The sequence below is a fragment of the Flammeovirga aprica JL-4 genome, from assembly GCF_012844305.1.
Classification (GTDB): domain Bacteria; phylum Bacteroidota; class Bacteroidia; order Cytophagales; family Flammeovirgaceae; genus Flammeovirga; species Flammeovirga aprica.
In genome coordinates, this window is sequence record NZ_JABANE010000036.1 from 1 (window position 1) to 57,671 (window position 57,671).

General features: G+C 36.1%; 36 protein-coding genes (1 of these 36 running past the window's edge). 24 read left to right on the forward strand and 12 right to left on the reverse strand.

Translation table 11 applies throughout. The features are described 5' to 3' along the window. The first annotated feature begins 536 nt into the window (after window positions 1–536). The 17 genes from HHU12_RS14260 to HHU12_RS14340 all read left to right on the forward strand — a co-directional run bounded on the left by HHU12_RS14260 (window position 537) and on the right by HHU12_RS14340 (window position 36,712). Window positions 537–2,204: a sodium:solute symporter family transporter gene (locus HHU12_RS14260; RefSeq protein WP_169657423.1), complete on the forward strand. Its 1,668-nt coding sequence runs from the start codon at window positions 537–539 to the stop codon at window positions 2,202–2,204. 139 nt (window positions 2,205–2,343) lie between these two features. Next, the gene (locus tag HHU12_RS14265; protein WP_169657424.1) at window positions 2,344–4,623 is read left to right on the forward strand and encodes an FAD-dependent oxidoreductase; all 2,280 of its coding nucleotides are present in this window, start codon (window positions 2,344–2,346) and stop codon (window positions 4,621–4,623) included. 170 nt (window positions 4,624–4,793) lie between these two features. Next, window positions 4,794–5,513: a helix-turn-helix domain-containing protein gene (locus HHU12_RS14270; RefSeq protein WP_169657425.1), complete on the forward strand. Its 720-nt coding sequence runs from the start codon at window positions 4,794–4,796 to the stop codon at window positions 5,511–5,513. A gap of 248 nt (window positions 5,514–5,761) precedes the next feature. Further along, window positions 5,762–7,246, forward strand: coding sequence for a glycoside hydrolase (locus HHU12_RS14275; protein ID WP_169657426.1), 1,485 nt, complete (start codon window positions 5,762–5,764; stop codon window positions 7,244–7,246). Between the two features lie 37 nt (window positions 7,247–7,283). Then, window positions 7,284–8,771, forward strand: coding sequence for an arylsulfatase (locus tag HHU12_RS14280; RefSeq protein WP_169657427.1), 1,488 nt, complete (start codon window positions 7,284–7,286; stop codon window positions 8,769–8,771). A 6-nt stretch (window positions 8,772–8,777) separates the two neighbouring features. Next, window positions 8,778–10,199, forward strand: a complete 1,422-nt coding sequence (locus tag HHU12_RS14285; protein ID WP_169657428.1) for a sulfatase — start codon at window positions 8,778–8,780, stop codon at window positions 10,197–10,199. Between the two features lie 680 nt (window positions 10,200–10,879). Further along, entirely contained in the window at window positions 10,880–13,912 is a 3,033-nt protein-coding gene (locus tag HHU12_RS14290) for a SusC/RagA family TonB-linked outer membrane protein (RefSeq protein ID WP_169657429.1), read from the forward strand. Between the two features lie 10 nt (window positions 13,913–13,922). Continuing rightward, window positions 13,923–15,605: a RagB/SusD family nutrient uptake outer membrane protein gene (locus tag HHU12_RS14295; RefSeq protein ID WP_169657430.1), complete on the forward strand. Its 1,683-nt coding sequence runs from the start codon at window positions 13,923–13,925 to the stop codon at window positions 15,603–15,605. 86 nt (window positions 15,606–15,691) lie between these two features. Then, a complete protein-coding gene (locus HHU12_RS14300; RefSeq protein ID WP_169657431.1) occupies window positions 15,692–17,620 on the forward strand; it encodes a sulfatase family protein in 1,929 nt (642 codons plus the stop codon). A 25-nt stretch (window positions 17,621–17,645) separates the two neighbouring features. Continuing rightward, window positions 17,646–19,070, forward strand: coding sequence for a sulfatase-like hydrolase/transferase (locus HHU12_RS14305; RefSeq protein ID WP_169657432.1), 1,425 nt, complete (start codon window positions 17,646–17,648; stop codon window positions 19,068–19,070). A 1-nt stretch (window position 19,071) separates the two neighbouring features. Beyond that, the gene (locus HHU12_RS14310; RefSeq protein WP_169657433.1) at window positions 19,072–20,652 is read left to right on the forward strand and encodes an arylsulfatase; all 1,581 of its coding nucleotides are present in this window, start codon (window positions 19,072–19,074) and stop codon (window positions 20,650–20,652) included. Continuing rightward, entirely contained in the window at window positions 20,589–23,219 is a 2,631-nt protein-coding gene (locus HHU12_RS14315; RefSeq protein ID WP_169657434.1) for a glycoside hydrolase family 2 TIM barrel-domain containing protein, read from the forward strand. The genes HHU12_RS14310 and HHU12_RS14315 overlap by 64 nt, the downstream gene beginning before the upstream one ends. 189 nt (window positions 23,220–23,408) lie before the next feature. Next, window positions 23,409–26,648, forward strand: coding sequence for a glycoside hydrolase family 2 TIM barrel-domain containing protein (locus HHU12_RS14320; protein ID WP_169657435.1), 3,240 nt, complete (start codon window positions 23,409–23,411; stop codon window positions 26,646–26,648). Window positions 26,649–26,729: 81 nt separating this feature from the next. After that, window positions 26,730–28,127, forward strand: coding sequence for a sulfatase-like hydrolase/transferase (locus tag HHU12_RS14325; protein ID WP_169657436.1), 1,398 nt, complete (start codon window positions 26,730–26,732; stop codon window positions 28,125–28,127). Between the two features lie 9 nt (window positions 28,128–28,136). Continuing rightward, on the forward strand, window positions 28,137–30,053 hold the full coding sequence (locus HHU12_RS14330; RefSeq protein WP_169657437.1) for a hypothetical protein: 1,917 nt from the start codon (window positions 28,137–28,139) through the stop codon (window positions 30,051–30,053). Window positions 30,054–30,210: 157 nt separating this feature from the next. Next, on the forward strand, window positions 30,211–31,050 hold the full coding sequence (locus HHU12_RS14335; RefSeq protein ID WP_169657438.1) for a glycoside hydrolase family 16 protein: 840 nt from the start codon (window positions 30,211–30,213) through the stop codon (window positions 31,048–31,050). A 595-nt stretch (window positions 31,051–31,645) separates the two neighbouring features. Further along, window positions 31,646–36,712 (forward strand): discoidin domain-containing protein, encoded by a 5,067-nt coding sequence (locus tag HHU12_RS14340; protein WP_169657439.1) that lies wholly within the window; start codon window positions 31,646–31,648, stop codon window positions 36,710–36,712. Between the two features lie 367 nt (window positions 36,713–37,079). Here the strand turns inward: HHU12_RS14340 and HHU12_RS14345 are convergent, their stop codons facing one another. Further along, window positions 37,080–37,685: a Crp/Fnr family transcriptional regulator gene (locus HHU12_RS14345; RefSeq protein WP_169657440.1), complete on the reverse strand. Its 606-nt coding sequence runs from the start codon at window positions 37,683–37,685 to the stop codon at window positions 37,080–37,082. A gap of 67 nt (window positions 37,686–37,752) precedes the next feature. Between HHU12_RS14345 and HHU12_RS14350 the strand changes: the two genes are divergently transcribed. Together HHU12_RS14350 and HHU12_RS14355 are read left to right on the forward strand one after the other, a co-directional pair. Beyond that, window positions 37,753–39,060, forward strand: coding sequence for a C45 family autoproteolytic acyltransferase/hydolase (locus tag HHU12_RS14350; protein WP_169657441.1), 1,308 nt, complete (start codon window positions 37,753–37,755; stop codon window positions 39,058–39,060). Window positions 39,061–39,069: 9 nt separating this feature from the next. Continuing rightward, window positions 39,070–39,831, forward strand: a complete 762-nt coding sequence (locus HHU12_RS14355; protein ID WP_169657442.1) for a hypothetical protein — start codon at window positions 39,070–39,072, stop codon at window positions 39,829–39,831. A 73-nt stretch (window positions 39,832–39,904) separates the two neighbouring features. Here HHU12_RS14355 and HHU12_RS14360 read toward each other — a convergent pair whose 3' ends face one another. From HHU12_RS14360 to HHU12_RS14380, 5 genes are all read right to left on the reverse strand, one after another. Next, on the reverse strand, window positions 39,905–40,174 hold the full coding sequence (locus HHU12_RS14360) for a hypothetical protein (RefSeq protein ID WP_169657443.1): 270 nt from the start codon (window positions 40,172–40,174) through the stop codon (window positions 39,905–39,907). A 585-nt stretch (window positions 40,175–40,759) separates the two neighbouring features. Beyond that, on the reverse strand, window positions 40,760–42,061 hold the full coding sequence (locus HHU12_RS14365) for a c-type cytochrome domain-containing protein (RefSeq protein ID WP_169657444.1): 1,302 nt from the start codon (window positions 42,059–42,061) through the stop codon (window positions 40,760–40,762). Window positions 42,062–42,258: 197 nt separating this feature from the next. Beyond that, window positions 42,259–43,371 (reverse strand): NHL repeat-containing protein, encoded by a 1,113-nt coding sequence (locus HHU12_RS14370; protein ID WP_169657445.1) that lies wholly within the window; start codon window positions 43,369–43,371, stop codon window positions 42,259–42,261. Between the two features lie 6 nt (window positions 43,372–43,377). After that, window positions 43,378–44,859: a DUF1501 domain-containing protein gene (locus HHU12_RS14375; protein WP_169657446.1), complete on the reverse strand. Its 1,482-nt coding sequence runs from the start codon at window positions 44,857–44,859 to the stop codon at window positions 43,378–43,380. A 5-nt stretch (window positions 44,860–44,864) separates the two neighbouring features. Continuing rightward, window positions 44,865–48,032 carry a DUF1553 domain-containing protein gene (locus HHU12_RS14380; protein WP_240970970.1) on the reverse strand — a complete coding sequence of 1,056 codons (3,168 nt, stop codon included), beginning with the start codon at window positions 48,030–48,032 and terminating at the stop codon, window positions 44,865–44,867. 251 nt (window positions 48,033–48,283) lie between these two features. Here HHU12_RS14380 and HHU12_RS14385 point away from each other — a divergent pair, with 251 nt between their 5' ends. After that, on the forward strand, window positions 48,284–49,903 hold the full coding sequence (locus HHU12_RS14385; protein WP_169657448.1) for a tetratricopeptide repeat protein: 1,620 nt from the start codon (window positions 48,284–48,286) through the stop codon (window positions 49,901–49,903). Window positions 49,904–49,991: 88 nt separating this feature from the next. Here the strand turns inward: HHU12_RS14385 and ahpC are convergent, their stop codons facing one another. Continuing rightward, the gene (ahpC, locus tag HHU12_RS14390; RefSeq protein ID WP_062621769.1) at window positions 49,992–50,555 is read right to left on the reverse strand and encodes an alkyl hydroperoxide reductase subunit C; all 564 of its coding nucleotides are present in this window, start codon (window positions 50,553–50,555) and stop codon (window positions 49,992–49,994) included. 273 nt (window positions 50,556–50,828) lie between these two features. On the opposite strand from ahpC, the gene HHU12_RS14395 reads away from it, so the two are divergent. Then, window positions 50,829–51,356, forward strand: coding sequence for a hypothetical protein (locus tag HHU12_RS14395; RefSeq protein ID WP_169657449.1), 528 nt, complete (start codon window positions 50,829–50,831; stop codon window positions 51,354–51,356). Window positions 51,357–51,710: 354 nt separating this feature from the next. Here HHU12_RS14395 and HHU12_RS14400 read toward each other — a convergent pair whose 3' ends face one another. The 4 genes from HHU12_RS14400 to HHU12_RS14415 all read right to left on the reverse strand — a co-directional run bounded on the left by HHU12_RS14400 (window position 51,711) and on the right by HHU12_RS14415 (window position 55,388). Beyond that, window positions 51,711–52,871: a hypothetical protein gene (locus HHU12_RS14400; protein WP_169657450.1), complete on the reverse strand. Its 1,161-nt coding sequence runs from the start codon at window positions 52,869–52,871 to the stop codon at window positions 51,711–51,713. A gap of 112 nt (window positions 52,872–52,983) precedes the next feature. Beyond that, window positions 52,984–53,760: an N-acetyltransferase gene (locus HHU12_RS14405; protein ID WP_169657451.1), complete on the reverse strand. Its 777-nt coding sequence runs from the start codon at window positions 53,758–53,760 to the stop codon at window positions 52,984–52,986. Between the two features lie 6 nt (window positions 53,761–53,766). Then, entirely contained in the window at window positions 53,767–54,657 is an 891-nt protein-coding gene (locus HHU12_RS14410) for an AraC family transcriptional regulator (protein WP_169657452.1), read from the reverse strand. A 176-nt stretch (window positions 54,658–54,833) separates the two neighbouring features. Further along, window positions 54,834–55,388 carry a hypothetical protein gene (locus HHU12_RS14415; protein WP_169657453.1) on the reverse strand — a complete coding sequence of 185 codons (555 nt, stop codon included), beginning with the start codon at window positions 55,386–55,388 and terminating at the stop codon, window positions 54,834–54,836. Window positions 55,389–55,554: 166 nt separating this feature from the next. On the opposite strand from HHU12_RS14415, the gene HHU12_RS14420 reads away from it, so the two are divergent. The 3 genes from HHU12_RS14420 (at window position 55,555) to HHU12_RS14430 (ending at window position 57,448) form a co-directional block, all read left to right on the forward strand. Further along, a complete protein-coding gene (locus HHU12_RS14420; RefSeq protein WP_169657454.1) occupies window positions 55,555–55,986 on the forward strand; it encodes a hypothetical protein in 432 nt (143 codons plus the stop codon). A 97-nt stretch (window positions 55,987–56,083) separates the two neighbouring features. Continuing rightward, entirely contained in the window at window positions 56,084–56,467 is a 384-nt protein-coding gene (locus tag HHU12_RS14425) for a hypothetical protein (RefSeq protein WP_169657455.1), read from the forward strand. Between the two features lie 108 nt (window positions 56,468–56,575). Beyond that, the gene (locus HHU12_RS14430; protein WP_169657456.1) at window positions 56,576–57,448 is read left to right on the forward strand and encodes an Rpn family recombination-promoting nuclease/putative transposase; all 873 of its coding nucleotides are present in this window, start codon (window positions 56,576–56,578) and stop codon (window positions 57,446–57,448) included. A gap of 100 nt (window positions 57,449–57,548) precedes the next feature. Here the strand turns inward: HHU12_RS14430 and HHU12_RS14435 are convergent, their stop codons facing one another. Then, window positions 57,549–57,671, reverse strand: the 3' portion of a protein-coding gene (locus HHU12_RS14435; RefSeq protein ID WP_169657457.1) for a hypothetical protein. It continues 1,590 nt past the right edge of the window; only the last 123 of its 1,713 coding nucleotides appear in the window; its start codon lies beyond the right edge, outside the window; it ends in the stop codon at window positions 57,549–57,551.

Sequence of the window (57,671 nt, forward strand, 5' to 3'; positions counted from 1 at the left end):
TTTACCCTAGTTTTAAAAAGCAATTTACCATCTTAGATAAATACAACACTATAAATCTAAGGTTTTGTCTTAACACAAAAACGAAGCAAAAAAGTCAAGGCTTTGAAGTCAAAAGCTAAATTCCATTCCACTCGCCTAAATGATTTTAAACTCGCTTTGCTCAAACAAGAAAATCATTTTTAACGGCTCATTACATGAAATTCTAGACGCTTTTCCCTTCAAGGCCGGGGGAGCACTACCCAATGAATAAGGTAGAAAGCCCACTGTTGCGGATCTTAAACGTAAGCTTCATTCGTGTCCTGCAGATCATCAGAAATGTAGATACAAGTTGACTTTGTACTTATTAGTTAGTGTTACAGAAAACAAACAACTGTGAAATATAATATTCTAAAGCAAACACCAAACTTATTTACCCCACAATTGTAGAAACTACGATAATTCATAAATAATTAAAAAAAATAGTGGAGTGAGTTTTTAATCTTAAACTTATTATTGCTATATTAGCAATATAAATAAAGGAACTAGTTTTTTAAAAGATGGGAGCGTTTGATTTTTTAGTAATAATAATTTTTTCCCTAATTGTATTAGGCGTAGGAATTACATTTTCGAGAGAGAAAGATTTAAAAGGATTTTTTGCAGGCGGAGGAGCAGTGCCTTGGGGCATGAGTGGTCTGTCACTTTTTATGGGATTTTTCTCAGCAGGAACATTTGTCGTTTGGGGAGCTATTGCTTATGAATTCGGTGCAGTAGCTATCGCAATTCAATGGACGATGTGCATAGCGGGTTTTTTAGTAGGAAAGTTCATCGTAGAGAAATGGCATAAAACGGGGGCTGTAACTGTAGCCGAATATTTGAGATTTCGATTTGATGGAGATACTCAAAAGGTTTTTACTTACTTGTTTTTATTAATGTCATTTGCCTATACAGGAGCATTTTTATATCCTGTAGCGAAGATCATTAGTGTATCATTAGATGCTTCAATTTATACTTGTATTCTGGTCTTGGGTGTGTTTATGATTTTGTATACCACACTTGGAGGACTGAAAGCTGTAATGGTTACGGATGTATTACAATTTGTCATCTTACTATCAGCTATTATTATCGTAATCCCATTAGCATTAGATTATGTGGGAGGAGTAGAAAGTTTTATAAGTAGTTCACCTGATGAGTTTTTCGGATTAGTCAATAAGCAGTACTCACCGCTTTTCCTTTTAGCATTTGGAGTGTATAATTCCATTTTTATTGGTGGCAACTGGGCTTACGTACAGCGCTATACTTCAGTAGCAACGCCAAAAGCAGCGAAAAAAGTAGCCTATTTATTCGGTAGTTTATATATTTTCAGTCCGATTTTATGGATGTTGCCTCCAATGATATATAAAGTAGTAGATCCTAATTTGGCAGGGTTGGAAATAGAAGGAGCTTATTTATTGATGTGTCAAAAAGTATTGCCTGGCGGAATGTTAGGCCTTATGGTCGGTGGTATGTTATATGCGACAGCAAGTTCAGTAAATGGATCATTAAATATTTCGGCCGCTGTTATTACAAATGATATTGTCTTAAAACTAAAACCAAACCTGACGGACAAACAAAAAATACAGGTAGCAAGAATGGCAACTATCTTTTGTGGTGTATTTGCAATTGGTGTAGCACTTTTGGTACCATCAGTAGGAGGTATCGTAAATGTGGTATTAAGTATTAGTGCAGTGACGGGAACTTCACTTTATGCTCCGCCAATCTGGAGTTTGTTCTCTGATAGATTAGGGAAATCTCAAATCATAAAAATTACAATAGCAAGTTTACTGATTAATGTATTACTTAAAATTCTGCCGATGATCATTGATTGGGAAGGTTTAAGCAGAGCGGTTGAGATGTTAATCGGTGTTGTAATTCCATTTTCGTTATTAGCAATTAACGAAGTGATTCAAAAGAGTAAAAATAGTATTGTTAGCCATGAGGTGAGTGTGATTGCAAAAAGAAGAGATGAGGAAGTGGAAACAGCCGGAACTAATGCTTTTAGTTTAAAAGTAATGAGCTATTCATTATTTGCAGTATGTGTGCTCTTTTTGGGTATTGCAGCAACAGGAGAAGACGGATGGATATGGCTAGTGGGGATAGGTGTGCTTATAGCGGTGATGGCTTATATCTTGTTGAATAAATCAAAAGCTGCTGTAGAAGAAGAAAAACAAAAACAATTAGTAATATAAAGATAACCATAGCTCCAGTGAGTGCCTGCCTTATCACGTTTGGAAATGCGAATCACATTTTCAACACTGGAGCTTCGTTATATAAATAACGGCCTGAAAATCATCCGAAATGATAGTGGGCAAACTAGATGAAAGAATTATGATTCAAGAAACTTATAGTAAAAACAGAAGCCTTAAAGAAGTTTCGATTGAGACGGATTTATTAATAGTAGGCGGTGGATTATCTGGAACTTGTGCTGCAATCACTGCTGCTCGACAAGGAGTAAAAGTGGTTTTAGTACAAGATAGACCAGTATTGGGAGGTAATGCTTCTAGTGAAGTGAGACTATGGGCCTTAGGGGCAACTTCCCATATGGGTAACAACAACAGATGGTCGAGAGAAACAGGTGTGACAGGTGAAATTCTAGAGGAAAACCTATACAGAAATAAAGAGGGTAATGCGCTTATTTTCGATACCATTTTGATCGAAAAAGTAAAGCAAGAAGAAAACATTACTTTATTACTCAATACTTCAGCTTTTGAAGTGGCGCATGAAGGTACTCAAATTCAATCTGTAAAAGCCTTTAACAGTCAGAACTCAACGCTTTATAAGCTGAGCGCCAAACGTTATTGTGATGCATCGGGTGATGGTGTTCTTTCCTTTTTGGCAGGAGCTTCATTTAGAATGGGTGCAGAAACGATTGAGGAGTTTGGTGAAAAGATGGCTCCAAATGTAGAGCAATATGGTGAGCTTCTGGGACATACCATTTATTTCTATACAAAAGACACAGGGAAGCCCGTCAACTTCACACCTCCGGCATATGCGTTGAAGGACATTGAAGAACTGCCTAGATTCAAGAATATTCAGGCGGACCACACCGGATGTAATTACTGGTGGATTGAATATGGTGGACGTCTTGATACCATTCATGATACAGAAGATATCAAATACGAGCTTTGGAAAGTGGTATATGGTATCTGGAATTATATCAAAAACTCTGGCAATTTCCCAGAGGCAGAAAATATGACCTTGGAGTGGGTAGGTACAGTTCCTGGAAAGCGTGAAAGTAGACGTTTTGAGGGGCTTTACATGATGAAACAACAAGATATCATTAAACAAAATAAGTTTGAAGATGCTATAGCGCATGGTGGTTGGGCATTAGACCTGCATCCTTCTGATGGCGTGTATTCAGCACTTCCAAGCTGTACGCAATGGCACTCAAAAGGGACTTATCAAATTCCATTAAGAACGGCAATCAGTAGAGATATTGATAACTTATATTTTGCAGGTAGACTTGTAAGTGTTTCGCATGTTGCTTTTGGTTCTACACGTGTGATGTTGACGAGTGCTGTAGCAGCAGAAGGTGTAGCCGTGTCCGCAGCTTATTCTATTTTAAATGATGTGCTACCAAAAGAAACGGTTGAAAAAGAGCATATTACTAAAATCCAACAAGCACTTTTAGAAAAGTCATCTTACATTCCTCATCTGAAGTTAGATAAGTCGAAGTATGTAAGTTCGAAAGCAAAAGTTTCAGTTTCTTCAGAATTAAACCTTACAGAATTAAGAACTTCTGAGAACTGGAAAACATTGCAAATGCCGTCTGCTCAAATGTTGCCAATTACAAGTGATCAGAAGGAATTGTCGTTAAGAGTTCCAGTTAATGCATCGGAAGCAACAACACTTGAAGTGACATTAAAAGTAAGTCTTGACCCTACGAACTTTACACCAGAGAAAGTAATTGGTTTATATTCTAAAGAAGTAAAAGAAGGAAGCCAACATGTTGATTTAACTTTTGATGTTTCCGAATTGGGCGATACCTATGTTTTTGTTTGTTTTGCTCCAAATACAGCAATTCAGTTAAACTATTCTGAAGATAGAATAACAGGTATTTTATCAGTTTTCAGAAAAGAAAATAAAGCAGTTTCCAATTTCGGAGAGCAGAAACCACCGGCAGATATTGGTATTGATGGGTTTGAATTCTGGACACCGCAACGTCGTCCTGAAGGGCAGAATATTGCTATGCAAATCAAGACACCATTGTTTATTGGCAAAAAAGAAAATCTAAACTCTGGAATCATCAGGCCAGTACAATCTACCAATGCTTGGATTGCAGATTTTGAAGATAATCAACCTACTTTAACGTTGGAATGGGAAGAAGCAAAAGACATTTCATCCATTAAATTATACTTTGATGCTGACTTAGATCACGCCATGGAAAGTACTCAATTTGGTCATCCAGAATCAGTAGTTCCTTATTGTGTAGAGTCCTTCAGAATTAAGGATGAGAATGGGAAATGTATCTTCCAAACTGAAACAAATCACTCCACACTTTGTGAAATTTCTTTCGACCAACCTGTAAAAACGTCGAAGTTAGAAGTGGAGTTCGATCGTAAGAATAATAGCACTCCAGTTTCAATATTTGATTTTATTTGTAATTAAGTGTTATTGCTAATAGTGAAATAACGTTTTGTTGATGTTTTTGCTGAAAAAAGACGATTTTGTACCCTTTTTTGCATAAATAAGTTCATAAAAGGCTATTACAATTTTGTAACTTGCGAAGAGTTATACTACAAAATGAATTATCAATTTCTAATTAGTAATCACTAACTATGATTAGATCAAAGAAACCTGCACAACCTATCCAAGGCTTGATTGATGGATTGGATATATTGCAGACATTAACAGTACTAGACAAACCAGCTTCAGTCAAAGACATATCTGAAATGCTCAGAATGGAAAAGACTAAAGTGAACCGATTACTTAGAACACTATCTTATTTGGGTTACACATATCAAGACAGTCAAAGAAGGTATATTCCAGGTGCGGCAGTACATGTTTTAGCAGCACACTCATTACATGCATCCAAAGTTTTTCAAATCGCATTCAAGTATATTGAACCCCTTTTGGAATTGGATTGTGTAGTGGCGATGGGCGTATTGTGGAACAATCATGTTTCCTATTTGTATCACTGGTCACCGGGTATGTCTACCATGGAAGCCATTGGTAAAATGGCCGTTTATCCTTTAGAAAAATCTTCAATAGGACAAATATTATTAGCGCATAGAGATCAAGGAGACTTGGACTATACTGCACAAGACTTAAATCTTAGTCAACCGTATTTGGACCAATTGAAAATAGATAAAGAAAACGGTTACAGTGTTATTAAAAACGAGAAGACTAGTATTGCGGTAAGAGTGAATACAGCAGATGAAATTGCTATCGCTCTTTCTGATTTTGATGGAAAACACACAAACGAAGAGGTTATTGAGTTATTGAAGAGAACAACGCTTCAAATACAATCAGCCTTTCAGGGTGCTTCATCAAGATAAGTACTGAGTATTATGAAAAAAGTTATGAAACTTTTTTAATGAAGAATGTAGAATGAAGAAAAATGAACCGTATTGTGGTTCTTAGAGTGTTTTTTTCGCTGAACCACAGCACGAATTATTTTTCATCATTCATCATTTATCATTCTTCATCACAAAACTTTTGACCTACTACTTAAATTCAATCAAGAAAGTCTATCGTTTCTATTTATAAAAATATATAATTCAAAGAAATGAAAAGGCTTTGTATCATGCTAGCTTTACTACTTTCTTGTTTCCAACTTTTGGCACAAGAAAGTAGTTCTTCCCTTCAGTTAAATCTAAAATCATCTCAACGCCATCAGTTGATCAAACACTTTGGAGCATCGGATGCCTGGAGTATACAATATGTTGGTAAGGATTGGGAAGAAGACAAAAAAGAACAAATTGCTCAATGGCTTTTTTCCAATGAACTTGGGGAAGACGGTTCCCCCTTAGGTATTGGGCTTACCACTTGGCGTTATAATATTGGAGCGGGAAGTGCTGAGCAAGGAGACGCTTCCGAAATAAAAGATCCTTGGAGAAGGTCTTTTGGAATTTACGATTCACTTACTCAAAAAGTGAAAATAGCAAATCAAGCAGGGCAGTTATGGTTTCTCAAAAAAGCCAAAACATTAGGAGTGGAGCATTTCACTGCCTTTGCTAATTCACCGCCTTGTGCAATGACCAAAAACCGTTTAGCACATGGAGGAGGTGAAACTTCTCTTAATCTCTCAAGGGAAAGTTATCCACTTTATGCACAGTTTCTTTCAGATTTTCTGATGGAAATGGAAAAAGAGCAAATACATTTTGATCTTATTTCACCTTTCAATGAACCTCAGTGGGATTGGGGTAAGAAAAATGGACAAGAAGGAACTGCGGCACAAAATGATGAGATAGCTGAGTTTGTAAGCGTATTGGATAAAACTTTTCAGCAACATCAATTGAAAACAAAAATTGAAGTAGCTGAAAGCGCTCAGTACAATTATGCTTATGATCCTTCTTCAAACAGACCTGAAAGAGATCATCAATTATGGAATTTCTTTCACCCTGAAAGCCCTAATTACATTGGTGATTTACAATTAGTTTCACCATCATTCTCCGCTCATGCGTATTTCACAACGTCTCCTTTAAGCAAACTGAAAAGTAGTCGTCAGGTGATGGGAAATTTAATGAAAGATTATAAAAACCTATCTTTCTATCAGAGTGAATATTGCCTTTTAGAAAATAACGAAGAGGTGAAAGGGAAGGGAAAAGATCTGGGAATTGACCCGGCTTTGTATATGGCTAAGGTGATGCATTATGATCTAACGGTTGCCAATGCAGCTTCATGGCAATGGTGGATTTCAGTAAGCCCTTATGACTATAAAGATGGACTTATTTACGTAGATAAAAAAGACAAAACAATAGTCGAAGACTCAAAATGTTTGTGGGTATTGGGGAACTATTCAAGGTTTGTAAAACCTGGCATGCAAAGGATTTCGGCACAGTTAAAAGGTCAGTTTAATCAGGATGAATTATTAGTTTCAGCATTCCAATCCAAAAATGAAACAGTCACTGTGATTGTGAATTTAGCAGACCAACCCTTTGATATAACATTACAGAGTAGAAAGAAAAAACAGGTATATATTACTTCTGCTACAGAAAATTTAAAACATACATCTTGTAAAGATAAAATTACAATACAGCCAAGATCTGTGACCACAATAGTGAAATAAGTACAGCAAAAAACGAATTATTACAAACAACTTAAATATGAAAAACAACTTCAAATATTATTTATTGATCATTTCCTTTTGGTTTTGTTCATGTTCGATGAATAAACATCAGCAAGGAGGAAAAGAAGCATTAGATCCGAAACCTAATATTGTATTTATCCTTGTTGATGATGCAGGGTGGGGTGATTTTAGTTGTTATGGACAAGAAAAGTTTAGCACTCCCAATATCGATCAATTGGCGAAAAGTGGTATGAAGTTCAATAGTCATTATGCAGGAAGTACTGTTTGTGCTCCTTCAAGGTCCACTTTGATGACAGGTTTGCATACAGGACATTCTCCAATCAGAGGAAATAAGGAAGTCAAGCCAGAAGGGCAAGTTCCTATTCCGGCAGGCATAGCCTCATTGCCAAAGATGATGCAATCTAAAGGTTATACAACAGGAATGTTTGGTAAATGGGGGCTAGGTTATCCGGGTTCAGAAGGAGCTCCCAACAACCAGGGTTTTGATGAGTTTTATGGCTATAACTGCCAGCGATTAGCACACACTTATTATCCTTTATATTTACGTCATAACGGAGAAAAAGTAATGCTTGAGGGCAATGAAGAAGGAGGTCAGAAAGAATATACGCATCATTTAATCCATGATCAGGCGTTGAATTTTATAGACGATAATAAAGACAAGCCTTTTTTCCTTTATCTGCCTTACACTATTCCACATGCGGAGGTGGTTGCGCCTGAAGATTCTATTTTCCAGCATTACAAAGAAGTATATCCAAAAGGCAAGCCTTATGTGAATAAGCGAAATCACAATCCAAATTTGACACACGAGCAACGTTTTATGATGGGTACTTATGCGGATCAAGAATTTCCTAGAGCTGCTTTCGCTACCATGATGCATCATTTGGACAACTCAGTGGGTGAAATTATGGATAAATTAAAAGAACACGGATTGGATGAAAATACAATTATCTTTTTCTCTTCAGATAACGGTCCTCACGCAGCAGGAGGTGCAGATCCTAAATTCTTTAATTCTAATGGGCCTTTCAGAGGTATAAAAAGAGATTTATATGAAGGTGGAATTCGTGTGCCAATGATTGTTTCATGGCCTAATGTGATCAAAAAAAATACAGAAACAGATCATCCATCAGCATTTTGGGATGTATTCCCAACATTAGCAGGTATTGTAAACGCAGATATTGACCAGAAAGCAAATATTGATGGTATTTCGTTTTTGCCTACACTTTTGGGAGAAGATAAAAAGCAAGAGAAACATGATTATTTCTATTGGGAATTTCATGAGCGTGGAGGATCGAGAGCTGTTCGAATTGGCGATTGGAAAGTAGTACAAAATAAATTGAAACAGCCTTCAAAAAGTAAAGTGGAAGTGTATCACTTGCCTTCTGATCCAGGTGAAGAAAATGATGTGGCGGCAGAACATCCAGAAATTGTAAAACAAGGAGTCGATTTATTTAAATCAGCTAGAGTTCCAAACTCGACGTTCCGTTTTCCTACAGATAATATCTAGACTACGATGAAAAAAATAATCTTATTTTTATTGTTTCCTTTATGCTTGTCTCTGTCGGCATTAGGTGATGAAAAAAAGCCAGTAAAGCCAAATATTATCTTATTTTTTGTAGATGATATGGGCTGGAAAGACCCCTCGTTTATGGGATCGGATTATCACGAAACGCCCTATTTGGATCAAATGGCCGAAGAAGGAATGGTGTTTTACAATGCCTATTCTTCTGGTCCCAACTGCGCTCCATCAAGAGCATCCATGATATCAGGACAGTATACGCCACGTCATGGGAAAATTGCAGTTTGGGATTCCAAAAGAGGCCCTGAAGATAAAATGCGTTTGGAGCCAGTTCCAGACCAAGAGCTTTCATTGGACAACTATACGATGGCAGAAGCCTTAAAAGATGGAGGTTATGTTACAGGTATTTTTGGAAAATGGCACATTGCAGGAGAAGCTTCAGAACAAGGTTTTATGGTCGATAAATCCACTGAGCCCAAAGAAATAAAGTTCAAGAAAACCAACGACCCTAAAGATATTTACAAGTTGACAGATGAAGCTTGTGAATTTATGGAGGAGCATAAAGAGCAACCATTTTTTCTCTATTTGCCCCATCATGCAGTACATGCCAAGTGGGAGGCGCGACAAGAAATGCTGGAGTATTTTAAATCCAAAGAAAAAGGGACCTTACACAATAATCCAGTATATGCAGGGATGATGAAACATATGGATGAGAGTTTAGGTGCGATCATCAATAAGGTCAAGGAACTTGGAATAGATGATAATACAATCATTGTTTTTACTTCTGATAATGGCTCTTTGGGCAAAATTCATCAAGATCCGCTAAGAGGTGTAAAAGGTATGCTTTATGAAGGAGGGATAAGAGTGCCCATGGTAGTTTGGTATCCTTCTAAAATAAAAGCTGGAACCTCTTCTACAGAGTCAGTAGTTAATACAGATTTTTACCCCACATTTTTAGACCTTGCGGGCTTAAAAGCACCAAAGGATAAAATTTTGGATGGTGAGAGTTTAAAGGATTTGTTTTTTGGTAAGAAAACCCAATTAAAAAGAGAATCGATTTTTTATCATTACCCCAATTATTTGGATGGTAAAAATGCAAGAGGGGGTAGAGATCCTTACTTTAGAAACCGACCTGTTACGGTGGTGATCAATGGTGATTGGAAGTTATTATTTTATCATGAAGAATATGTTTTGGATGGAGGACTTGAGAAGATTGACCAAAACAACATGGTAGAGTTATACAATATCAAAGAGGATATTTCAGAATCAAATAATCTTGCTTTAACGCAAAAAGAAATAAGAGATAGATTGTTAAAAGATTTACAACTGTGGATGAAGCAAACTAATGCTCGATTAGCGATGAAACCTACTACGGAAAATTATAGACAACCTATCGAAGAACGAAAAGGTGATTAGTAGCGTAATACTGAATACTTGAACTTGGAATTAGTTCGAAGAAGTATCTTAAGCAACTTTTTATTTATGATAATTAGTTGCTTTTTTATTTAGATTTCATAACAATTATCCTCTTCATTTTAAATAATATATCAAAATACACTGACCTTTCTAAAAGCTTTCCTATTCCAAAATTTAATTTAAAATACTAAGTTTGCTAGTAGATAATGCCACATTCCTCATAGAATTTATTATAAAATGTTTTTTAAGTACAGAGTCAAAAATAAATCACAGTTAATTCTATTCAATTTTTTGTGAGTACAACGCTAAAAAACGTATTAATAATGGTTCTATTGAAAATTTTTTGAAGGAAGTAATCGCAAAACAATAAATAGAATTGGTATGAGATAATTTTGAATTTGTACTTATTACATCAATTCTTTTGTTATCGTATTTTTTAAATTTTGATAAAATATTGGTCTTATTTTGATTTAAAATGAATGTTAGTTCATTTTTTAAGCTATTCACCTATAAATCCCTTAAAAAATAACATTTTTTGATGATTAGTGTTGAAAGTACATAATAAATTGCTATATTAGCAATATAATTAAAGGGCAGGCATTGATTATAACAGATAACTTAAAAATTGCCGACAACACAATTTTTAACTTTTTCGCTTAATTTTTTAAAAAGAAGAGTTTATGCCGATTACAGTATTGATGAAATGGCGCATATTATTACTTAGTATGGTGGGTATATTCCTATGGAATAATGCCTTAGCGCAACAGGAAAAGATAACTATTTCAGGAACGGTCGCTGACCCGGATGGAAATCCAGTTATTGGAGCAAACATTGTTATAGCAGGTACAACAACAGGAACTATGACAAACTTTGATGGAAAGTTTAAATTAGGAGTACCAGTAAATTCAAGAATCATTGTAACATCCATCGGTTATGAAGAAAAGACAATAAATGTAGGAACAAGTACAGAATTTGATATTGTTCTTAGAGAAGCACAAGAACAATTAAATGAAGTCGTAATTATTGGTTACGGTACACAAAAGAAAGCGGACTTAACAGGTGCCGTAGCATCAGTAGATGCTGAAGTCATTGCAGAAAGAAAAACACCACAATTATCACAAGCACTTCAAGGATCTATTCCGGGTGTGACAGTGACAAGAAGCAGCGGTGAGCCAGGTTCTACAGGTGATATTCTGATCAGGGGTCAGACTACCTTGAACAATAGTACACCACTCGTAATGATTGACGGAGCACCAGGTGCTATCGATGATGTCGATCCTGAAGATGTTCAATCACTAACAGTTCTAAAAGATGCCGCTTCAGCAGCGATCTATGGTTCAAGAGCGGCAGCAGGTGTAATTATCATCACTACGAAGAGAGCTAAAGTAGGCGAGTTGTCGGTTACTTATAATGGAGATGTAGGTATTCAGAGACCAACTACTTTACCTGAAATGGTAGACGTTCAGGATTATTACAGAATGCAGAATGAGTATAAAGAAAATGATGGTTTAGCACCTTTATGGTCAGATTATTACATTAATAATTATAAAGATAACTCAGTGGTAAACCCTGATTTGTACCCTAATACAGATTGGCAAAATGAGTTGCTGAAAAAAAATGCGATTCAGCAAAGACACAACTTCTCTATTGCAGGAGGTAACGATGTTGTTCGATCGAAAATGTCATTTGGTTACTCTGCTCAAGAAGGTTTGATTCCTAACTTTAACTGGGAAAGATATACTTTACAGTTGAATAATAACATCAAAATTAATAGGAAGTTAAAAGGTGCTTTGGATATGTATTTAAGACAAAGCAACAAAGAACAACCTAATGAAGGACATCATTCAAACTCATTCTATGCGGGTGCTAGGTCTTTACCAGCTTTCTATCCTGCTTACTGGAGTGACGGAACATTTGCGAACGGAAAAGATGGTAATAACCCCGTTGCATTTGTAAACAAAGGTGGTTATAAAGATAATCAAACAAACTTTGCTAGATTCCGTGCAAGATTAGATTTCCAACCGATCAAAGATCTTACAATTTCAGCACAAGTGGCTCCGAAATTCAATTTCAACAATTCAAAAAATATGTTGAGAGTAATTGATTATTATGATATGGAGGGGAATTGGATTGGTAACACGGGCAAGAGTCAGGATAAATTGACGGAATCTCGTAATGAATCTTTCTCTATAAATCAGCAATACACGATTACGTATAATAAGAGAATCAATAACCATAATTTCTCGGCATTAGCAGGTTATGAAAGTAATTATTACAGAGAAAAAACATTAGAAGCAGAGCGTATAGGTTATGTGTTACCCGATTATGACGAACTTAATGCAGGTAACGTGGATATGTGGAGTAACAAAGGTGGACAAAGTGAAAATGCATTGTCTTCAGTTTTTGCCAGAGTTTCATATAACTATAAGAACAAATACTATATTCAGTCTAACATCAGATATGATGGTTCATCAAGATTCCACCCTGACCATAGATGGGGATTCTTCCCTTCAGTATCAGGTGGCTGGAATATCTCAAACGAAGATTTCTTGATGAATGTAGATTGGTTATCAAACTTAAAAGTAAGAGGTTCATGGGGACGTTTGGGTAACCAAAGAGTGGGTAACTATGCTTACACAGCCAACATGAGCAGATCAAACTCATATGTATATGCAGGAGGTGTAGTTGTTCCATTGACGTCTTACGCACAGCAAGATATGGCCATCGAAAATATCACTTGGGAAACTACAGAAGGTTATGATATTGGTTTTGATGCCGCTTTCTTAGATGACCGTTTGAATGTAAACTTCGACTGGTATTACAAAAGGACTTATGATATCTTATTAAAATTAGACATTCCTCTTTATTTAGGTTATGCTAATCCTCCTTTACAAAACGCAGGTATTGTAGATAACCAAGGATGGGAAGTAACAGTAAATTGGAGAGATATCATCAATGATGACCTTTCTTACTCGATTGGTTTTAACTTATCAGACAACAAAAATACAGTTGTTGATATGAAAGGAGCTAATCAATTAGGTAATCAAGTAACAATGGAAGGCCAAGAATATAAGGCTTGGTACGGTTATGAAAACTTAGGTTATTTTGGTGACGATCACGCAGATCATGCAAAGTTGACAGGTCAAGAGATGCCAGGTGATATCCGTTATAAGAAACAGCCAGGAGGAGAAAGTGAAATGATTAATGCTGAAGAAGATAGAGTAGTGATTGGTAGTTCATTGCCGAGATATACTTTTGGAGCAAACTTCGGTGTGAATTATAAAAACATTGATTTTGGATTGATCTTGCAAGGTGTAGGAAAAACAGATGTAATGTTATCAACTTCACAAGTACAACCTTTCAGCGGATCTTTCAGAAACTATCCATCTTACATAGTGGGTAACTACTGGACTCCAGAAAACACAGATGCAGATTATCCTAGACTTTCTGATCAAGGTGCAAAATCAAACTATGCGAAATCAGATTTCTGGTTAGTAAATGGTGCTTACTTAAGAATCAAGAACATTACTTTAGGTTACACTTTACCAAGGTCTCTTCTGAAGAAAGTGGGTGTGAAGAAGTTCAGAATTTATGCTTCAGTAAATGATTTGTGGTCATTTAATCACATGCCAAAAGGTTGGGATCCAGAAATATCATCGACTGATTACCCACTATTGACTACATACATGACAGGTATCAGCTTGAAATTCTAAAAATTGAAAAATGATGAAAAAGATTTTTAATCTAAGAAATATAGCCGTCGCTGCATTAGTTTTGTTCAACACTTCTTGCACAGATTTGGATCTGTATTCAAGAACTTCTCCATCAACAGGTGACTTCTATTCTACAGAAGCTGAGTTGGAAGTAGCAGCAAATGAATTTTACAGAGACTTTATGTTCCCTACTGATACTGATAAATACTCCGATAATGTATTTACAAGATCAGGATCAGGACACGAATTATACAAAGGTACTTCAACCTCACAATCAGGAATATTTAAGAACAGATGGACTGATTGCTATAAATCAATCACTCGTGCAAACATGATGCTCCACTATATGTATAGAGCAGAAAATGTGACACCAGAAGCAACGTGGTTGAGATTGAGAGCTGAGGCGTTATTAACGAGAGCACACCAATACCTGTACTTAGCCACTCACTATGGAGACGTACCTTTATTGTTGGAACCTATTCCATTAGAAGAAGCATATGATATTCGTCGTACAGATAAAGAAGCAGTAATTGATCAAGCAATGGACGATCTTGATTTTGCGATTGAATACCTTCCAGAAGAATATGTAACTGCAGATGTACAACGCTTCACTAAAGCAAGTGCACTAGCTATTAAATCTCGTTATGCTCTATATGCTAAACGCTATAAAGTAGCAGCAGAAGCAGCAAAAGCTTTAATGGACGATGGCAAATATGAGTTATATCCTAGCTATAGAGAACTGTTCTTAGAAGATGGACAGAATAGCAGTGAGGTTATTATTGCTTTGCCTCAATCAGTAGCTTATGAGGAAAAGAAAAATATCCAGTACGAAATTCAAAGAAACGTTGGCGGATATGCTTCAACAACTCCTACTTATGAGTTGATTGATAGCTATGAAACTGCTGAAGGATTACGTATTGATGATGAAGATGCTTCTTATAGTTATTTGAATCCGTTCAATAATAGAGATCCACGTTTGAAGATGAGTATTCTTACTCCAGGAGACTCATTAATGAACATGCATTGGGAACCTTTCAAAAAAGAAACTTGGGATATCCAGGAAGAGAAAAGTATAAAGAATATGGACTCTTGGTTGTCTAATACTCAAGGTTCCGCCAACCCGGCAGGCTTGCTTTTCAAGAAAGGTATTTCTGATGCCATGAGAGGAAGTTTTGATTTGGTAGATGTAGATATCATTTTATATCGTTTTGCTGAAACACTTTTAATTTATGCTGAAGCAAAATTAGAGCTTGGTGAAATTGATCAAACGGTATTAGATGCCATCAATAAAGTACGCCAAAGAGCATATGCTCAACAAATTGCAGAAGGAGGAGCCTATCCTGAAGTAACAACTACTGAAGCGGATAAGTTGAGAGAAATTATCCGTAGAGAAAGAAGAGTAGAGTTAGCAAATGAAGGCTTAAGATATATGGATTTAGTACGTTGGAACCTTGCAGACAAGGCACTTAACCGCCCGATGCTTGGTCTTAAAACAGAAGGCATTTCAGAAGAAAGTAATATGTTTTCCGCTATCGCCGAGTTTGATGAAAATGGCTTGCCGACTTATGATCACGTTTTAGATAACCACAACATTTTATTGAATAGAGTGTTTCCGGAACGTCAGTACATTTGGCCGATTCCTTTTCAAGAAAGTGTGACGAATCCTAACCTCGGGCAAAACCCAGGTTGGTAGTTAACGGTAATAGAATAAAATAATGAATAGCAAACAAGGAGTTTCTTAGGCTCCTTGTTTCTTAAAAACTTAATGTAAATGAAATTATGCATACTGTTAGATATTTACTTTATTTAATTAGTGTATCAATGTGGGCTTGTACCAGCAATCCTGCATCTTCTAAAGGAGAGCAAACGAATTCCAAACCCAACATTCTTTGGATTACGATAGAAGATACATCTCCACATTTTATAGGTGCTTATGGTAATCAACACGCCAAAACGCCCAATATGGATGCACTAGGGAGAGAGGGTTTTAAAATGAATAATGCTTTTTCTACTGCTACTGTTTGTTCACCATCAAGATCATGTATTATTACGGGTATACATGCCAATCGATTAGGAACTGCAAATCATAGAAGCACAATAGAAATTCCTAATGATGTAAAGGCTTTTCCCTACTACTTAAAGGAAGCAGGTTATTTTACAACGAATAATAATAAAACAGACTATAATTTCGCACAAGAAAAAGCAAAAGTGACCGAAGCCTGGGATTTTAGCAAAGGAAAAACAGGCTGGTGGGACAGAGCAGATGATCAGCAACCTTTCTTTTCGGTTTTCAACCTGATGACATCTCACGAATCTTACACCATGGTCAATCCTCATACTTTTTATGAGAAGAAAGTAAAAAATGTATTGTCCGAAGTGGAACTTACAAAACCGGAAACCATAGAACTACCTACTTTCTATGCAGATAACAAGGAAATGAGGTCTTATATGGCAAGAATGTATGATTGCATTACGCTGACGGATAAAAAAATAGGAGAAATCATCACTAGACTAAAAGAGGATGACTTGTTTGAGAATACGATCATCTTTGTTTTTGCGGATCATGGTGAGGGATTACCAAGATTTAAAGGAGCAGGACTGAACTTAGGACATCAAGTACCCATGTTTGTACATGTACCGGAAAAGTACAAACACCTTTTAAAAACTAAAAAAGAAGAATTTGAAAATAGAATAGTATCATTTGAAGATCTTGCCCCTACAATTTTGTCTTTGGCTGGAATAGAAAAGCCAAAGTATATGCAAGGTGAGAACATTTTTGGAAAAGACTATCAACGTCAATATGTATGGGGTGGTCGTGATGGCTGTGGAGAGGTGATCGATCAAGTGAGAACAGTGACGGACGGCCGTTATACTTACGTGAGAAATTATATGACAGATTACCCAATTGTACAATGGCACAAATACTCCGATAATGCAGATATCTTGAAAAAAATGCATAAAGATACCAAAGGAAATGCATTGGACTCTATCCAATACGAAGTACTAGGAGAAGGTAAAAAAGCAGAGTGGTTGTTCGATAACCAAAATGATAAGTGGAATGTCAATGATTTGTCAGACGAAGCAGCGTACCAATCTTTGATGACAAAATTCAGAGCCATCAATAAAAAAGAAATTTTAAAACAAAGAGATTTACATTTTATACCTGCTGGCGAAGCTGCGAAGAGATCAAAAGAGAGCACACCTTTTGAAGCAATGTCGAGTGATAGTGTTTATCCTTTAGAAAGCCTATTGCAAGTAGCAGAACTTTCTGGCAGAAGTGAATACTATAAAAGGAAACAATTGGCGTTTCTATCCTCAACGCTTCCAATGCAACGTTATTGGGCTTTGGTGGGGCTGAGAGCACAGGAATTAGACAAAGAAGATTTGTCTCAAATTAAAAAACTGCTTGATGATGAAAATCCTTTTAATCAAATAGAAGCGGCCACAATTTTATACCGAACAAATCATTCGGTAGAAGCCAAAAAAATATTAGAGAAACAGGGCAAATCTGATAACGCATTTATTGCTTGGCATGCCGTCAGAGCAATTCAAATGATGCCGACTTCAGAATACAAAGCCTTTGCAAATACATTTAGATATGTGACTACTTCTTTAAAAGGGAGAGCCAAAAATAACCGTAAGCATGAAATCTATAATGCAATTAACGGAGCATCACAGGCACTAGAAATTATAAAATCTAATTATTAACCGACATTCTAAAAAAAATAAACAAATGAAGAAATTAATATCGTACTTATCCGTTGGAATTTTATTGTTTTCCTCTTGTCAAAAGACACAAAATGATACCTCAAAGGTAAAAGAAGAAAAACTGCCCAATGTAGTTATTTTTCTAGCAGATGATGCAGGCTATGCTGATTTTGGTTTTCAGGGGTCTAAAAATATTCCCACTCCAAACCTTGATAATTTAGCAAGTGGAGGAGTTGTATTTACAGATGCGCACACCACATGTTCAGTATGCAGCCCATCAAGAGCAGGTTTATTGACGGGTAGATACCAACACCGTTTTGGTCATGAAAATAACTTCTTGCATGGCAAATACGGTATGGATACTACGGAGGTGACAATGGCAGATGTCTTAAAAACGAAAGGGTATAATACGGCTATTTTTGGTAAGTGGCACTTAGGTACTCAAGATTATTTCCATCCAAACAGCAGAGGTTTTGATGAGTTTTATGGTTTCTTGGGTGGTCACAGAGGGTATTTCTTCAACCCTGACAAATATGATGGTGCGGACAAAACTTCCACACAAATCAATCATAATGGTAAGCATGAAGCATTTGAAGGTTACTTAACGGATGTTTTAGCAGATAGAGCAATCGACTTTATTCAAGACAGCAAAAAAAGCGAAAAGCCTTTCTTAGCATTATTATCTTTCAATGCGGTGCATACTCCATTGCAAGCGAAAGAAGAAGACTTGGAAAAATTCAAAGATCATCCAAGACAAAAAGTAGCAGCAATGACTTACTCTTTAGATGAGGCGATTGGTAATGTGATGGAAACATTGAGAAAAGAAGGATTAGAAGAAAATACACTGGTCTTTTTCTTTAGTGATAACGGTGGCACAGGTAATGGCGATAACTCTCCATTGAAATCAAATAAAGGTTATGAGTTTGAAGGAGGACACAGAGTGCCTTACTTAATGTACTGGAAAGGACAGGTAAAAGGTGGAGTCACTTATGATGGATTGACTTCTACACTAGATGTAATGCCTACTATTCTTAAAGCGGCTGGTATCGACAAAACACCAAAACAATTGGATGGTGTAGACCTTTTGCCTTTCGTAAATGGAGCACAAGAAGGTATGCCTCATGATGAATTATACTGGAGAATTGGAGATTGGAAAGCTGCTCGTTATAAGAATTATAAATTAGTAAAAGCTGAACAAGTAGGTCATGTAGTTTATAATTTAGATGAAGATATTTCAGAGCAAAAAGTATTAAACGATGCATTGCCAAAGGTTGAAAACAAGTTATTGACCAACCTTACAAATTGGGAAAATGATGTGATTGCTCCGGCATGGCCAGGTACTGCAGGTTGGACTGAAGTAAAAAGATATGCTTACGGTGATCTTTTTGAAAACCGTAAACCTACTATCACAAGCCCTGGTCAATTGAAAAAACTTAAGGTTCAAAAATAAGATGAGATCTACATACAGCTTGACTAAATACTTGCCGATTCTATTGTTGCTGTCCTTCGCCTGTAGTGCGAAGGGTGGTGATAAGAATAAAAAGGTACCAAAGAAGCCGAACATTATTGTGATTTTGGCAGATGATATGGGTTTTTCTGATCTTGGATGTACAGGTAGTGAAATCAACACCCCCAACTTAGATCAGCTAGCCTCAGACGGTATACTGTTTACTAATTTCTACAATACTCCGAGGTGTGCACCTTCAAGGGCATCATTACTAACGGGATTGTATGCTCATCAAACGGGTGTTGGACACTTGGTGGAAGATTGGGAAAAACCGGGTTATAAAGGTTACCTCTCCAAAAATGCGGTGACTACGGCAGAGGTCTTGAAAGAGAATGGTTATCATACCATAATGTCTGGAAAATGGCATTTGGGAGATGATCGTGAACATTGGCCTAATGAAAGAGGATTTGAAGATTTTTACGGTATTCCAGCAGGTGGAGGCGTCTATTTTTACCCTACAAAATTCTTGAATAGAGAAGTTTATAAGAATGGTGTAAAGACGGAGGAAAATCCTGATACGTTTTATTCTACCAATAATTTTACTGATGAGGCCATTCAATTTATAGAGCAATCAAAAGGAGAACAAAAGCCGTTTTTCTTGTATATGGCACAGATTGCACCTCATTTTCCCTTACAAGCTTTGCCGGAGGATATTGAGAAGTACAAAGGTAAATATGAAGTGGGGTATCATGCCATTCGTGAGCAGCGCTTTGCCAAGCAAAAAGAATTGGGTCTTTTCCCAGAAGATTTAGAAATGACGAAGGGAGAGCATCCGAAGTGGGATGAATTAGAAGATGCCGCAACAGAAGCTCACAAAATGAGTGTTTATGCGGCTCAGGTGGATCGATTGGATCAAAATATCGGAAAACTGATTGATTACCTGAAGAAAGAGAATATGTACGATAACACGGCTATTTTCTTCTTATCAGATAATGGTGGATGTCATCAAATGGTCAACCGTTCTCCGGGTGTAACACCGGGTGGGAAAGATTCTTTTATCTCTTATGGACACTGGTCTAATGTGAGTAATACCCCTTTCAAATTGTGGAAAAGAGAAACGATGGAAGGAGGAATTAGAACCCCTTTTATCGCTCATTTTCCGAAGGATATAAAAGTAAAAAAAGGATTAAATACGCAACCTGCACATATTATTGATGTGATGACTACTTGTTTAGAACTTGCAGGTGTAGACTACCCTAATACTTACCAAGGCAATACAATTTATCCTTCGGAAGGAGAAAGTATTTTATCCTTAGCGAAAGGGCAGAAAACGGATCAGAATAGAATACTTTTCTGGGAGCACGAAGGCAACAAAGCACTTCGACAAGGGGACTGGAAAATGGTGAAAAGAAAGAAGTCAGACTGGATGTTATTCAACATGAAATCAGATCCTTTAGAAGAGAATAATATTATCGATCAATATCCAGAAAAAGCCAAGGAATATACAGTGGCTTATCAGCAATGGATGACGGATCATTTTGTGGAGGAATGGCCTGCAAAAAAGAAAAAGAAGAAACTAAACTAACAATGATGAGAAATAGCTTAATATTTGGTTTGTTGCTATTGTTTTTCGGGCAGGGATTCGCTCAGGAAAAAATAGTATTGAACGGCATCTGGGATTTTAAAATTGACCGTTATAACAAAGGACTAGCCGATGAATGGTTCCTTCATCCTCAAGCCCAGCAATGGGGTAAACTGGAAGTACCTGGAAACTGGGATACTGAAAATGAATACGCCAATTTTTCTGGTGTAGCTTGGTATCATACTTCCTTTGAAACGGAAGCAGGCATGAAAGACAAATTAGTACGTCTTTATTTTGAGTCGGTTTACAATGAAGCCACTGTTTGGTTAAACGGTGAAAAGTTGGGAATAAACCCTTTTGGATTCCTGCCTTTTGAATACAAAATCACAGATAAACTCCGTACTGACGGTCCTAATGACTTGGTGTTGAGAGTGGACAATACTTTCAAAAGAGGAGCCATTTGGAACTGGGGCGGTATCCGTAGACCGGTACATTTAGAAGTCACTGAAAAGTCAAGACTAGTGGCTCAGAAGGTGACAGCAGAACCGAACCTGAAGAAAGGGACTGCCGCTATTGCTATGAATTTAGCCTTTGAAAACAATAAGTCAGAAGATAAAACGCTGACTTTTGAAATAGAAGTGACAAGCAAGGAAAATCCATCAAAAGTAATTGTCAAAAAGAAAGGAAATATTGCTGTAGGAAAAGGGGGGACAAAAGTGACGGATATACATTTCAACTTAGCTAAAAAGTATGTGAAACTTTGGGATTACAACCATCCCCACCTTTACCGCTCTAAAGTTTCTGTTTTTGACGGAAATGAAAAAATTCAAGAGCAAACGGACCAATTTGGTATTAGAAAGCTGGAAGTGGTGGGAATGGAATTACATCTCAATGGTAAAAATTTCAGACCGCTAGGTTTCAATATGGTGCCAGATGATCGTTTTACCGGCAATACTTTACGAAGAGAAAGAATTCTGGAAGATATCGCATTAATGAAAAGCTTGGGAGCCAACTTTGCTCGTGTAAGCCACTTACCATTGCCTAAAGAATACCTTGATTTATTAGACGAGAACGGTATTATGACTTTTGAAGAAGTGGCGCTTTGGGGTAAGGACAAATGGGTAGATCCTAATCATCCAATGCCGAAAGCATGGTTGGAAACAATGATCTCCACGAAATATAACCATCCGTCTGTCATTGGTTGGAGCGTAGGAAATGAGATCGGTTACCGTTCTGCCAATCCATTGGTAAATGAATATGTGAAATCAGCGATTGATCACGCGAAAAAATTAGATCCTTCTCGTTTGGCCGTTTATGTTTCTCACTCTGCTCAGAATCAAGATAACGATGCCTCTCAATATTGTGATATGGTCATGTTGAATATTTATGGTGGATGGGGTAACGCCTTAAAAAAATGCCATAAAAACTTTCCGAATAAACCCATCTTTATGAGTGAATACGGAGGACGATTAACGGAAGAATTTCCAAATGAGGGAATTGTAGACGGCAAGAAAATGCTCGATCAGATGAGAGGAAAAGACTACTGTGTAGGTGCATCGCTTTGGACACTCAATGATTATAGAAGTATGTGGCACGGCAGTACGGGCTGGGCTACCACTGAGTCTCAAAATAGAGCTTGGGGATTGGTGAATACGTACAGACAAAAGAAAAGAGCTTACTTCCATTTTAGAGAACAATATGCACCTTTTGATACGCTATTTGTAGAACATAATCAACTAGTAAATACAAAACAGCAAAGTCAGATTGTATTGCAGCCAAGACCAGAAAAAGGCCTTCCAGCCTACGAACTAATTGATTACAATTTGGTGGTGAAAACTTTTGATAAAGAAGGAAAAGAATTGACTTTTAGCACAAAGAAATTACCGAATATCTATCCTGGAGGAAAGGAATTAAAAGTAGGTTTTGAATGGAACAAAAATGCCGATGTTGCGATGATGCAAGTGTTAGTGACTGATGCCCTAGGATATGATATTTTTAATATCAACGAGTATTTCACCGCGCCAGCAACACCTGCAGTAAGAACGATTTTAAACTCTACGGCGAAGGGAAGAATTGTATTTGAAAAAGTGTGGAATGCTGAAGAATATAAATTGTATTATAAAGGTAAAGATGGAGAGGTAAAAGAAACTGAACCTACTATTGATCCTTATATTCAATTAGGTCAATTGAAGAAAAATAAAAAGTTCGATTGTGAATTAGTAGCCCTAAATAGTTTCGGTGAAAGTGAGAAATTTGCCTTTGTTTTTGAAAAGAACGAAGAAGAATTACCTCCGTTAATCTTCACAATGCAAGGTGGAAATAATTGTATTTTTATTGGATATGATTCACATCCTTCAGACTTTTTATATGATGTGAGGTATGGCACAAAAGAAGGTGAGTTTGAGCAAGAAATGTCTTTCAACTTAAGAGGATCTTATAAGATTCCAAACCTCAAGCCCAATACCACTTATTATGTTCAAATGAGAAAAAGAATGCAATGGGGATTTGCTTCACAATGGAGCGAAACTTATAAAATAACAACTAAGAATAATCAAGAGACTGCTCAATAGTTATTTAGTTAACGATCAGGTCTATTGGGAGGACTGCATACTCTCGGTAACCAAAATAAAGTAGAAACTTAATGTAAGTAACAAAGTAGGAACACTACGCTGTGGTGTTCTTACTTACTTGATTATCTAAGAGCATGTTTGAAACATGCTTTAAGGGGCAATATTTTCATCTAAAGAATATCAATAAAAATGAAATACAAAATAGTAATGGCTATGCTGGCGGCAGGTATGTTTGCTTGTAGTCCATATTCAAAATATGAAGAAGTAAGTTGGGAAGAAAAAACGGAATTAGAGTGGCAGAACCCTTCCGTTTTCCAAATCAATAGATTAGAACCGAGAGCTCATTTTATTCCTTTTGCAACGGAGAATGAAGTGGCTTCAAAAAATATAAACAAATCATCATTGGTCCAATCTTTAGATGGGCAATGGAAGTTTAGCTACGCGAAAACGCCTTCAGAACGACCTTTTTATTTTTATAAAACTGATTATGATATCAGAGACTGGGAAGAAATAACAGTTCCGGGTTCTATCGAAGTGCAAGGCAATGGTTATCCAATTTATACCAACGTAAAATATCCTTTTACACTTGATAAAGCAACGCATAATCAGGGCAAATATATTTTACCGGAGGAAAACTCAGTAGGGTCTTATAAAACAACCTTTGAAATCGCAGATACTTGGGGAAATCATGATGTGATTTTACATTTTGGAGGTGTCGCTTCAGCATTTTATGTGTGGGTAAATGGAGAAAAAGTAGGGTACAGCCAAGGGTCAAAAACACCTGCTGAATTTGATATTACACCTTATCTGAAAGAAGGCAAAAATGACTTAGCAGTAGAAGTATACCGCTTTTCGGACGGTTCTTATTTAGAAGATCAAGATTTCTGGCGTTTGAGTGGTATTCACAGAGAAGTGATGCTACTGGCTAGACCAAAAGCACATTTAGAGGACTTTGATTTGCTGACACAGCTGGACCTTACTACTAAAAATGGTACTTTGGACTTCAAGGTTTCTACTTCAAAAGAGGTGTATTATACGGTAGTGAAGCTTCTTGATGAATCGACAAATCAATTCATTTATGAATCGAAAGTAGCGGTTGAGAGTGGAAAAGGATCACTTCATACTGTTATTGAAAATGTAAAACCTTGGACTGCTGAAACACCAAATGTTTATACTGCTTATATCACGATGATCGATAAAAGTGGAAATGAGGTGGAACATATTTATCAGAAGGTTGGCTTTAGAACGGTAGATATCAAAAATGCTCAATTGAGAGTAAACGGACAGCCTGTTTATGTGAAAGGTGTCAATTTACATGAGCATCATCCTATTACAGGTCACTATGTTGATGAGGCTACAATGTTGAAAGACTTGAGAGTAATGAAAGAGCATAACATTAATGCGATACGTTTTTCTCACTATCCTCAACCAGAAAGATTGTATGAGTTAGCCTTGGAAAATGGCTTTTATATCTGCGATGAGGCCAACATTGAAGTGCATGGTTTTGGTGCGGCATTGCAAGGGAAATTTAATAAAGAATACCACCCTGCTTACCAAGAATTATGGGCGCCTGCATTCTTAGATCGAATTAAAAGAATGTACAAAAGAGATCGTAATCAGTCCGCTGTGATTGTATGGTCGATGGGTAATGAATGTGGTAACGGAGACGTCTTTTATAAAGGATATGAAATGCTTAAAGATTGGGATGATAGCAGACCTGTGTCCTTTGAGCAAGCAGGTGAAAACACAAATACAGATATTGTAGCACCTATGTACCGTTCACCAAAAGGAGTGGAGAAATATGCTAAAAAGAACCCTGAACGCCCAATGATTTTATGTGAGTATTCTCACGCAATGGGCAACTCGAACGGTGATATCAAAGACTACTGGGAAATTTTTGAGAAGTACCCTCAATTGCAAGGTGGTTATGTTTGGGATTGGGTAGATCAAGGTATACAAACGACGGACAGCAATGGAACAGCATACATGGCTTATGGAGGTGATTTTGGCCCGGATGATGTGCCTAGCGATGGAGCATTTTGTATCAATGGATTGGTCTCTGCGGAGCGTGAACCTCATCCTGCATTATCTTCAGAAGTAAAGAAGGTGTACCAGAATATTGGAATTGCTTGGGATAAAAAGCAAAAATCAGTGAAGGTAACGAATAAGTATGCTTTTATTGATCTATCAGATTTTGTAGTTCACTATGAGCTAAAAGGAGCTGGTGAACTTGTATCAAAAGGTACAATTGATTTGACGGATGTAAAACCGTATGCGACAAAGACTTTTGAATTACCAATCATCAATACAAAACTAGATAATACAGTAGATTATTATTTGAATTTCAAAGTGTTAAAGAAATCTCCATTTAAACTGCTGAAGAAAGATCATGTTTATGCTACAGAGCAATTAGTGTATCAAAAAGCAAGCAGTCAACTTTTTGTCAATACAGATGGAAAACAACTGACACATGATAAATCTGATACAAATCTAGTCGTGAAAGGTGAAGGTTTCTCTGTCAACTTTGATCTTGAAAAAGGAGAAATGATTTCATGGAAACAAAAGGATGTAGAATTACTGGAGAAAGGTTTTAACCTAGACATGTACAGAGGTTGGACGGATAATGACTTCGGTATGAAATTCGACAAGCGTTCTAAAATCTGGAAGTTCAATCCTCAAGATATTTTTACAAAATCCTTTATCAAAATTACGCCTCAGTCTACTGAAGTAACGATGAATTATGAATTGAAGAAAGAGGAAAAAGTGGTAGCGAAGATGTCTATGAAATATAGCGTTTTCCCATCAGGTGATATTGCTGTATCGACTACTTTAAATCCATTGGAGAAAGAGTTGCCAATGATGCCACGTTTTGGAGTACAGGCACAATTCCCTGTAGCGTACAACCAAGTGAGTTATTTAGGTAGAGGTCCAGAAGAAAATTATATAGACCGTAACTATGGTACACATATCGATTGGTATACTTCGAAAGCGAAGGATTTATACTACCCTTATGTTCGACCTCAAGAGAATGGAAACCATACGGATACAAAATACTTTACATTGACCAATGCCGAAGGAGAAGGAATTTTATTCGTCTCAGAAAACGAGTCCTTCAACTTTACTGCCTTAAGAAACAATCATGACGACTTTACTTCTGAAGAGCGTACAGACGGTCGTCAAATTGATGGACGAAAAGTAGTCAACAGACATACGAATGATGTGAAATTGAGAAACGAAATATACCTGAATATCGATCATGGATCAACGGGTGTTGGAGGTGTCAACTCTTGGGGAGCTTGGCCACTTGAGCAATACCGTTTACAGCCAGCTAAGATGTCTTATTCATTTAGAATGAAAGCAATATTGAAAAGTGATAACCTGCATGAAGAAGGTAATAAGAAATTACCGCCATCGAAATTAATGTTATAGACAATGTAGTGTAGAATTTGGGTCACCTAAGTCCTTTCAGGATTTAGGTGATTTATTTCTTAAAGAAAACAAATCATAAGTATGAAAAAAGTAATATACATTTTAACCGTCTTGTGTTGGACAGTGTTCAACGTAAATGCGCAAGAGGCCCGACCGAATATTGTCTTAATTGTAGCTGACGATTTAGGTTTTGCCGACATTAGCCTTCACGGAAGTAAGCAAATTAATACCCCCAATATCGACCAATTAGCATTTGATGGAGTGCTCTGTACAGAAGGCTATACCTCAGCGCCAGTATGCAGTCCCTCAAGAGCTGGATTTATCACAGGCAGACATCAAGTGAAGTTTGGTTATGATAATAATTTAGGAGGAAATCAGCCCGGCTTTGATCCTGAGTATTTAGGCTTACCTTTATCAGAAAAGACAATTGCCACACGTTTAAAAGATCTTGGATATAAAACTGCTTTAATTGGTAAATGGCATTTGGGTAGCCTTCCAAAGTATCACCCGACCAAAAGAGGTTTTGAAGAATTTTGGGGATATACAAGCGGAGGTCACGATTACTTCATCGCCAAAGAAAACGGAAAAGGATATAAAGCCCCTATTGAGTGTAATTACAAAACGCCACAAAAACTTTCTTACATCACCGATGACAAAGGAGATGAGTGTGTAGATTTTATTAAAAGACATAAAAACGAACCTTTCTTCTTATATGCTTCTTTCAACGCACCCCATACTCCACTTCAAGCCACTGAAGCAGATCTTAAATTATTTTCTCATATAGAAGATAAAGAAAGACGAACTTATTTGGCCATGGTTCATCGCTTGGATATTAATATAGGAAGGATCACAGAAACCTTGAAAAAAGAGGGTTTATATGATGATACAATTATTATGTTTATCAGCGATAATGGTGGCCCTGTGAATCACAATGCCTCTGTCAATGCCCCTTATAATGGACAAAAAGGGATCTTATTTGAGGGTGGAATTCATGTACCTTATATCGTTTCTTGGCCAAAGGTTTTACCGAAAGGAAAAAAATATACACAAACTGTTTCAGCACTAGATTTTGCTCCGACAATGTTAGTGGCAGCAGGTGGGGAAATTACGGAAGATTGTCAATTTGATGGGGTAAACTTGGTGCCTTACTTCACAGGAATCAATAAAAAATTACCGCATGAAGAATTGATGTGGAAGTTTACAATCAGTGCGGCTTACCGAAAAGGAAAATGGAAATTGGTACGTTTGCCTGATAGAATGCCTGCACTTTATGATCTGTCAAAAGATGTTTCTGAACAGCATAATGTGTCTTTGAAATATCAGAAAAAAACAGAAGAAATGTTGAAAGAACTAGGGCAATGGGATGTGACATTACCTCACCCTGTTTTTTTAGAAGGTGCCGTTTGGAAAAAAAGACAACTGGATTTGTATGATGCAAAATATCAATTAGAACAACCCAAAAATCCAAAAGTGAAATAATATAAAGCAATGAAGAAAGTATTAATTAGCACCTGGTTGATATTGCTCTTTTATTCTTCGGTGTTTGCCCAAGGAAAAGGAGAATTTAAAATTTATCCCAACGAAAAGAAACAGGAAGTTTGGGGCATTGGGTTTGAAATTCAAAGTGATGCCATCGGTTCTGGAAATACAGGATTACCTGAAGACAGTATAGTTTCTGTCCCTTATGGACTAACTGTAAAAGAACGAGAGCGGTTTGCCAAGGAGATGTTGAAAGGTTTTCGTTTTTGCCGTGTTGCAGGTGGTTTATACTGGAGAGGAACAGATCAAGAACAAAAGCAATTACAGCCTCGATGGTCTACCCAACTAGAGGAAATAAAAGAGATGATGGACCTTGCCGGTGTAGAAGGTGTCTCTTTAGAATATTGGTCACCTACTCCTTATTGGAAAGCCAATTCGAGCTATCTAGGTACAAGTGATAAAGACATTTATAATACACTGAGATGTTTTGGACCTGATTTCAAAGATGATCCTATTTATAAAGGAGACACGACCCGTTTTTTACAAGAGTTTGCTGAGGCGTGCGTCAATGATATCAAGACTTTGCAACAGGCTGGTATAAAAACCGTACAATGGGGATTGCAAAATGAACCTTGGGTATCGAATAATCAAAGGTACTCTTCCTGCAGGTATGGCAAGGCCGAAGATTATGTGACAGCTTATACAGCAACGGCTTCAAAAGTGAGAGCTTACGATCCATCTATTTTACTTTTGAGTGATACAGAAACAGCTTTTCCAAGAAAAATTGCCGTAGGGATGCACCGACCTGAAGTAGCTGACTTAGTAGATGCTTATGCTGTACATACCATTGGCTGGGATTCAGAATCGGTAAAGAAAGTCGGAAAGAAAATTGAAGAGGAGTTGCCCAAACGCCCTTGGTTTCAAAATGAATACGAATACCTTAGTGGTGAAGCTACTCCTGAAAGATGTCTGAATAATGTACAACACATCATGAACTCTTTTCAGCTAGTGGGTAACCCGACTTGGTATTGGATTCATGCTTTAAAACCTTTCAAAAATTCAGAGGCAAGTGGTTATTCTCTTGGTTTCTGGAAAGCATTAAACTCAGAGAAGAAAGAAATGAATGAGGCCTACCAACGTTGGCAAGGAGGCCCTGAGATTCAAGAAATGTCTGCGGAGTTTAAGGCAATGGAATTTGTCAATGTCACAAGAAAATCAGCTAAAAAACCAGGAAGGGACTTCAATTTTATTTTAGGTCAAGAAACCATGGTGTACTTAGTGGTAGATCAACACGGTGATTATGTGCCTGAAGATAAATGGATCAAAACAAATAAAGTAATCAAAAGGGAGGGAGGAACGGACGTTGTTTACACCTGCATTTTGAAAAAAGGCAAACATCAAATCCCATCGCATACCGGACAAAAAGATGAAACTTATGGTGCTCCTCATGCCTTGTTTTTAGATAAAACTGGCCATAAAAACTTTGCCCTTGAGGTAGGCGTCAACAGCCCAATGAAAATAAGGTCTAATGCGATGAAACTTGAAAAAGCAGCAGCAACCATGAAACCAGGACATTGGATTTATAATGATTACAATTGGAATGCTGTAGGTAGTTTTATCAAACATATGCCATGGAATTCTACCGTATTGAAAGTGGAAGAAAGTGAATATAATAAAGATGCTCGAATACTGGTATTTGAAAGACCGAACGGAAAAAGAACAATTGTGATTTCAAATCGAACTGGAGGCGACTATGATTTTACTATTGATACACAATGTTCATCAAAATCGAAATGGAAAGTGTATCGTTATACACCTTATGATAGAGGTGAAAATTCTATGGGTGTGAAAATGGGAATCTTCAAAGGAAAAGAAATTAAAGCCACATTACCTCATTTAAGCTGGGAATTTTGGGAAGAAAAGTAATTGCTTCTTCTTAGCTGGATTGTGATTAATATACTTTGATAATAACTACTTGTGAAACTGATAGATGTGTAAATAAAAAATGTATTTCCTACATTATTTTTTTTGATTTTAAAAACAAGTTGCTATATTAGCAATATAAATACTTTTTAAGCATAAGATGAAGAGCAATCATTTTCTCTATTTACTGACAGTCTTATTTTTTTTAATTACAAGTTGCGAACAACAATCAGACATCGATTATTCATTGTATGAATTGAAGTTTGAAGACAACTTTGATGGGGATCAACTTGATCTTAAAAAATGGGCGTATCGTACTGACAATAAGCATAGAAGCATTCAACAAAAAGAAAATGTTGAGGTCAATGATGGGTATCTTACACTTCATTTGAAACAATTGTCTCAACCATTAAAAGGGAAGTTAGCAACTGGAGCAGGTATTGTTTCTAGAGAGCGTTTTCGATATGGTTATTATGAGGTGAGGGCCAAGTTGGGTAATGGTGTGGATAGTGATCAAGACGGTGAAGTGGATGAAGGTTGGCATCACTCTTTTTGGGCCATGGCGGCTGAAATTGAAGGAGATGAGGTGGCGACTACCTACCCTGGGATTAGAAGAACCGAAATTGATTGTTTTGAAAATTCCAGTGAACATGGAGAAGATCCAGGACAAAAAGGTTTAAACCGTTTTACACAGCATGTCATCATTTGGGATGAAAAAGGGAAAGAGGTAGGCAGGCTTCCTAAACCTCCATCAGACCTCACTAAGATTGACGGTTTTCAAGCTATTGATTGGCATACTTATGCTTTTGAATGGACTGAAGAAACGCTTCGCTTTTTTGTAGATGGTGTAGAAACACATAAAACATCATATCCTGCTTCTCAATATGAACATGATTTTATCAATGTATGGCTAAGTGCAATATCAGCAAATTGGAACAAAGACGGTGCTGAAGATAGTCATGCCATCTATGATTATTTTAGATATTATAGTTTTAAATAACATACCCTTAATCTAAACAAATAATGTTTTTGTAAACTTGATTTGTCATTTACTATTAATAGTTAGTAGATTTTGAAAAGTGTAGTTACTGCTAGGTAATAATAGATGAAAATTGAGTTCACAATAAGTACTAGGTTAAAGAAGATTGATATTTTGAATATATAGAAATGTAGGTTTATTAAGTTGCTACATTACAATGTCTCTACTCTATCTTTTTTTATAAAAAGTCATTATTCTGAATATTAATTATTAGGGATATCGTTTTGTATCATCTTTTCAAACTACCACATTCTTAATTTATAATATCTTTTTTCTTTTTCTTGGTCCTTGAACTATTCTGTAAACTAAGTAATTTGAATAATTGTGATTTTTAGAAATCAGAAGATTTCTGATAATCAGCAGGACACGAATGAAATATAGTTTTTGACTTCTAAGCCTTGAATTTTTTGCTTCAAGACAAAAATGAATAAGAAGGAAGCTTGGAAGTAGAACATAAAAAGCTTGTAGCAATGTCGATTACATGTTACCGATAATTTAGTTTACAATGTATTGAATTATAGACAAACATAATTTTTTAATATAAATACTCTTTAGTATGAAATTTGGAAATAAACTACTCTTATTTTGCGTAGTGCTTATTTTCCCTGTTTTGTCATGGGCACAAGCAGGAAAGGGAGGTACTTTGATTACGCAGCGTGCAGGTATGAACCTCAATAACAATTATGGGGATGACAATACCAAGACGGATTGGCAAGGATTCAGAATCATCCAAGAAAAATCCATCACAGAAAGTCTAACTGCTTTAGACGAACAGCTTCAAGAACCAATCACCAATTACCGAGTAGGTTTCTCAAGACCTATGATTGACGGGGATGTTGATCCTAATGATATGACGGATTGGTTAGACGGAATTGGGGAAATCATTAACATGGAAGGTCCTCAGAAATATGTTTTAGTGTGTTTCTGGGCAAATCCAAAAGTAGGATATGCTGATGATCCGGGCCCAGACCATGATACACGTTACTGGCAAGAGGCTTTAGATTCACTAGAAGACAGAGGTTATCTGGATTATGTAAGTGGATGGGAAATCCAAAACGAACCCGCAAATGGGAATACTTCAACACAAGATACTGCTTGGAGAGATTATGTACGTAAGATTTGGAAAAACATTGGAGGACACTCAAATACTTCTTGGTCAGCCATTGAAAAAGATGAAGCTATTAGAGCTGAAATCAGTGCGAAATGGTTTAACAAACCTATCCTAGTAAGCGGTACTGTATATGGCCAAAGATTCCCTTCTGTTTTAGTAGACGGATTAAAAGCATTGGATAATATTGTATGGGTAGTTCACACTTACCCTCGTTATGTATCAAATAACTTTTCAACTTACCCTGAAAGAGAAGCATGGGGAGTGGAAGAATGGGAAGCTAAATTTAAAGAAGTTTGGGATCAAAACTTTGCTGCATTAGATCACAATTATGTTATTACTGAGATCGGAAATTCAAAGTACGATTGTGACCTTGTGAATAACGGTGGAAAGCCTGATGGTTTAGACTCAGAGATGATCCGTTCGGCAGGATATTTAAAAGCGGCTAATGAGTATTTTGGAAAAGAAACAAATACTTCAGTTTTCTGGTATACTGGATTTCACTGGGGTGATATTGGTGTAGGAAGCCCTGATGGTTCATTTAGAATATCAACATTAAATAGTGCAAAGGCAGTACTTCATGCAGAGTTTTGTGGTTTACCTGCATTGCCTACAGGTTTAATAAATGTAGCTTTAGAAAAAACAGTAACAGTAGACTCAGAATTAAAAGAAAGTTACGGTGGTGCTAATGCTGTAGACGGTGATAATATTAATAATTCAAGCAGATGGTTATCAAAAACAAATGATGAAGAACACTGGTTAGAAGTAGATTTAGGAGGAACATTTGATATTGAAGCATTTGCTTTCTGGACAGGTTTTGCCGGTTATAAAAACCCAATTCAGCAGTTCTCATTCCAATATGAAAAAGATGGTGCTTGGGTAGATATTGTAACGGAAGATAATAACGATAATGCGGCTTACAGAAATGTTTTTGATGTGGTTACTGCAAGTAAAGTGAGGTTATATGTTCCTGCTTACGCAGACAATGATGTAAAACTTTTTGAATTAGAAGTTTACGTATCAGATGGAACACCTCAGGCTCCAGAAACTTTTTCATATGAAGTAGATGAAAATACACACGTAACACTTTCATGGAACATCGATGATCCTAAGGCTGAAGGCGTTGTAATCGAGCGTTCAAATGCAGGAGAAGAGGCTTTTGAAGTATTGTATAATGGAGATTTGACAGTAACATCATATAAAGATGAAACGTCAGTTTTAGGAGAAGTATACGACTATAGAATTCATTCAACGAATACTGCTGGTGTATCTCCTTTCAAAACATTGACGATAGATTTGACACCACGTTTAGTGACTCCATCAGAGTTTAAGGCTGAGATGAAAAATAGTACAGCAGCGACTTTAACTTGGACTAAAATTGAAGAGGAAAAGGAAAATGTAGGTCTTCGTCTAGAAAGAAGAATTCAAGGAGAGGCTGAGTATACTTTAGTTGCGGAGTTATCAAATACTGATTCGGTTTATGTGGATACTGATTTAGTAGCTGAGAGTATCTATGAATATATTATTTATGGTTACGCTGGTGACTTTAGTTCAGAAGGAGCTGAGGCGTCTGTTTTAGTCACTAAATGGATTAATGTAGCATTAAATAAAACGACTGAAACTTCTACTGTTGATGGCTCAAAAGATGGTTCTCGTGCTGTAGATGGAGATATTATTGATAATGGAAGCCGTTGGGTATCATCAAATAGTGGTGAAGAGCAATGGATTACTGTAGACTTAGGAGCGGAATATGATATTCAAGCAATGGGACTTTGGACAGGTGGATCTGGTATTTACGATAAGCCAAATACACAGTTCAGCTTCCAGTATTTTAAAGATGATCAGTGGATGGATATAATCTCTGAAACTAACAATACTACAGCAGCTTACTTTAAAGAATTTGAAAAAGTAAAGACAGGTAAAGTAAGATACTATGTACCGGCTTATGCTGATAATAGAGTAAGACTTTATGAGATCATGGTTTACGTAGAGGAGCGTCTTCCAAATGCACCTACAACTTTAGAAGTATCCGTAAACGAAAATATGCAAGTTGATTTATCTTGGGCAGATGTTGAAGATGTAATGGGGTATGAGTTTGTAATCGAAAGATCAATAAAGGGAGAAAACAACTTTGTTGAAGTGCAAGTGATACAGGAGAATTTAGTATATACTGACACTACTGTGCAAACAAATACATCGTATGACTATCGCCTTTACACAAGAAATAAAGTAGGTAAATCAGAAACATTTGCAACAGCTTCAGCGGATATTGATCCAGTAGTAACTCCTCCAACAGATATCAGAGTAACGGTGTTAGACCCGACAACTGTGAATTTGACTTGGACGTTGCCCGTGGCAAGTGATCATGATAAAATCATTGTAAGCAGAAAGCTTTCATCAGAAGATACTTATACTATAATTGCCACTTTAGGGCAATCAGCAACCTCTTATGAGGATAGTGACTTAGCCGTAGCAACAGAATATATGTATGCAATCCATACTGAATTGGCAGAATTGAAATCTGAAATTACAGAGGTAACTATTACAACTGAAGCACGTGTTCCTAATTCACCAACTACCTTAGAAGCAGTAGTAAACGCATCATTACAAGTAGAATTAACTTGGGCAAATGTTGAGGATGTATTGGATTATAAGTTTGTGATTGAGAGATCTGTAAAAGGAGAAGATAACTTTGTGCAGCTTCAGGAATTAGATAAAGTATTAGCATTTACTGATGCAGATGTAATGAGAAGTACATCTTATGATTACCGCTTATATACTATGAATAATGTAGGGAAATCTGAAGCATTTGCATCAGCAACCGTAGACGTTCCAGCATTATTAGCAACTCCTTCAAATTTAGCCGTTACAGCGAAAGGACAAACTTCAGTGAGTTTATCATGGACTTTACCAGAAGTAAGTGATCATGATCAAGTGATGGTAAGTAGAAAGCTTTCTGGAGATGAAAACTATGAAGTAGTTGCCACTCTTGAAATGAATGAAACATCTTACACAGATATTTCTGTAGTAGCAGCAAAAACATATACTTATGCAGTTTACACCGCATTGAATGGTAATTTCTCTGATTCAGTTAATGTAGAGGTAACAACAGATTTACGTGTTCCAAATTCGCCAACAACTTTAACAGCTTCAGTAAATGAGGCCATGAAAGTGGAATTAGCTTGGACGAATGTTGTCGATGAATTGGAGTATGAATTTGTACTTGAAAGATCATTAAAAGACGAGGATAATTTTGTTCAAATCCAGGTACTTGATGGAGTAGTTGAATTTACAGATACAGACCTGAACACAAATGCTTCTTACGATTATCGTTTGTATACAATGAATGAGGCAGGAAAGTCAGAAGAATTTGCATCAGCATCTGTAGACGTTCCAGCATTATTGGCTGTGCCTGCGAATTTAGAAGTTGTAGAAAAAGGTTTTACTACTGTGAGCTTATCATGGACATTAGCAGACGTGAGTGATCACAATAATGTAGTGGTCAGCAGAAAGTTATCAACGGAAGAAGATTACACATTAATTTCTACTTTAGAAAAAGAGGCAACGTCATTTGAAGACAGCGAATTAGCATTGGGAACTGAATACATTTATGCCATCTACACTTTATTGAATGAAAGCTCATCAGATACTGTCGAGGTTACAGTAACTACAGATTCACGTGTTCCAAGTTCACCAACAGCTTTAACAGCAGTAGTGGATGAAGAATATGCAGTAGAATTAACTTGGGAAGAGGTAGAAGATGAGTTAGCGTATGAGTTCGTACTTGAAAGAGCTGTAAAAGGTGAAGACAATTTCGAACAAATTCAATTACTTGATGGAGCGTTATCATATACAGATACAGAGGTAGATATGAATACTTCTTATGATTACCGTCTATATACTATGAATGAGTTCGGTAAGTCGGAATCATTTGCCACAGCTTCAGTAACTATTCCAGCTTTAGTTTTGGGAGTCTCTGACTTAGAAGTAGTAGGAAAAGGTCAAACAACTGTAAGCTTATCATGGGTGTTACCTGAAATGAGCGATCATGATCAAGTGATTGTAAGTAGAAAGCTATTTACAGAAGAGGAATATGTAGTAGTAGCTACATTAGATCATGATGCAACATCATTCGAAGATACTGGTTTGGAGCTATCAACAGCTTACACTTATGCTATTCATACTGTTCTTGGTGAGCAGAATTCTGAAAAAACAGAAGTAACTGTAACTACGGATGCAGTACTTTCAATTGGAGATTTTGAAGAAGCGAAGTTTGTTGTTTACCCGAATCCTTCGTCAGGACAATTCTTCATAAAATACACAAAACCTGTTAATGAGGAGATCACTATTACAGTGCTTGATGTGATTGGAAAAACACAAATGCAAGTATTCAGTGGTAACTCCAACCAACTTTATCAACCATTAGAAGTACGACACCAACTAAGAAGTGGTATTTACTTTATTAGAGTTGATAATAATAAAGAGTCTGAAATCTTCAGAATTTTAATCAAATAGAGGAACACAAATAAGGACCGACCGCTTTGTTTGAGACTTCTTAAACAAAATACACCCGAGATCTGTATAGACCTCGGGTGTATTGTTTTATAAATAAAATGTATATAAGTGCATTGTAAACTTGCTTTCGAATAGAATATGTATTTAAGTACTTGGACAGAAGAAGTAGGTTAAAATACCGTGCACCACGACTAGATGTCATGAGCTTATGGGAAGCTGTCCCATTTTTCAACTTTCATTGTAAACTTGATATGTCTCAAAGATTTACAGTTTTCAAATTTATTTTAATACGAATAATCCAATTTTGAGAAATGAGTTATCTCCCCCAAAGCCCATAAATTCAATTAAAAGAAGACGATAATTGAATTTAAAGATTGCTAATCTCCTTCCTAATCCTACTTAAACTAACAGGCGTAATCCCCAAATAACTCGCAATATCTTGCAAAGGAATTCGATTGGCAATGGAAGGCGTTTCACGCAATAAATGAAGGTAACGCTCTTTCGCTTTTAAATATCTTAATCGATCCGCAAAATAAGACCACTCTAAGGCAAGGTTTTCAGCTAAACACCTTCCCCAATTGGCCCATTCAAGGTTTGTTGCATAAAGAGATCGTAGAAATTCAATTTCAATAGAATAAAGTACAGCATCTTCATAAAGCAAGAAATGTTCTTCAATGGGGTACTCAGGCATATATGAGGAGAACTTCATGCACATATCTCCCTCAAAACCTATTGTTAATAGTACCTCATCACCCTCTTCATTAATAGTGAAATCCTTAAATGCTCCCTTCACAAAAACATAGACTCTTTGAATTTCCTCTTTTGTTTGGAATAGAAAATCACCCTTTTTACGCTCTTCTCTTTTAATGTTTTCGAAGAGCAAACTTTTAGCATCATCAGATAATTGATAATCCATATCAAGTGCTTTGGAAATAAAAGCAATTTCTTCAGGGTATTTGTCTTTTCTTATCATTTGTAAAGTGGACTTGCTGATCTCATTTAGATATTTGAGCTAAAATAATAAACTAAAAACAATATCAATGAGAAGAAGAAATTTAATGGTCTTAATAGGCCTTATCATGACTTTCAGTCCAGTATTAAAAGCACAAAATTTAATAGGAATTCCTCCAGTTGAATATCAAGTGGAACTCAATGACAGCACTTCAGAGTTTTTCACGGTGGAAGTAAAAGGCTCCTCTTATGAAAGAGGTTTTCAGCATGGAAAAGCATTGCGTAAAGTGATCCGACCGACTATCAATCGCTTTAAATATGATATGGTGGGCTCATTTTTAAAGGCTTTAGGAAGTGAAGCTACATGGGAAGATTATCTTGATTTTCTCTATACGAAAACAAAGTTGCTTCAAAATGCAGAAGAACAAGTCCCTGATTTGGTGGATGAAATAAGAGGCATTGCAGATGGATGTGACTTGCCCTTGAAAGATGTTTTTGCTTATAATCTTAATTTTGATGAAACATTTTGGGTACTTGAAAAAATGACCGGTATTGACCCCATGTTAGCGTCTGAAAAAGCTAACTATGAGCAATTTCCAACGGGCCACTGTTCACATGGTTCTGTTTGGGAAAATGGGAAAGCAAGTGTGGGGTATACTTTGGATTGGACCAGGCATTTTGAAGGATCACAAACCTTGATCAAACATGTGAAAGAAGATGGGACAGTTTTGTTGATGACAACTTATGCAGGTACTTTGATTGGTCATGGAATTAATGCCACATATGGCTATACTTTTACTCCTCATTCTAAGTTCCAATTAGCACATGATGTGGACAAGGGATTAGCCCAGATTTTTATTTATAGAAAGTTGATTGAAGCCAATTCGGTTCAAAATGCGATTGATTATTTACACAAAGTAAAACCAGCGGCAGGGTTGGCTTATGCACTAACGGACAAAAATGGAACAAGAACATTTGAAGTTTCAGCCAACAAAATAGTAAAGTTTAAAACAGGAGGTAATTGGATGGGAGTTTTTAATGTAGCCCGTGTCAATAATGACTTATCTGCATCCTATAAAAAAGAATTCAATTTAGCGGGTGAAATCAATATGAAGAACCTTCCAAAACGCTATTGGGAATATAACCATGACAGTGAAGAACGTTATGCAATCATGGAAAAAGAAATTGTCTGGAGAACACCTGATAAAATGACACCTCAAAAATGGGAAGAGATTTTTATTCAGCAACCCATCAACAAACCTGTCAATGAGGAACTGCCCACCTCCAACTTATGGCATGTAATCATCATCGACGAAGACTTCATTGAGTACCACGTTTCACCTGGCAATCCAGGAAATTTACCACTTGAAGAATACCGATTCAAATACAGCAAATAACTAATCACCATGAACAAGATTCTACCCATTCTCCTATTATTAGGAGTATTATTTCATCAAAAATTACAAGCACAAGACAGTACAAACGTACAAGAAAGAGATGTATCAAAACCGACGAATTTTTATACCTTTCTGGATAATAATTTTGAGTATAACAGCACTCCAAATACCACTGTTTGTGGCTACAGGGCCAATCTCACTTTCTCCTTTTCTGAAAGTCATTTACTTCTGGCTGAAATGCCACTTTTGTATAATAGTACTACAGAAAAGTACGGTATTGGTGATTTACGCTTGCGTTATTTCTGGTTGCCATATAAAGATTATTCTAAAACGTTTGGAGCCTTTGGACCATCGATTGATATTTTTGCCCCCACGGGTAATTTCGAAAATGGATTAGGAACAGGACGGTGGATATTGGCACCCGGTCTGACTTTTGGTATTATGGTGGCTGATTGGATTCAGTTTTTCCCAGTTCTCTCTTATCAATATCTTTCAGCAGTATCTGGTCAAAAATCAGATGTCAACAATTCCGCATTACATGGAGCAACATTCCAGGTCATCACACCCATTGTCTTCTCCAAAAAAGTATTTACTCAGCTTACACCCACTGTAGGGATAGAAGATTTTAGTAAAGCTGATCAAATTCACTTTAAAATGGAGATGATGTTTTCTTATGGTTTTAGAGATGATTTTTGGATCAACCTATTTTATAAAGGTGCTTTCAAACAGGATTTCCATTCATTGAGAATTGGGTTTACTACTTATTTTTAACCGAGTAACAACATTCATAAAAGAAGGAAGTTTTGATTGGCTTCCTTCTTATCAATGAAGGATTAATGATGTATCAAAAAGTAATGATATGCAAAGTATCATGAATCACCTCCATGCTTTTTATCTGTTGATTTTTTAATCGCTCTAAATCAACAGCATCCATTAATTCATTATTATAATAATACGAGCCTTTTTTGGTCCATATAATACTTGACAAAACAAGTGTTTGCTTATTTTTATCGATTTCTTCAAGATTAAATAGACTGTCATCGTAATGTTCACTTGATTTGCAACCAGATTGCAGAAAGAGGAGTACAATAGATACTAATAGATAGTTTTTCATTTAATTCGCTTTTTTAAGTTAGTCTAAATACTAGGACATAGGAAAAGGGACATTTTAGTTTTGTCCTAGCATTTATCTATTAGACTCCCATTTTTTAATTTGTCACCACCTATCAGAATAAAAAAATCGTTGTGAGTAATGTTATTTTCATTGAAAAAGATGCAGAAAAGCTTCAATTTCATTTTTGGCTCTAATTGTAACACATATATTTATTCTGAGAAATAATAGAATTTAACGGTTAAATAGCCTCTAAAATGCCCAAATAATGTAAATATTCTATGTTTTATTAACGTTTATTTTAAAAACTACCCTTACGGGTAGTACAGCTTTATGTAATGTTATCTATCTTTACTATTGTTAAGAAGGAATAAGACTTTGTTTTTTTTCTTCTCATTGTTGAAATTTATTTAAAGTACACTAAGCATTTAGGCACTTTATTGATCGCTGTGATTCTTTACCTTCCAGCAGGCGATTGGTAAAGTGCTCTTTTTTTATCCATCATAAAATTTCCCAACATTTTCATGAAAAAAAGCAAGGACGTTGCAATACAACGCCCTACTATTCATTGTCTACTGAACCATTTATTTAATCAACTTTAGCCAAATGTTTTCCTACGTTGGTATTCCAAGAATAAATCTTTTTTATAGAAGGCATTCCCTTTAAAATCTCAAGTCCTTCATCACTGATATTAGTGGAATGAAGATTGATAACCTCTAAGTTCTGAAGCCCTTTTAACGCCATTAAATCATTATCTTCAATAGATGTTTTACTTAAATTGAGTTTGACAAGATGAGTGTATTGCCCAATTTTCTTCAAATCCTCTCCATTGACGTCTTGTTCTTTTAAGTCCAGCCAAAGAATATTGTTTTTGATGAGTTCTAAAGCTTGAATACCTTTATGAATATCGATTTTCTTGGAAATAGAAACATCCAAAGCATTACTTCCCACTATTAATTCCCTAATCTCAAAATGATTCTCTTTTAATTGAGTAATAATTGCCGGATCAATGGCTTCAAATGCATAGCTACTTTTACTCGCCTTAAAACCTAATCGTTGAAGTGCAATTTCCTCTAATTTTTCATCAGGTGACAAAGCCACTAGGGTAGTGTCAAAACTTCCCATTCCTTGATCAATCCAAAATGTAATCAATGCAATATCTTGATCAGAAAGAGGTTTTTTCCCTTCAGGAGGCATAATATCTTCATGATGATGTGGTAAGGAAATTCGCTCTATAAAACTACTTTTAGCAGAGTTGCCAGCAACCACAAAAGCACCATTTTTACCCCCTTTCAAAATAGAAGCTTTACTTGTCAGTGATAAGTTCCCTTTCTTTTTTTCTTCATTATGACAACTGATACATTTGGTTTCAAGAATAGGATAGACCAAATCACCAAAGACTTGAGCTTCTTCTACAGCAGTGATTTCAGGTCTTTCAAATTCGTTGGGTTGTTGGTTGAATTTGATGGGAGCATACTGTGTCAAATAAGTAGAGCCATGCGTGAGATTTCCTCCCATATGACCTGTTGCACTGAGTAATATAAAAAGTAAACCCAATGAAGGTTTATAAAATTGATTGTCTTTTTCTTTTAAAAAATAAGCTCCAAAAACCACTAATGTTGTGATAATTCCCAACCACTGATGTAGCTGAATACTTTCAAAATCGTAGTCACTTTCACCACTTCCAAGGAAATAACCTAATACACATGTAATGATGCCACTCACGCCACCTGAAAGTAAAATCAGTTTGACTACTTTTTTGGTGTACTCTATTAGTTTAAAATGCTCTGCGATTTCAATAATATAAACCACAAAGATAAAACCGATGGGAAGGTGTACCAATAGCGGGTGAAATCGACCTATAAAGAGAGAAAAATTTGAAAAATCCATTTTGTTGAATTTGTAATTATTATATGTCGCAAGTGTTAAGCCGTTAGGCGTCACTTGTGATTCAACATTGGCGAAGTCTCCCGACTTCGAAAATTAAAATAATGCCTTTGTATTTCGAAGTCAGGAGACTTCGCCAAAATACAGTTCCAAGTGACGCTTTCGCTTAACACTTGAAACATATTTTAATTCCTATTAATTTATACACGCTCCAATTTTAAAGGTGCTGTATGTCCTGCGTTCCACTGACAGATGTAAAGGTTTTTATCCTCATCTACACACACATCATGACCGTGGAGAATGGGTTGAGTAGGAAGCTGATAAGAAGCTTGAAGCTCACCTTTTTTATAAGTTGGAGCTGTACCGCCTGGGTTGGAAACCACTTTGTCATCTTCAAGGATAGTCACAAAACCAGTATGTTTTTTCCAGTTATGACCGCTTCCATCCTCAGGTCTAGACCAACAAACACCAGCGTATAAATTGTTTTCATCAAACACTGCACGACAAATGTACATGTTGGTAAGGTGGAGTTTTTTGACAAATTTCCCATCCAATGTAAACCATTTGTACATATTTTCGCTTCTTGAGGAACAGCATAAAAGTGGCTGATTAGGATCACGTAAATCGAGCGTCACACCATGAGCATTCATCAGATTGTAGTTCTTGTCCTTGTTTTTATGCCCGCCCCATTTTCTGATAAATTGACCTTTGGCATCATAATGTAAAATGTAGTCTTTACCGTAGCCATCTGCCACATAAATATCACCATTGGGTGCGATGGCAACTTCAGTGGGGGAGAATAAATCACCGGGTTCATAAGCACCCACTGTTTGAGGATGACCGATATCAAAAACGACTCTACCATCTAATGTAGTTTTAGAAACTCTTCCGTTGTGGTGCACCCATTTTCCGCTTTTATCCAAAAACCAACCTGAGTCCGTCAAGTAAAGGAAATCTTCTTCCCCTTCTATGCTTAAAGTCAGACCATGACCACCCGGATAGGCAGTGCCCCAATAATCTAACAGCTTACCCGATTTATCAAAAATCATGATGTTGTTGTCGGTATTATCACCAATCATGATCAACCTTCCTTTGCTGTCCATCACCATTTCATGGCAGTTGAGAATAGGGTTGCGGACACTGCTGATTTGTGCCCAATCTTTGTTGAGTTTATATTGATAATCACCATGTCCCAAAATGATATCTGGAGCCGGTTTTTTCTTTAAAATATTGAAACTATAAAGAGGAGAAACCATAGCACCACCAAGAGCGGCAATGCTTGTGTTTTTTATAAATTGTCTTCTTGAGTTCATGGTAAATTAAGATAAAATATCGTTGACAACATTTCCATGAACATCAGTCAATCTAAATCTTCGTCCTTGGAATTTATAAGTGAGTTTTTCGTGGTCAATGCCCATAATGTGCATTAAGGTGGCATGGAAATCATGTACGTGAACAGGATCTTTGACAATATTGTAACTGAAATCATCTGTCTCACCATAGCTCATTCCTGCTTTTACTCCGGCTCCTGCCATCCACATACTGAAGCATTTCGGGTGATGGTCTCTACCGTAACTTTCTGGTGTTAATTTTCCTTGAGAATACACCGTTCTACCAAATTCACCACCCCAAATTACAAGGGTGTCTTCCAGTAAACCTCTTTGTTTTAGGTCTTTCAAGAAAGCAGCAGTAGGTTGATCTGTCATCTCACATTGCTTTTTCATTCCCCAAGGAAGTCCAGCATGATGATCCCAACCTCGGTGGTACAATTGGATAAACTTCACATCTTTTTCTAGAAGTCTTCGAGCCATCAAACAGTTAGCGGCGTAGGTGCCTGGGGTTCTACTATCTTTGCCGTACATCTCAAAAACCTCATCCGGTTCGTCTGACATATCAGTCACTTCTGGAACAGAGGTTTGCATTCTAAAGGCCATTTCATATTGAGAAATTCGAGCATCCACTTCAGGGTCACCATAAGCGGAGTTCTGCACTTCATTCAATTCCTTCAAATAAGAAAGCATGTCCTTACGGTCCTCATGGTGATAATTTTCAGGATTGTTGAGGAACAAAACGGGGTCTTTTCCACTTCTGAATTGCACTCCTTGATGTTGTGTAGGGAGGAAGCCATTCCCCCATAACCTAGAGTAAAGGGGTTGGCCACCATTTCCGGAAGTCAAAACAATAAAATTAGGAAAGTTTTTATTATCAGAACCCAATCCATAACTCATCCATGATCCAATAGACGGACGCCCTGGCAATTGGTGTCCGGTTTGGAAGAAGGTAATGGCAGGGTCGTGGTTGATCTGTTCGGTGTACATGGATTTGATGATGCAAAGGTCATCAACCATTGAAGCTGTGTGTGGAAGCAATTCACTTACCCAAGTTCTACTCTCTCCATGTTGGTTGAATTTGAACTTGGAAGGGGCGATGGGAAGTGAAGATTGTTGTGCGCTCATGGCTGTTAAACGTTGCCCTTGACGAACGGACGAGGGAAGTTCTTTGCCAAACATATCCGTTAATTTTGGCTTATAATCAAACGTCTCAAATTGAGAGGGGCCACCACTTTGGAACAAATACACAACACGTTTCGCTTTCGGTAAAAAGTGCGGGAGGCTCTGCGTTATCTCTTCTTGAATGGTCTTCTTTGGACTTCCAAAAACCTTTTCCAAACCCATCAATGAACCCAATGCAAACGCACCGATCCCCATGGAAGTGGTGGTGAGAAAGTGCCTTCTATCCATTTTCTTTTCAACAGATTGAAGGTCTTTATTATTCGATCTGAATTTCTTTTTATTACACATAATGTTTATCGTCTGGTAATGGTAGCATCTGAGTTGAGAATCAAGCTGGCTACAATGGCATTGGCGGCCACTTTTGATGGATTTAATCGAGTATCCAAGGCTGATTCACCAGCGGAAAGCCAACCTTTTGTTTTCTCTGGTGAAGTCTCAAAACGCTGTATCTCTTTCGTTTGTACTTCTTTTAATAGTGCTAATTCTTTGTTGGAGATATTGCGACCTGTTAATTTGTAATAGACCGTTTGAATACCTTCATCAATAAAATCACTCTTTGTAATTTCTTCCCCTAACTTTCTACACGCCTCCAAGTAAGTTGGGTCATTCATAAGCACTAAGGCTTGAAGTGGCGTATTCGTTTTTTGTCTTTTGACAGTACATTCACTTCTCTCAGGCTGATCAAAAGTCGATTGCGTAGGATTGGGAACCGTCCTTTTCCAAAAGGTATATAAACTCCTTCGGTATAAATCATCACCGTGATCTTGCACATAAGTGCCACCGTTCATTTTCCATAGTCCTTCCGGTTGATAAGGCTTCACACTTTTCCCTCCTACTTTCGGTTTTAGTAAATTACTGGCTAGAAGTGCATTATCTCTCATCATCTCACTACTCAGTCTAAATTGAGGACCTCTAGCCAAAAGTGTGTTGTAAGGGTCTTTTTCTCTTAATTCTGGTGAACAATGACTACTTTGTCTATAAGTTGCTGACATCACCATTTTCTTTTGAAGTGATTTTACATCCCATCCACTTTCAATAAACTCTAAAGCCAAGTGATCCAATAATTTAGGGTGAGTAGGCAGTTTACCTTGATTACCAAAATCTCCCGTCGTTTCCACAATGCCAGTTCCAAAATAATTTTGCCAATAGCGATTCACGGCAACTCTTGCAGGCAGTGGGTTACGAGGATCCACGATCCATTTTGCTAATCCTAATCTGTTTTTAGGAAGGTCTTTATCAAAAGGGAGGATTGCATTTGGTGTATTAGGATATACTTTTTCGCCATGTTCACTGTACACACCACGCTCTAAAATATACGCTTGACGAGGTGTTTCCATTTCCTTCATCACCATTACCTCTTTTAAAGTGTCATAAGTATAATCTAATTCCTTTTTGGACTTGAGGTAATCACTTTTGGCCCATTGCACTTCTTTAGAAACCCTCTGTTTATAATGTTCTTTTAATAGTGTTTTTTCATCCGCAGATAAAGAAGAAACATTTTTAGCAAGCAGTGTTTTTGTCTGTTGAGGAGCAAAAAGGTGTTGCACTTCCAAAGGCGTCAAGCAGGTATTGAACACATCTACTTCATCCACTTTAGCGTCTTTCAAACCAAACCCTCTCCAACGTGCACCAACTTGTAAACCTGGCTCGATTGGAGTGGCATAGATCACGTCTTCATAATTATTGAAAATGATGCTTTTGGTAAGGTTGTCTTTGGTAGTGTTCATCTTAGCTACTGCACCATCAACATATAAAGTCACGCCTTCTGCTTTGCTTTTTCCATCATAGGTCAATGTCAAATGTACCCATTGGTCTCTTGGGAAATCGTCTTTTGTTTCCTGAATGATAGCATTTTCTGGGTAGGTATGTGCAAGCATTGTTTGCAGTTTATTATCCTTTAGATACAGCGTATAACCTTTTACAGAGTGAAGCATTACCGCTTTATTTTTATGGAAAATCACACCTTCTTTTAGACCTTCAGGAATGTTCACCCAAATACTAATCGAAAAAGGATCATTGCGGTCAAATACACCTACAGGCTTCATGTCAATCCATGTATCACCATTCAGTAAAATACCTTTTCCTTCTTTTCCTTCTGTATAATTCGCGACTTCATTTTTAGAAGTCTTACGTATCATTTTTGCTTTCTTGCCCGTGATGTCGTTCTTCAAATTTCCATTCAAAGAGAAATCAGCCACTTTATGTTTTCTAGCCGAAAGAGAAGCCGTGTGATAAGCCGAGGTATTGACCCACTGTTCCGCAGTGCTTTCCGCTTTTTGCTCCGCCGATTTTACTTTTTCATCTTTTTGCTGACAAATTTTCTCTAAGTAAGCAATCACTTCTTCTTGTTCTTCCGTTGGCAATGTCATCGTAGGAACTGGAATATCATTAGGGTCCCATGAGATTTGACCGGTTTCATTGACATTATTAAAGAAGCTGTAGATCTCGTAATAATTCTTCTGAGTGATCGGGTCGTATTTATGATCATGACATCTCGCACAAGCGAAAGTCAAACCCATTACACCTTGTCCTACCACCGCAGTTCTATCCGCCACATATTCTACTCTAAATTCTTCATCTACAATGCCACCTTCAGCATTTTGAGGGTGAAGTCGATTAAAGCCAGTTGCTAACACTTGATCTCTTGTTGGATTAGGCAATAAATCACCTGCCAGCTGATAAATCAAGAAAGAATCATACGCCATGTTATTGTTGAAAGAGGAAATCACCCAATCTCTCCATGGGCTCATATCTCTGTAGCGGTCCACCTGATAACCGTGTGTATCAGCATAACGGGCAAGGTCCATCCAATCCGTCGCCATTTTTTCACCATAAGCTTCAGATGCGATCAATCGGTCCACCTGCTTTTCATACGCATTCTCATCATTGTCATTCAGAAATGCATCAATGTCTTGTTGAGTGGGAGGAAGTCCGGTAAGGTCAAGCGTAACTCTTCTAAGTAAAAGGGATTTTTCAGCTTCCGCTGATGGTTTTAGTTTTTCCTGTTTTAACCTTTTATATACATAATCATCAATTTCATTCTGTCCCCAATCCTCTGCTTTTTCAACTTCTGATTTCGCCATAGGCACAAAAGACCAATGCGGTTTATATTCCGCACCTTCTTCAATCCATTTTATAAGCGTCGCCTTTTCCGTCGCTGTAAGACTAAGGTGTGATTCAGGTGTAGGCATGATCAGTTCAGGATCTTCCGTTAAAATTCTTCTGACTGCTTCACTGCTTTTTGGACTACCTGGAACGATAGCATATTTACCCTTCGATTCTGTCAGTTCTTGCGTAGCCGTTGCATAACTATGTAATTGTAATCCGGCTACAATTTTCCCTTTATCCGGACCATGACAAGCAAAGCATTTATCCGATAATATAGGTTTGATATCTTTATTAAAATCCAGTTCAGCCGGTAATTCTTCATACGCTATTTCCACTTCTTGGGGTAGGTCCATTTTACAGGAGGATAGCAAGTAGAGCAATAGCAAAATAAATAAGCTATGAGATTTCATTCCATTAAAAAAGTTTGAGTGTGTGAGATAATTCTGACTCTAAATTTCATGAACAATTCCTCCTTCCCCTAAAAAATGACATAGACTCTATATAGACAAGTGTGAATTTTACAGCAAAAAAATTGTAGACAAACCTTATTACAGGCATATTTAGGAGGGTTTTTCCAATAGACAATCCCAAAACTTCAATTTTTATGTATAGACAAATATTAATAGTACTCTTCAGTGTCATTTTTTCGACTTCAGTTTTTGCGAGCGAAGCTGATATTATCATTACCACGGATTTTTTAAAGGAAATTTATGAAGATGATGATCTTATTTCTGCAGAAAAAGAATTGCTTGAATTTAGAAATGCAGGTGATGTAAGAGGAGAGATAAGAGCCTATTTAAAGTTAGGTGGACTTTATTGTAATAGGGTCAATTATCATAAAGCATACGAGTCGTATTGGGAAGCACTTTTTCTTTTGGATAAGGAGAATTACCCTATGCTGAAAGCGAAAGTGTACAGAGGAATGGGTATCTTGTATAGCTTGTTTGAAAGAAACGATTTGGCGGTGAAATATTATAAGCAGGCCTTGTCGATGAATAGAAAACTGGTAGAGAATGAAGTGATCCCTTTAGAGAATTTACGCCCTAATTATCACTCATTGATGGTGCATTACAGGTATGAAGGAGATGCTGAAAATACCCAACTTTATTACGACAGTTGTACTTCTATTCCAATGGAGGATAACGTTTCTAGAATCTTATTAGAAAGTGAAGAGACCTTTTTATCCTTACTGAAAGGAGAGCTTATAGAGACGGGAAAATCCTTTAAAACATTGATGCCTCAATTGGAAGGTTTAGAAGGTAATGAATCTTACCTGGTGATTTTTTATTCCTCTTATGGAGATTACTTTTATAAAATACAGCACTACAAAGAGGCGATCGATTATTATAAGAAAGCTTTAAAAGTGGCGAAGTTAGAGAAAGCACATTTGAATTTTACGCCTTTGCTTTATGAAAAATTGGTAGACACCTACAAAATGATAGGAGATTATCAGTCTGCTTTAAAGTTTGCCACGGTGGGGAACGACTTAAATCAGTGGCTTTACAGTAGTAAAAGTGAAAGAAACAGGTCGTTATTTGAAATTTCAGATGAATATAAAAAGAGAGAACAGGCCCAGCAATTAGAGATCGAACGACAAGAATTAGAAAATTATAAGCAAGAACAGAAGATTCTATGGTTAACTGTCGCCCTTCTATTTTTAATCATATTGGGAGTGTTCTTTATGGTCAGAACGAGAGTAAAAACATTAAAACTGAAATATGCATTAGAGAAAGAAGCCATAGAGCAGAAACAAAAATTGCATGAAGAGAAAAATCAAGAAATACTGTATGTCAAAAATAGTGAACTGACCAATACTACCCTTCAAATTATAGCCAAAGATGAATTATTGACTTCCATAAAGGGAAAGCTGAAAGACGTTTATAAAGAAACGAAATCAAAGGAAGTTCAAAAAGTAATGAATGCCATCAAACTCAATCAGGATCATAGTTGGCTAGAATTTGAAAATCGATTCACCTCTGTCAACCCTAGCTTTTTCTCTCAGTTAAAAGAAAAACATCCTTCACTTACGAATTATGATTTGAAAATTTGTGCTCTTATTAAGCTTAATTTTTCTGGAAAAGAAATGGCAAGACTTTTAGGGATCTCTCCAGAAAGTGCGAATACTTCTCGTTATCGATTAAGGAAAAGATTGGGTTTGGTGAAAGGGGAAGACTTGGTGAATTATTTGGGGAATGTGGTGACACAAAAAAATCCCACCTCATAGAGATGGGATTTTGCTAAAATAAAGCAAACTATTATTATATAACTATTACAAATGTTTAATACTAAAATGTCTTAGTACTTTTTATATCTTAGATCAATCCTACAAGATCGATGCTTGGTTTCAATGTATCATTACCTTCTTTCCATTTTGCTGGGCAAACTTCAGAAGGATTTTCAGCCACAAATTGAAGTGCTTTCAATTTTCTCAATAACTCCTCAGCGTTTCTTCCCACATTACCAGCGACAACTTCATAAGAAACGATTTCACCTTCAGGATTCACGATGAAAGTTCCTCTTTCCGCCATTCCATCTTCTTCAATCATCACTTCAAAACCTCTTGAAAGTACCCCTGTTGGATCTGCAAGCATTGGGTAGTTGATTTTTTTGATCGTTTCAGAAGTGTCGTGCCATGCTTTGTGCACAAAGTGAGTATCTGTAGAAACCGAGTAAATTTCAGTACCAGTCGCTTTGAAATCTTCATAAAGGTTAGCAAGGTCTTCTAATTCCGTAGGACACACAAAAGTGAAGTCGGCAGGGTAGAAGAAGAAGATGGACCATTTTCCTAAAATATCTTCTTTAGTAACTGTTTTGAAGTCGTTGTTTTCGAAAGATTGTACTTTAAAATCTACTACTTGTTTTCCGATTTGTGACATGGTCTATATTTTTTGATTGATGTTTGTTTCAGTTTTTTTCAACCGCTTTCCGATTGATTACATTACAAACATACGGCAGTATTAGGCATTTGTAAAATTGATTGTTTTTATGCTGGTATAGATTATCCTTATGTCAGTTGGAGTGATGCTAATAAACAAGGGGTGCCCCAAAAATTAAATATAAACTAAAGTCAATTTGTTTTTTATTTGATTTATAAATTGTAAGACACTAATTTGTGTGCTGATTAACTATTTAAAGTAAACAAAAAAATAATGGTTTCACACAAACTGAAAATCACAAAAAACAAAAACACCTTCACAGCAAGTTATAGATGGTTTAAACTTTATGCTCTCTTTTTAGCATTTTTCACCATTACTTGGGATTCCTTTATTTTCGCTTTTTATTATTTGGGTTTATTTTCCAACCTCAATATCGTCGAAAAATTAGTGATAATGATATTCCCTATTTTTCATGTATTACTCGGAATTGTACTTACTTATTTTACACTCACCCTCCTTTTTAATAAAACTGAACTGAAAATTGAGAATAACCGCCTTACCGTTAGGAGTAAACCAATTTTCACTCTAAAACGACGAGTTTCAATAGATATAAACGATATCGATTATTTCTTTTTTCAAAAATTACTAGGAAAGGGAGTTGCCCTTTATGTGATGACTAAAAAAGGGAAAAAGAAAAAGATTTTCACTGGAAGTGTAATGAATGATAGAAATGTAGCTGAAAACTTGAAACTAGAACTTGAAGATTATTTGAATATTGAGCGTTGCTTGATGAAAGGGTAGGTAAGAGTTAAGAATTAAGAGTTAAGAAAAATGATTCGTAAAGTGGTTTTTATGGTGGCTTTTGAGTCACAAAGCATTGTGGCTCTTAATATCAATTCCTTTTCAAATTAAGTGTTTCAGCGATTGAAAGAGGTTCTGTAAAGATGCCAGGTGAAGTTGCTTAAGAAATTAAACAGATTACTAAAGTGATCATTCAGTGTATCATATGGATCCCCTATATGTCCAAAAAAGAAAAGGATTTGGTTGGCTATTAAGCTAGAGGAGTATGTATTGCTTTTTATCCTAGCGATACATACTCCTCTCTTGAAACTATTACTTTTTATTCAAGTTGCATAATGAATTTTATATATTCCTTTAAGGCTTAATGTATGACTTTATGGCTTTAGTTTTATGTTCTTTCCAGCCAACGAAATAACTACTATAGTTCACCCATTCAAATTTAAAATATCCACCATCTCCATTTATCATTGTAGAATAAAATTGATCTAAACTTTCTTCTAAGAAATAACAATATTCTTTTGCATTCTTTTGAAAATAATCATTTATAAAGTCGTTTCTTTTTATGTCTATCTGATTATATTCTGATACAACTTTAACTTCTCCGATTCTAAAAGCATTAGCAATCGCAATTTCATAGTCATTTGTATAAACATAATACTCACCATTTCTTTTCCTGATATGTTTAACAATTGAGCGAAATCCACTGCAAACTCTTCTTAATCGATCAAAAGTCATGCATTGAAGTATTTCATGACTTTCTTCGATATGACATAATTTAACATACTGAAAGTCTTTCTCTGATTTTTCATATATATCCCATAGCGGGTCTGTGACTTGAATATTATAATGTACTGTTCTCTTGTAATCTTCACCTAATAAATCTCCCAATTCTAATATTGTACCCTCTTTTATTTTATGCCCTTCAACTACAATAGAGGTGAATTTTTCCTTGGGTAGATCATATTGATTATAATCTATTTCAAATTCCGATTCAGGGGCAATAATATCATATTCAAGCCTATTTCTTGTTAGCATAATTTCATCCTTGAACGGAACAAATGAGTCTATAAATTCATTAAATAAAATCTTAAACGAATTAATCCAATCTAACCCATTTCTATAAGCATAAGTGTCAATACTAGACTCCCATGAGAAGTGGCGAATTTTATACTGTTTATAGATATAAGTAGCAAAGAGAGTCCTAATATCAGCATATTCTTCTATTGAAGAATCTAAACTTGGTCGGAGTGCCAGATCATAACCTTTGAGGAAGGCAACGGTTACTATTTTACTTTTCAATAAAGTAGTATTCCAGTGGTTATTAATATACTCAAAAAGAGGTATTAAATCTCTCTTCTCGACTCTTACTAAATTGTTCTTATCTTTATTTTGAAATCCAATTTTTACCCCATTTCTAAATGCCTCTATTGTTTGATCATTTTTAGGAAGGTAAACACTCCAAAACCGAGAAATATAACCATTGATTTTATTGTTTATTTGATCTTCATTCATCATAAAAAATGTATTCTAATAGGGACAGTTTTAGTTTACTTCTTCTAAATCCATATGTTAATTGATTCTTTTCACTGTTTGAATCAGTAGGGCTTATAATTTTGAAATCCTTTCTTTATTTCTTTAAGAACTTTTCAATAACCTTATCAAACCTACTGTCCATGCATACGCTAATATCGGTTGTTACAAATTTCCCATTATAATACAGACTAAAAATTGTTGCTGGCGTTGGAGAATTTTTGGCTTCTTCTAAAGTTTCTAGCTTCATCACATTGAGTTTTAAATCTCTATTCTTTACTGTTTCTATAAGCGATTGAGTAACATGGTATTCTGAAAATGGACAACGATTTGTAAAATAGACGGTCACACCTTCGTTGTGTTCACACTCCCCACTTTCAGTATTCTTTTTAAACTTAGGCTTTGCAGATTTATCGTCGAACTTTTTTACGAGAAGACTAAAACCATAAGATAATCTCTCTACTTCTTCAAAACCTTGTTTCAGTAGCCATTTAGTATCGCTCATAAAATGGAATTTCTTAGTGCCGACAACGGTGACAAGCCCTGATTTACCTCTTTCCATTGCTTCATCTTCTGCTTTTTGCAACAAAGCTTTTGCATATCCATTTCCTTTATATTTCCCTGCTACCCACAGACAACCAATAAACAGATGATTTGGAGCATCTATCGGAACCCAAGCTTTTTCAGCATCACAATATTCAATAAATACTTTTGCTCGTGCATCCAAGCGAAAAAACTTATAGCCATTATCAAATTCTTGATTCAGCCAATTCTTTTTTAATTCGTAGCTTTCTTTACATTTTTTGTCTGAAATGGCACAGCAAATATGCTCCTTTTCAATATTCTCTTTGTGCAGTTGTATTATTGTTTCCATAACGATCTATTTTATTGGGATCCATAACTCAGTGATTGATTCAGGGTGATTTGGCCCTAAATATTGATCACCATATCGTTCAAAATCAGCTCTTTTATCAATTTCATATTCTGAACTTTGTAACCAAGTACCATATGCATAATCAAAGGACATTTGAATAGCATTCATAACTCCTTTGTGTTCGAAAACTGCATATTTACCTCCTTCAATAGTGAAACTTTTAAGTTCTTTAGGCATTCTACCAACTTTACTTACTTCAACTGTGACCCATTTCTCAAACATCATATCAACGGTAAAGTCTTCCATTTTGAAGTCTTTGTCAAATTGATGAATTTCATAATAACCCGTGTTACTATTATTAGTAATCTTTTCAACACAAGGCAGAAATTCATCCCATAGTTTTGGAATGTTATTGGAGGCGATTGAGGTGAGGGTGCTTTTACCTACAAAAGTTTTCCGTTTCATATCGACAATCTTTGGTTTTAGTGTGATATTTTTTTTCAAATGGTTTAACCTTTCAATAGTTAACCTTGCACGTCCATAAGCGATCTGATTATTGTTTAGTTTACGGTACTTCCCTGGACTAGTATGATAAATCTTTTTGAACGAACGAGTGTATGCCTCTTGTGATTCAAATTGATAATCAAATGCAATATCTAAGATAGATCGGTTGGTATTGATTAGCTGTTTTGAAGACTTTGAAATTCGTCTTCTTCTAAGGTAATTCCCCACCGTTTCCCCTGTCATTGCAGTAAAAATTCTTATAAAATGATATTTTGAAAAATGTGCCCTCTCTGCTATCATTTCAACTGTAATTTTCTTCATCAAATTTTCCTCAATGAAGTTTACCGCTTTTTCTATTCGTTGATAATAATCCTCTCTAATTAGTGCATCCATTACAAAAGTAAATGTAAGTCTGTTCTTATTTTTGATATTTATTGCGGAGTTGCATCCTCTTTTTTACAAAAGCCTAACTAAGCTCAATTGTTAATCTTTGAAGTATGTTTTTTACCTCTACAGTAGCTGGGGTATTTTTATCATCATGGTTGCTAGTTCAAGTACTTCTAATACTCTTATATTTTCTCAATGTAATACTCTTTATCAAACGAAACTTCAGGGTCATCAAAGTTATCTAAAAAGAGAGCAGAATACCCTTTTTCTGATAATGATTTCATGACTTCTAATGTTTTCATGGCACCTAGTGGATCCTGTCCAACCAAATCAAAAATAATATTTTTATTGTAAGAGAGTTTCGAAGCTATGGATATCCATTTTCTCTGATTGCCGGGAAGAGTAATGATTTTTGTATTAGGTTTCACATCATCTAACCCTGAAAATATTTTAAGATCTTCAAATTTAGCATGTTGTCTTAGGTATCTTTTGATGGTTAATGGATAAATAAATTCTTTAAATCCATGTGGCCAAATAGGCTCAGCAAATACCATCTTCTGATGTATTGTTACATCTGGATGCGGATTTAGACCTGTCAGTATTTTGACTAGTTGATCTTCAAATTCAAAAAAGTGTGAACCTCCATATAAACACAAACGAATAATTTCCCCTTCATGTAACTCAAAAGGTGGAATTAAAAAATTGTCTATTTGAAATCCTTTGTTAGCTAAGATCATAGCTTAAATTTTAAGTTATTTATACCTATAGTTGCTTATCAAAACTGTCTGCAATTTAAATTAATAATTAAGTAAATTGCAGTATTAAGGCAAAAGAAAGCTTGTCTGTTCATTTCCTTTAATTTTTTGGTATGCGAAAAAGCAAAGAAACGTTTTGTATAACTAGATGAAGAAATTCGGGTATATAATCAACTCTTTTGATAAAGTAGTAGAAAGGTTCAGAACTAATAATTTAAGAGCTGCAGAATTTGAATCTCTACTAGAGGTTAATTTGTCGGATATACCAACGGGGAAGTTCTACAAAATCACCAACCAACTCATAATTAAAAATAAATTGGAGAGTAAAATCAGGTATTATTTGAGCATTAGAAATAATGAAAATCCAGACTATGAAATAGAATGGAAAGGACGTTTTTTAGAATCAGATATGTTTAACTTTGTAATGGTTTTAGGTAACGAAATGAAGCTCTTCTCAGGAAATGAAGATAACTTAATTATGTTTCTCTCAAATATCCATAACCAACTGAATGATGGGGAGATAGAGCTGAGATGGGTACTTGTTAAAAATCATGCTGAGTTCTTAAAATTAAGAGTTTAGAAGCAGAGTACCACATCTAACAGGAGTGGAGCAATTTGTAATAGTATTACTGAACAACTTTCATATCAATGTATTAACGAGAGAATAAAATTCACCTATGGCAAGTAAAAATAATCACAAAAAATATTTTAAGGTAATTTTTGCAATACCTATTCTTCTAGTAGCAATATTATCAATTGATCAATATTTATCTCCGAAATTATATACAGTTGGTGTCATATCAGATATTTTACCCTCTAGAGGAACCAAGACTCTAGTGATAAAAATTTTATATTCAGATAAAGAATCTATTCACTTTAATTCATATCCAATGGATGATGATATTAAGAAAGGGGAGTTTAGAATTGTAGAATTTGTAATAAACGACGATAATGAAATAAAGTATGCCAGGATAATTTTTTCAGATAAATTATATGGCCATAGTGGTTATGGAAAAGTATGGAAGTCTATTGAGGAAATTACTTCTAGCTCACAGGAATAATCTATACTTGAATTTTTTATAAAAGTATAACTTAGAAATTAGTAGGATTTCTTTTCGCCGACTCAAACTAAAATTTCACTATATTTACCCCATAAACGAGCAAAAGTTATGTGCACTTCACGTTATATCAACCCTTTTACAGATTTCGGATTTAAGAAAATATTTGGAGAAGAAGCCAATAAAGATATTCTGATTGATTTTTTGAATTCGGTATTGCCAGCCGAAGATCAGATCTATGATTTGACGTATAAATCAACAGAGCATTTACCCAAAAATGATACAGATCGTAAAGCGATTTATGATTTATATTGTGAAAACGATCAAGGTGAAAAGTTTATCGTGGAATTGCAACGTGCAGAACAGACTCACTTTAAAGATCGTACGATTTATTATTCAAGCTTCCCTATTCAAGAGCAAGCCAAGCGAGGAAAAGGATGGGATTATGAATTAAAAGCTGTTTATGTGATTTCCATCATGGATTTTATCTTTGACGAAACTGATGAAGATTTCCATCATATCGTACAGCTGAAAAATCAAAAAAATAAGGTGTTTTATGATAAATTGAAATTTGTGTATTTAGAATTGCCAAAGTTCAGAAAACTGGAGAAAGACCTGAAAACCAATTTTGATAAATGGCTTTATCTTTTAAATAATATCACTACTTTCGAACAAATGCCCTCTGTTTTGAAGGAGCATATTTTTAGAAAAGTACTGAAATTGGCAGAGTATACAGCCCTTCCCAAAGCAGATCAGGAATTGTATGATGAAGATTTAAAACGTTTTCGTGATTATGTCAATACTTTGGATACAAGAGAAGAGAAAGGAAGAAGAAAAGGTAGAGAAGAAGGTATTGAAATAGGAGAGAAGAAAAATGCTATTGAGAATGCTAAAAATTTTCTTCAAATGGGATTATCTATAGAGCAAGTAGCCAAAGGTACAGGTTTGACTATTGCTGAAGTTGAGGAATTAGTAAAAAAATAGGAGAGTAACATTGAATCAATTTCAAGACTCAATACAAAGAAAGAATCAGTTTTAGGGACTGATCCTTTCTTTATTTTTTCTTTACTAAAGTCAAATGTTTTTATAATGCCAAACGACTCAATTCATATTTTCTTGTAAACTCATTAAAGCCATTACGGTCTGCATACAAAATTGGAGTGTCACCATCAGTCGGTAATCGGAAAAATGTTTTGCTAATGGAGAA

Excerpts from the sequence above, each read along its gene's own strand:
- HHU12_RS14260 (WP_169657423.1), top strand. The coding sequence starts at position 537 with ATGGGAGCGTTTGATTTTTTAGTAATAATAATTTTTTCCCTAATTGTA.
- HHU12_RS14265 (WP_169657424.1), top strand. The coding sequence starts at position 2,344 with ATGATTCAAGAAACTTATAGTAAAAACAGAAGCCTTAAAGAAGTTTCG.
- HHU12_RS14270 (WP_169657425.1), top strand. The coding sequence starts at position 4,794 with ATGATTAGATCAAAGAAACCTGCACAACCTATCCAAGGCTTGATTGAT.
- HHU12_RS14275 (WP_169657426.1), top strand. The coding sequence starts at position 5,762 with ATGCTAGCTTTACTACTTTCTTGTTTCCAACTTTTGGCACAAGAAAGT.
- HHU12_RS14280 (WP_169657427.1), top strand. The coding sequence starts at position 7,284 with ATGAAAAACAACTTCAAATATTATTTATTGATCATTTCCTTTTGGTTT.
- HHU12_RS14285 (WP_169657428.1), top strand. The coding sequence starts at position 8,778 with ATGAAAAAAATAATCTTATTTTTATTGTTTCCTTTATGCTTGTCTCTG.
- HHU12_RS14290 (WP_169657429.1), top strand. The coding sequence starts at position 10,880 with ATGCCGATTACAGTATTGATGAAATGGCGCATATTATTACTTAGTATG.
- HHU12_RS14295 (WP_169657430.1), top strand. The coding sequence starts at position 13,923 with ATGATGAAAAAGATTTTTAATCTAAGAAATATAGCCGTCGCTGCATTA.
- HHU12_RS14300 (WP_169657431.1), top strand. The coding sequence starts at position 15,692 with ATGCATACTGTTAGATATTTACTTTATTTAATTAGTGTATCAATGTGG.
- HHU12_RS14305 (WP_169657432.1), top strand. The coding sequence starts at position 17,646 with ATGAAGAAATTAATATCGTACTTATCCGTTGGAATTTTATTGTTTTCC.
- HHU12_RS14310 (WP_169657433.1), top strand. The coding sequence starts at position 19,072 with ATGAGATCTACATACAGCTTGACTAAATACTTGCCGATTCTATTGTTG.
- HHU12_RS14315 (WP_169657434.1), top strand. The coding sequence starts at position 20,589 with ATGGATGACGGATCATTTTGTGGAGGAATGGCCTGCAAAAAAGAAAAA.
- HHU12_RS14320 (WP_169657435.1), top strand. The coding sequence starts at position 23,409 with ATGAAATACAAAATAGTAATGGCTATGCTGGCGGCAGGTATGTTTGCT.
- HHU12_RS14325 (WP_169657436.1), top strand. The coding sequence starts at position 26,730 with ATGAAAAAAGTAATATACATTTTAACCGTCTTGTGTTGGACAGTGTTC.
- HHU12_RS14330 (WP_169657437.1), top strand. The coding sequence starts at position 28,137 with ATGAAGAAAGTATTAATTAGCACCTGGTTGATATTGCTCTTTTATTCT.
- HHU12_RS14335 (WP_169657438.1), top strand. The coding sequence starts at position 30,211 with ATGAAGAGCAATCATTTTCTCTATTTACTGACAGTCTTATTTTTTTTA.
- HHU12_RS14340 (WP_169657439.1), top strand. The coding sequence starts at position 31,646 with ATGAAATTTGGAAATAAACTACTCTTATTTTGCGTAGTGCTTATTTTC.
- HHU12_RS14345 (WP_169657440.1), bottom strand. The coding sequence starts at position 37,685 with ATGATAAGAAAAGACAAATACCCTGAAGAAATTGCTTTTATTTCCAAA.
- HHU12_RS14350 (WP_169657441.1), top strand. The coding sequence starts at position 37,753 with ATGAGAAGAAGAAATTTAATGGTCTTAATAGGCCTTATCATGACTTTC.
- HHU12_RS14355 (WP_169657442.1), top strand. The coding sequence starts at position 39,070 with ATGAACAAGATTCTACCCATTCTCCTATTATTAGGAGTATTATTTCAT.
- HHU12_RS14360 (WP_169657443.1), bottom strand. The coding sequence starts at position 40,174 with ATGAAAAACTATCTATTAGTATCTATTGTACTCCTCTTTCTGCAATCT.
- HHU12_RS14365 (WP_169657444.1), bottom strand. The coding sequence starts at position 42,061 with ATGGATTTTTCAAATTTTTCTCTCTTTATAGGTCGATTTCACCCGCTA.
- HHU12_RS14370 (WP_169657445.1), bottom strand. The coding sequence starts at position 43,371 with ATGAACTCAAGAAGACAATTTATAAAAAACACAAGCATTGCCGCTCTT.
- HHU12_RS14375 (WP_169657446.1), bottom strand. The coding sequence starts at position 44,859 with ATGTGTAATAAAAAGAAATTCAGATCGAATAATAAAGACCTTCAATCT.
- HHU12_RS14380 (WP_240970970.1), bottom strand. The coding sequence starts at position 48,032 with ATGGACCTACCCCAAGAAGTGGAAATAGCGTATGAAGAATTACCGGCT.
- HHU12_RS14385 (WP_169657448.1), top strand. The coding sequence starts at position 48,284 with ATGTATAGACAAATATTAATAGTACTCTTCAGTGTCATTTTTTCGACT.
- ahpC (WP_062621769.1), bottom strand. The coding sequence starts at position 50,555 with ATGTCACAAATCGGAAAACAAGTAGTAGATTTTAAAGTACAATCTTTC.
- HHU12_RS14395 (WP_169657449.1), top strand. The coding sequence starts at position 50,829 with ATGGTTTCACACAAACTGAAAATCACAAAAAACAAAAACACCTTCACA.
- HHU12_RS14400 (WP_169657450.1), bottom strand. The coding sequence starts at position 52,871 with ATGATGAATGAAGATCAAATAAACAATAAAATCAATGGTTATATTTCT.
- HHU12_RS14405 (WP_169657451.1), bottom strand. The coding sequence starts at position 53,760 with ATGGAAACAATAATACAACTGCACAAAGAGAATATTGAAAAGGAGCAT.
- HHU12_RS14410 (WP_169657452.1), bottom strand. The coding sequence starts at position 54,657 with ATGGATGCACTAATTAGAGAGGATTATTATCAACGAATAGAAAAAGCG.
- HHU12_RS14415 (WP_169657453.1), bottom strand. The coding sequence starts at position 55,388 with ATGATCTTAGCTAACAAAGGATTTCAAATAGACAATTTTTTAATTCCA.
- HHU12_RS14420 (WP_169657454.1), top strand. The coding sequence starts at position 55,555 with ATGAAGAAATTCGGGTATATAATCAACTCTTTTGATAAAGTAGTAGAA.
- HHU12_RS14425 (WP_169657455.1), top strand. The coding sequence starts at position 56,084 with ATGGCAAGTAAAAATAATCACAAAAAATATTTTAAGGTAATTTTTGCA.
- HHU12_RS14430 (WP_169657456.1), top strand. The coding sequence starts at position 56,576 with ATGTGCACTTCACGTTATATCAACCCTTTTACAGATTTCGGATTTAAG.